Genomic DNA, 56,591 nt, shown 5'->3' on the forward strand with positions numbered 1-56,591 from the left:
TCGTGATCGGCGCGACCCTCCTCCTGTCGATCCCGACCGGCGCCGGACGTGAAGCCGACCGTCGGCCGCGCCGAACCGCGCGCCGACGTGATGCTGCCGTGCCCGCGGACGTCGCGGAGGGCACGGCCGCGGAGGCCGATGCGTCGCCCGAGGACGCGGACGAGCGGGCGGAGGCCGATGCGTCGTCCGAGGACGCGGACGAGCGGGCGGGGGCCGATGCGCCGTCCGATGGCGCGGAATCCACGGACGGCGTGGAAGCGCCCGCCCCGCCGAGAGCGCCGCGCCGAACGGAGGGAGACGACGATGCGCGTGAGTAGTAAGCAGGCCATCCGTATCGGCGCCCGCAGCCTGGGCTTCGTCGCCGCGGCCGCGATCGCAGTGGGTTCCGTCGCCGTGGCCGCGCTGGTGCCGTGGACCGAGTACCGGGCCGAGGCGCCGTCGGTGGTCGTGCAGCCTGCGGAGAGCCGCCAGCAGCGTGTCTGTCCGGGCCCGCTGCTCGCGCTCGGCGAGGACGCTGCCGCGGCGACCACAGCCCCCTCCGTGGGATCCGCCGACATCGTGACCGCCGCCGAACCCCCCGACGCCGCCCTCGAGGAGATCCCCCTCGCCGCGCCGGGCAACCCGCGCGCTGGGGAGGACGGCACGCCCGTCGCCATCGCGGCCGAGCCCGGCGGGGTCGATGCGGGCATGCTCGCCGGCGCACAGTCGCAGGGCGTGTCGACCGAGACGCTGGCCGGATTCGCCGCCGCCGCGTGCGGCGAAGCGGTCGCCGAGGCGTGGCTCGTGGCCGGCGCGACCAGCCTCGGCCGGAGCGGCCTCGTGCTCCTGTCGAACCCGACCGCCGTCGCGGCGACCGTCGACGTGCGGGTCATCGGCGAGGCGGGCGCCGTCGAGGCGCCGTCCGCCCTCGGCATCATCGTGCCACCCGGCAGCCAGCGCGTGCTGTCCCTTGCAGGGCTCGCGCCCAACCTCCTCTCCCCGATCGTGCACGTCACCAGCACGGGCGGTGTCATCGCGGCCAGCCTCGAGCAGTCGGTGGTCGTCGGCCTGGCACCGGCCGGCATCGAGCTCACCGGCGCGACCGCGCCGCCGGCGACGAGCCAGGTCATCCCCGGGCTCGTCGTGCCGGAGGCCGGCGGCGTCGAGGCGACGGAGGACCACGTGGACGGAGACGACTTCCCGGCCGTGCGGTTGTTCGCACCCGGCGACGACCCGGTCGACGTGTCCATCGGGGTCGTACCCGGGGCCGCCGGCGGCGGTGGCACGATCGAGGCCACCCTGGAGCCCGGGCGCGTGCAAGACGTGCCGCTCGGCTTCCTCGAGGCCGGCGTCTACACCATCCGCATCGAAGCCGACGCCCCGGTCGTGGCTGCGGCGCGCGCCACGGTCGGCGGCACCGAGGGGCAGACGGATGCCGCGGCGCCGTCGGACCTCGCCTGGACGGTGGCCACGGCGCCGCTTCTCGACGCCGCGGTGGTGGCGGTGCCTCCCGGGCCGTCGCCGACCCTGCAGCTCGTGAACCCGGGTGGTGCCGCGGCTGCGGTGACCGTGACCGAGGATGGAACGGAGCGCACCGTCAGCGTGCCCGCCGGGGGCGCGGCGTCCCTGCCGCTCGGCGGCGCGTCATCCGTGGTGCTCCGGGGAACCTCCGGGCTGCACGCGACGGTGTCGTTCGCCGGGTCCGACGAGCTTGCGTCGTTCGGCGTGCAGCCACCCGGCCCGCTGGACTCGCCGATCCGCGTCTACCCGCACTGAGCGCCGGGCGCCGCGCCGTCCTGCGACCCTCGCGGGCCCCGGCCGGAGGTGCGGGGTACGTCAGAGGTGCCGGTACCGTCCGGGTGCGAGCTCCCACGGATCCTTGTCGAGGAGCTCGGCGACCGCACGGAACACGCAACTCTCGATGAGGAGCTTCTCATCTCGGTCCTCGCCCTCCTGGAGCCTGAGGAACCGCACGATCGGGAGCCGGTAGAACGTGATGCGCCGCTCGTCGTGCACGACCTTCCAGCGGTCGACATGGTCGCCGTGGATGGCCTCGGCCGGGCCCTGCGCCACCTCGAACACCACGCCCTCGAGCTCGGGCCACAGGCCGCGCAAGTATGCAGCGGTGGTGGCGATGGTGAAGTCGAACTCGTCGATCCGCGTGCGGATGGGCTCGAGGTGCGGCCCCGTCACGGCCGACCGCATGCCGCGGCCGTGCCGGTCCCGGGCGAGCCGCCTGGGTGAGCGAGGCGTGGCGACACGACGAGATCGGGGCATACCCTCCATCGTAATCTCCGCGCCGCTCGCTACTCTGGTGGAGCCATGAGACGTTGCTCCCGAACCGCGTGCGCCGCCGAGGCGGTTGCGACACTCACGTTCGACTACGCCGACTCCATGGCCGTCCTCGGTCCGCTCTCGCTCACCCCCGAGCCGCACGGCTACGACCTCTGCAGCCGGCACGCTGAGCGCACCTCCGCCCCGGTCGGGTGGCAGGTCGTGCGGCACGTCTGGCTCGGTGAGGTAGGTTTCAAGGCATGACTCCCGCTCCACCCTCCGAGGCTCGAGCGCGCCTCGACGCGATCGTGAAGGCCTACGACGTCCGCGGAATCGTGGGCGAGGGCCTCACGGAGCAGGCCGTCGAGGCGCTCGGCGCCGGGTTCGTCGACGAGGTCGGCGCCACCGGGGGTCGCGTCGTCGTCGGCCACGACATGCGCGACTCGTCGCCCGGCTTCGCGGCGGCATTCGCTCGCGGCGCCACGCGGCGCGGTGCCGACGTCGTGGCGATCGGCCTCTGCTCGACCGACGAGAGCTACTTCGCGTCGGGGTGGCTGAACGCGCCGGCCGCCATGTTCACCGCGAGCCACAATCCGGCCGCGTACAACGGCATCAAGTTCTCACGTGCGGGCGCGCAGGGCATCTCCCTCGACACCGGCCTCGCGGCGATCCGCGACCGTGCGGGCGACTACCTCGAGCAGGGCATCGCGGATGCCGCGACGCCGGGTTCGGTCACGACCGCCGACGTGCTCGCCGACTACGCCGGCTACCTCCGCTCGCTCGTCGACCTCGGCGGCATCCGACCCCTCAAGATCGTGGTCGACGCCGGCAACGGCATGGGCGGCCTCACGGTGCCGGCGGTGCTCGGCGAGGCGGCGAGGCTGCCGGCACTCCCGCTCGAGGTCGTGCCCCTCTACTTCGAGCTCGACGGCACGTTCCCGAATCACGAGGCGAACCCGCTCGAGCCCGCCAACCTCGTCGACCTCCAGCGCGCGGTCGTCGAGCACGGCGCAGACCTGGGTCTCGCCTTCGACGGCGACGCCGACCGCTGCTTCGTCGTCGACGAGCAGGGCGGTGCGGTCAACCCTTCGGCCGTCGCCGCGATCGTCGCCCTGCGCGAGATCGCACGCGTGCGTGCCGCCGGAGAAGACGACATCGCGGTCATCCACAACCTCATCACCTCACGGGTCGTGCCCGAGACCATCGAGGCGGCCGGCGCCACGCCGGTGCGTACAAGGGTCGGGCACTCGCTCATCAAGGACCGCATGAAGGAGACGGGTGCGGTGTTCGGCGGCGAGCACTCCGCCCACTACTACTTCCGCGACTTCTGGGGTGCCGACAACGGCATGCTCGCCGCGATGCACCTGCTCGCCGAGTTCGGTGCGCAGGATGCGCCGCTCTCCGAGGTCGCCGCCCGGTTCACCCCCTACGCGCTCTCCGGTGAGATCAACTCGACCGTCGACGACGTGCCGGCCGCGTACACGCGCATCGTCGAGGCGTTCACGGGCCGCGCCGACTTCGACGAGTTCGATGGGCTGACCGTCATGGGCGTCACGGCCGAGAGCGAACCCTTCTGGTGGTTCAACGTGCGCCCGTCGAACACCGAGCCGCTGCTGCGGCTGAACGTCGAGGGCGCCGACGTCTCCACCATGACGGCGGTTCGCGACGAGGTGCTCGCCCTGATCCGGAGCTGACCGGGCCGACGCGACGGCGTGCGAAGCCTGCCACAATGGTGGGCATGGATGCGCCTGTCACCACCCTCCCCTTCAAGGTCGCCGACCTCTCGCTCGCCGAGGCCGGTCGCCACCAACTCCGCCTCGCAGAGAACGAGATGCCGGGGCTCATGGCGGTCCGTGCGGAGTTCGGCGCATCGAAGCCGCTCGCCGGCGCGCGCATCGCGGGCAGCCTGCACATGACCGTGCAGACCGCCGTGCTCATCGAGACGCTCGTCGCGCTCGGCGCGCAGGTGCGCTGGGCGAGCTGCAACATCTTCTCCACCCAGGACGAGGCCGCCGCCGCAGCGGTCGTCGGCCCCGACGGCACCGTCGACGACCCCAAGGGCGTGCCCGTCTTCGCCTGGAAGGGCGAGACGCTGGAGGAGTACTGGTGGTGCACCGACCGCATCTTCGACTGGAGCCCGGAGGCCGCCGAGGCCGGCGCCGACTGGGTCGGCCCGAACATGATCCTCGACGACGGCGGTGACGCGACACTGCTCGTGCACCACGGTCGCGAGTTCGAGGCGGCCGGCGTCGTGCCCGAGGCCACGGATGCCACGAGCCACGAGTTCCGTGTCGTGCTCGACACGCTGCGCCGCTCGCTCGAGCTCACCCCCGACCGCTGGACCCGCATCGCCGCGGAGCTCAAGGGCGTCACCGAGGAGACCACCACGGGCGTGCATCGCCTCTACGAGCTGCACGCCAGGGGCGAGCTGCTGTTCCCGGCGATCAACGTGAACGACTCGGTCACGAAGTCGAAGTTCGACAACAAGTACGGCATCCGGCACTCGCTGCCCGACGGCCTGAACCGGGCTACCGACGTGCTCATGGGCGGCAAGGTCGCGTTCGTCGCCGGGTACGGCGACGTCGGCAAGGGAGCAGCAGAGGCGCTCCGCGGCCAGGGAGCCCGCGTCATCGTCTCCGAGGTCGATCCGATCTGCGCGCTGCAGGCGGCCATGGACGGCTATCAGGTGTCGCGTCTCGAGTCGGTGCTCGGTGAGATCGACATCCTCGTCACGGGCACCGGCAACAAGGACGTCGTGCGCGTCGAGCACCTGCTCGGCTTGAAGCACCTCGCGATCGTCGCGAACGTCGGGCACTTCGACAACGAGATCGACATGGCGGGGCTCGAGTCGCTGCCGGGCGCAGAGCGCGTCGAGATCAAGCCGCAGGTGCACGAGTGGCGCCTGCCGACGGGGCGCAGCGTGCTGGTGCTCAGCGAGGGACGCCTCATGAACCTCGGCAACGCGACGGGGCATCCGTCGTTCGTGATGTCGAACTCGTTCACGAACCAGGTGCTCGCGCAGATCGAGCTGTGGACCCGGCCCGATGCGTACCCGGTCGGCGTGTACGTGCTGCCGAAGCACCTCGACGAGAAGGTCGCGCGCCTGCACCTCGACGCGCTCGGCGTGGAGCTCACCGAGCTCAGTCCCGAGCAGGCGGCGTACATCGGCGTCAGTGTCGACGGGCCCTACAAGGTCGACCACTACCGGTACTGAGCGGTCACGGATGCCGCGAGCCCGCGGCATCCGCTCGGCGTCACCGTTCGGGGAACCCCACCGGCGTCGCCTGGAGCACCGGGGCGAGCGATGCGACGCGCGCGTCCGCGAGCCGGAGCGCCGCGAGGTCGCGTTCGCGGCGGAGCGCCACGACCGCGGCCAGGAACCGCTCGGGCGCGGCGTCGGGCAGCGGCGACACGAAGGGCGCGACCTCGCCGGCGAGGGATGCCGCGACACGGGCCCGGCTCTCGGGCACGAGGTGCTCGACGTTGACGAAGAACGACGCCACCCGGCGCGCGAGCGGGTCGGGCATTCGGGCGACGTCGGCGGTTGCGGCCCAGCCGACGAGTTCGGGCGGCACGCCGAACGCCGTGGACGGCAGTTGCGGCACCCGCTCGACCTGGGCATGGGTGCCGGCGAGGATGTCGCCGAGGCGCTTGGACGACGGGTTCAGGAAGCCGACGAGCACGGCGAGCCCGCCGAACGTGAGGTAGATCTCGACGACGCCGGTGAGCGCCCGGATGAACGCGTGCCGGAAGCCGATGGCGCCGCCGTCGTCGCGCACGACGCGCAGGCCCATGGCGAGCTTGCCGAGGGATCGTCCGCGCGAAGCGGTCTCGACCGCGGTCGGCAGCACCACGATGCCGCAGACGATGGTCGCGACGAGGATCGCGCGGAACGCCGCCTCGTCGGCGTCGAGCCCCGCGAGCGCGAGCAGCACCGCGACGATGAGCAGCACCGACACGAGCACGTCGATCGCGGCGCCGCCCGCCCGGATGAGGGCGCTGGCCGGTCGCACGTCGAGCGCGACCGCCTCGCCGGTGACGAGCCCCTCTTCGTCGAAGCGAGCGGCCCTGCTGCGGGCGTCGTTCGCGGGGGCCATGGCTAGTATTCAAGCAGATGGACCTCGACGCGCTCGCCTCCGCCCGGCACGACGACTGGGAGCGGCTCGACGCGCTCGCAGGGGCCCCGCGACTCGACGGCGCCGAGGCCGACGAGCTCATCGAGCGCTACCAGCACGCGGCATCCGATCTCTCGCTCGTGCAGACCACGGCGGGATCGACCGCGCTCGGCGACCGCCTCTCGGTGAGCCTCGCGCGGGCGAGGCTCAGGTTCACGGGAACGCCCGAGAATCCGCTGCGGCAGTTCACGCGCTTCGCATTGGTGAGCCTGCCCGCCGCCCTGTACCGCCTGCGATGGCTGACGCTCGCGGTCGCCGTCGTCACCGTCGTGGTCGCCGCGCTCTCCGCGTGGTGGATCGGCGGCGACCCGCGCGTGCTCGCCTCGCTCGGCACCGAGGAGGAGTTGCGGCAGCTCGCCGAGGAGGGCTTCGTCGCCTACTACTCCGAGAACCCTGCCGCGTCGTTCGCCGGCGCGGTGTGGACGAACAACGCCTGGATCGCTGCGCAGTGCGTGGCGTTCGGCATCCTCGGCGTATGGGTGCCGTGGGTGATCCTCCAGAACGCGCAGAACCTCGGCGTGACCGCCGCGATCATGTTCGCCTACGACGAGGCCGACACCTTCTTCCTCTACATCGCGCCGCACGGCCTGCTCGAGCTCACGTGCGTGTTCGTCGCCGCGGCTGCGGGCCTCAGGATCTTCTGGGCATGGGTGGCGCCCGGTCCGAGGACGCGTGGCGCAGCCCTCGCCGAGGACGCTCGATCGCTCTTCAGCGTCGCGATCGGGCTCGTCTTCTTCCTGTTCGTCTCGGGGCTCATCGAGGGATTCGTGACGCCCGCGCCATTGCCGTGGCCGGTGAAGATCGGCATCGGCGTCGCCGCCCTGGCGGGGTTCCTCGCCTACATGCTGGTGCTCGGCGGGCGCGCACGGCGTGCGGGCGAGACGGGCGACCTCGTCGAGTTCGACGCGGGCGSGAGCCGTATCACGTCGGGCTGAGGGCCGCGCGGACGCCAGCCGGCTCGCCGAACCGCCGAACCGCCGCACCAGCGTCGTCAGAGGCGGCCGGCCGCCTTGAGCTCGAGGTACGTGTCGGCGAGTGCCGGCGGAAGCTCGTGCGGCGGCGCGGTCACCGTGAGGGCGCCGAGCCGCCGGATCGCGGCGGCCACGCGTTCGGCGTCGAGGAGACCCCGCTCGGCGGCGGCCGCGGCGTAGACCTCGTCGAGGGAGCCCCGTTCGCGGGCAGCCGCGACGAGCGCGGGATCGGCGACGGACGCCACCACCACCGTGTGGCGCGCGGTGAGCTGCGGCAGCACCGACAGCAGGCCGCGCGCGCTGCCGGGGGAGTCCGCCGCCGTGAGGAGCACCACGAGTGCGCGGCGGCTGGTGGCGCGGCGCACGTGCCCGGGCACCGACGCCCAGTCCGCCTCGATGAGCTCCGCCTCGATGCCCGCCATCGCGTCGACCATCCGGGCGAGCAGCTCGGGTCCGCTCGCGCCGTGCACCCGACCTCGCACGCGTCGGTCCCATGCGAGGAAGTCCACGCGGTCGCCCGCGTGCGAGGCGAGCGCAGCGAGCAGGAGCGACGCCTCCCACGCCGTGTCGAGCCGCGGCTCGTCCGCGATGCGCGCGGCGGCCGTGCGCGAGGTGTCGGCGACGATCACGATGCGGCGGTCGCGTTCGGGTCGCCACGTGCGCACCATGAGCCGCATGCCGCCGGGCACCTCGAGGTCCATGTGCCGCGCTGTGGCGCGCCAGTCGATCGAGCGCACGTCGTCGCCGCGCACGTACTCGCGGATCGAGTCGAACTCCGTGCCCTGTCCGCGGATGAGCAGGGGGGTACGGCCGTCCAGCTCGCGCAGGCGCGTGAGCCGCGACGGCAGGTGAGCCCGGGAGTGGAACGGCGGCAGCACCCTGAGCCGGCCCGGGGCGGCGAGGGTGGCCTGGCGGGACCACAGCCCGAGCGGTCCCGAGGAGCGGATCGTCACCTGCTCGGTGCGGCGGTCACCGCGGCGCCACGGCGTGAGCCGCAGGGACATCCGGCGCCGTTCGCCCGGCGGGATGCGCAACGGCGTGCGGTTGGCACCGGCGACCCCGGCTGACGGCTCCCAGCCGTCTCGGACGACCGCCCGGAGCATCCGGCGCCCGACGTGCTGCACGGCGAGTTCGGCCGTCACCGTCTCACCGAGCCGCACCCGGTCGGGCAGGGTGCGCGTGAGGATCACGCGTCGCGGGGACGCCGCGAGCGAGAGGTCGAGCACGCCGGCGCCCACCGCAAGCGCGAGCCAGCCGAGGAGCGCGAGCCAGGCCTCGCTCGCCCCCTGGATCCCCGCCACGACGACTGGGACGACGCCGAGGGCGACGAGCAGGGCGAACCGTCCGGAGACCGCCATGTCAGAGCGGCACCTGCACCTGCTGGACGATCGACCGCAGCACGGCGTCGACCGAGACGCCCTCGAGCTCGGCCTCCGGACGCAGCAGCACGCGGTGCCGCCACACGGGTAGGAGCATCGCCTGCACGTGGTCGGGAGTGAGCGAGTCGTAGCCGGTGAGCCACGCCCACGCCTTGGACGCGGCGAGCAGGCCGGTGCCGGCCCGCGGGCTCACGCCGAGTCGCATCGACGGGCTGCGTCTCGTGGCGCGGGCGAGGTCGACGAGGTAGGCCAGCAGATCATCCGACACCCGCACGGTCGCCGCCGCAGCGCGCGCCGCGGCGAGCTCCTCGGCGCCCAGCACCTCGCTCACCCCCGCCGCGGCGAGATCATGCGGATCGAACCCGTCGGCGTGGCGCCGGAGCAGCGACACCTCGGCGTCCCGCTCGGGCACCTCGAGCACGAGTTTCATCAGGAACCGGTCGAGCTGCGCCTCGGGCAGCGCGTAGGTGCCCTCGTACTCGATCGGGTTCTGCGTCGCCGCGACCATGAAGGGATCGGGCAGCGGCCGGGTGACGCCGTCGGCCGACACCTGACGCTCCTGCATCGCCTCGAGCAACGCCGACTGGGTCTTCGGCGGCGTGCGGTTGATCTCATCGGCGAGGAGGATGTTCGTGAACACCGGGCCCTCGCGGAAGGCGAAGTCGCCCGTGCGCGGGTCGTACGCGAGCGAGCCCGTGACGTCGCCGGGCATGAGGTCGGGCGTGAACTGCAGGCGGCGGGTATCGAGCCGCAGGGTGCGGCTCAGGGTGCGAACGAGCAGGGTCTTCGCCACGCCCGGCACGCCCTCGAGCAGCACGTGCCCGCGCGTCAGCAGGGCGATGATGAGGCCGGTCACGGCACCGTCCTGGCCCACGACGGCCTTGCCCACCTCGGTGCGCACGCGGTTCAGCGCGGCGCGCAGCTCCTCGTGGGTGGTCGCGATCGTGTCGGTCATGGTCGCCTTCCTGTCGGGTCGGTGCGGTCGGTGTGCGGCCGCACGGAGGCGGCGACGTCGTGCTCGAGCCGTTCGAGCTCGGCGGCGAGGTCGACGAGGTCGCGGTCGCCGGCGGGCTCCGCGCCGACGAGCAGCCGGGCGACGGATGCCGCGTCGCGGCCGGTCGCGGCGGCGGCGGCATCCGCGACCGCGTCGACGGAGGCGGATCGGGGGAGCTTCAGCACCGCGGAGATGCGGCCGATCGCGCCGATGCGCAGCTGGTCGAGCGCATGTCGGCGCGCCGCGCTGCGGGCGTACAGGCGCGCCCTGCCCTGGCTCGTCTCGCCGGCGGGCACCTGCACCGGCAGCCGCTCGACCACGAGCGGGCCGAATCGGCGCCCCCGCCACACGCCGGCCGCGATCACGGCGGCGATCGCCAGCACCAGCACGGGGCTCACCCAGCCGGGGGTGAGCTCGGCGAGGCCGGGGGCCCCTGCGCCGTCGGCGTCGCCCGGGCCGGGGAGGTACCAGACGAGCTCGTCGGATGCCCCGAGCAGCCCGATCGCGAGCGCGGCGTTGCCCGCCTCGTCGACGTGCTCGTTCTCGAACACGGTCGTCGCCGCCACGAGCGCGACCTCGCCGCCGGATGCACCGGGCCCCGTGACGAGGGCGTAGCCGAACCGGCCGTCGCGGAAGCAGCCCTCCCATCCCGCTGCGGCCGCCTCGTCGTCGACCGTGAGGAGTCGCTGCCCGTCGGACAGCTCACCCGCGCGCTCGGCGGCCCTGGTGCCGCAGGCCACGTCATCGAGCGGGCCGCTCGCCGCACCGGCGAGGCGCACGCCGGACGCGATCCCCTCGAGCGTCGTGAAGGCGGGCTCCGCGACCACGAGCCGGTCGGCGGCCGCGCTGAGCTCGTCGAGCCGGTCGGCATCGAGCACCGCGAACTCGTCGTAGAGGAGGATGGTGGCGCCCCGACGAGCGCCGGCGACCGCGTCGTCGGCCGTCCCCGCCGCGGTCACCGCCACCCCGTGGTCGCGCAGCACCTCGACGAGTGCCTTCGATCCCGCAGGTCCGGCGTTGTCGGCGCCGAGTACGGGGCCCGGCGGGCGGAGGCCGCCGCCTTGGATCGCCAGCAGGAGGAGTGCCCCGAGCACGAGCACCGCCGCGATCACGATCCACGCCCGCCGTCGCCGCAACTGCTCCCGGACGGTGGGCGTGATCGATCGCGCCGTCGCCGGGGCGGCCTCGGCGACGTCGGGCGGGGCGGTCGTGGTCATGCACGCACCTCGTCGACGTCGGCCGGCTCACGTGCTGGCGTCGTGGCAGCGAGCGCGTGCTCGAGCCGGGTCAGCTCGTCGTAGCGCTCGCGGGAACCCGGACGGCCGAGGTACCGCACCGCGTCGAAGTCGGCGGCGGCCGAGTGCAGCGCCGCCGCGTGCCCGGGGAACGGGACCCCCGCGGCATCCGCGACCCCACGAGCGGTCGTGCCGGGATGCACCCGCACCAGGTCGCGGTCGACGATGCCGCGGACGATGGCCCTGAAGCGTTCCTCGATCGCGAGCGGCCAGTCCTCGGCCAGGGCGGCTGCGGCCGCGGCAGCGCGGAGCGTCGCCACGTCGCGCCGGTCGTGGTCGTCGAACAACGGCGCGACGGCGCGTCGACGGCGGCGGAGCCTCGGCAGCCCGAACACGAGGAGGCCGACGACGACGGCGGCCGCGACGGCGAGGACGACGAGCAGCGCGAGCAGCGGACCGGGGATTCCCGGCGCGTCCTGGAACAGGCCCAGGAACCAGTCGCGGATCGACTGCATCGCGAGGTCGAAGGCGTTCGGCTCCGCGTTGCGGTACTCGGGCTTCGCGAGTTCGTCCTGCACCCACCGGCGTGCGTCCGGCGCGTCGGGGTCGAGCGGCGGCGTCTCGAGGAGCGGGTTCAGGACCACGTCGCGAGGCGCGCTGTTCCGGCGCCGGTCGGCGCGGCCGACGCCTCCGCCGCGCCGGATGGAGCGCCGTACGGGTCGCCGACGGGCTGCCCGCCCTCGCGCAGCTCGACGTACCGTTGGAGTTCGAGGTCGAGGCCCTCCCTGCGCATGCGCAGGTCGATGTAGATCACCGCGACGAGCGCCGCCTGCACCACCGCCGTGATGGCTCCGATGAGGATCGACAGGATGAGGGTGATCACCGTGGTGATCACGGTGATCGTCAGCGCGGCCTCGGTGCCGGCTCCCGTGGGATCCACGATGAGCGCCAGGATCGTCCCGATGAGCGAGACCGGCTGCACGACGACCTGCGCGGCCACGTTCAGGATCACGGCCACGAGGAGCAGCACGCCGAACGTGCGCCAGTAGAAGCCGTCGGTCAGTCGCCAGGAGCGTGCGACGGCCGTGCGGATGCCGGTGTGCTCGAGCACGATGACGCTCGGCACGAGCGCGAGCTTCACGCCGACCCAGAAGCCCAGCACGACGAGGCCGAGTCCCAGGAGCACGGCGACCACGATCCCGACCGCGAGCCCCACCGGGGAGATCGACGCGGCCAGCAGCACGATGAGGACGAGGAGCGCGAAGGCCGCGAGCAGGGCCGCCGCCACGAGCACCGTCCAGCCGATGAGCGGCCAGATGCGCTTCGCGGCGCGCTTCCACAGCGCCCCGAAGCCGAGCCGGCCGCCGACCGTGCCGCTCGCGACGTCGACCACCATGACACCCTGCAGGAACGCGCTCGCGATGATCGAGAGTGCGATCGGCACGAGCATGAGCAGGAGGAACCCGCCCACGGTGCCGGAGAGGATCGCGTCGGCGTCGGCCTCCGTCGCGGTCCCGAGCCGCGAGAAGGTCATCACGAGGAACGGCACGACGACCGCAGCGCTCGCGACCGCGGACACGAGCTGCACGACGAGCCCGCTGCCGAAGGTCGCGGCCGGATTGCGCCGCAGCGTGCGGAACGGGGCCCACAGCAGCGTGCCGAAGCCGAGTGGACGCAGGGGGAGGAGGCCGGGCTTCGGCGGGGGCGTCCAGCCGCCCGCCGCGGGCGGCGGGTACGCGCCGGGGTCGGCGAACGACGGCGCGCCGTACGGTGTCCGGCCGTACGTCGGCGGTGGTCCGTATCCGGGCTGGCTGTAGGCCGGCTGCCCGGCTCCCGGCCGGCCGTCGGCCGGCTGCCCGTAGACCGGCGCCTCGTACTCCGGCTGCGCGGGCGCCCCCGACGGGTCGGGCGGGGGCACCGGCGGCGTCCCGGCGCCGTTCGGTGCCGCCGCGGCATCCGCGCCGCTCGGGCCCGGCGCCGCTCCGCCGGGTGCCTGCCAGTCGTGATCGGACACCTGCATGCGCTCCTTCCGGCGGGGTGTCCCCATGCTCGCACATTCGCGTCGGACGCGGCATCCGTCGTGCGACGGACCGCCATGCTCGCGTGGTGGCGCGGCCGTCGGCCGACGCAGGCGCCGATGGGCGTGCAGTCGGCATCCAGCGCGCTTCCGGGCGTCTCACGGGCTCGAACGACTACAGTGGAGCCACTGCCATCGGCCCGCCCGTGCGGGCCCCGACGGAAACCGAACGGATGACCCCACGCGTACTCGTCGTCGACGACGACACGGCCCTCGCGGAGATGATCGGCATCGTGCTGCGCACGGAGGGGTTCGATCCGGCGTTCTGCGCCGACGGCGCCTCGGCGCTCGCCGCGTTCCGCGAGTCGAAGCCCGACCTCGTGCTGCTCGACCTGATGCTGCCCGGCATGGACGGGATCGAGGTGTGCGGGCGCATCCGCGCGGAGTCGGGCACGCCCATCATCATGCTGACGGCGAAGACCGACACCGCCGACGTCGTGAAGGGCCTCGAGTCGGGCGCAGACGACTACATGGTGAAGCCGTTCAACCCCAAGGAGCTCGTCGCGCGCATCCGCACGCGGCTGCGACCCGCGCCCGATCCCGTGGTCGAGACGCTCGCCGTCGGCGACCTGACCATCGACGCAGCGGGCCATGAGGTCCGTCGCGGCGACGAGCGCATCAACCTCACCCCGCTCGAGTTCGACCTCCTGCTCACCCTCGCCTCGAAGCCGCAGCAGGTGTTCACCCGCGAGATGCTCCTCGAGCAGGTGTGGGGTTACCACTACAAGGCCGACACCCGGCTCGTGAACGTGCACGTGCAGCGGCTCCGCGCGAAGGTCGAGCACGACCCCGACAACCCGCGCATCGTCATGACCGTGCGCGGCGTCGGCTACCGGGCCGGCGCGACCACGTAGGCCGCGGATGTCTGCGGCCGACGCCTCCCCTCTCCTCGCCGCGAACTCGTGGCGGGAGGTGCCGCGTCGCCTGGCGGCGCTCTGGCGGCGGTCGCTGCAGTTCCGCACCGTCATCATCACGCTCGGCCTCTCGGGCCTCGCGATCCTCGTGATCGGGCTCTACATCTCGTTCAGCGTGGCGTCGAACCTGTTCCAGGCGCAGCGCGAGGCCGTGCTCGACGCATCGAACAACGCGACCGCCGCGGCGCAGAGCCTCCTCAGCTCGTCGGATGCCTCGGACCGCGCGTCGATGCAGCTTCTGATGGCCTCGGCGATCCGCACGATCTCGAGCGTGTCCGGCAGCAACGACCTCGGCATCTTCCGCGAGCCGGGCCAGGACCCGGCCTCGATCGCCCCGTCCGACCGGCTGAGTCCGGGACTGAGCGGCGTGATCACGCCCGAGCTGCGTGAGCAGGTGCAGGACAACGCCGACAAGCAGTACTGGCAGTCCGTTGCCCTGCCGGACACCGACGGCGGCACCGACCCCGGCATCGTGGTCGGCAGCGACCTCGAGCTGCCGGCCGACGCTGGGCGCTACGAGCTGTACATCGGTTACAGCCTCGCCGAGGCCGAGCAGACGCTCGCGTTCATGCAGGTCACCGGCATCGTCGGCGCGGCCGCCCTCCTCGCCCTCCTCAGCGCGATCACGCTCGTCGTCGTGCGCGGCGTCATCGAGCCGATCCGGGCGACCGCCGCCACCAGCCGCCGCCTCGCGGCCGGCGACCTCGGGGTACGGATGCCCGAGAGCGGTGAGGACGAGCTCGCAACGCTCGCGGCATCCTTCAACGGCATGGCCGACAGCCTGCAGGCGCGCATCCGCGAGCTTGCGGAGCTCTCGGTCATGCAGCAGCGCTTCGTCTCCGACGTGTCGCACGAGCTTCGCACGCCGCTCACCACCATCCGCCTCGCCGGCGACGTGCTCTACAGTCAGCGCGAGGACTTCCCGGGACCGACGTCGCGCACGGTCGAGCTCCTGCACACGCAGACCGACCGATTCGAGCGGCTCCTCGGCGACCTGCTGGAGATCAGCCGGTACGACGCCGGATCGGTGACGCTCGTGACGGAGCCGACGAACCTCGTGCACCTCGCGGGCGACGCGATCGAGTCGATGCATCAGCTCGCCCTCGAGCACGGCGGTGAGGTGCGCCTCGAGGCGCCCGGCGGGCATCTGGACGCCGAGGTGGATCCCCGCCGTATCGGCCGGATCGTGCGCAACCTGCTCGGCAACGCCATCGAGCACGGCGAGGGGCGTCCGATCGTGGTCGCCGTCGACAGCAACGAGACCGCCATCGCGCTCTCGGTGCGCGACTACGGGCTCGGCATGACCGAAGAGGAGGCGGCGCGCGTCTTCGACCGGTTCTGGCGCGCCGATCCCAGCCGCACCCGCACGATCGGGGGCACCGGCCTCGGACTGGCGATCTCGCTCGAGGACGCGGTCGCACACGGCGGGATACTCGACGTCTGGTCCAGGCCGGGCATGGGGACCGTCTTCCGGCTCACCCTGCCGCGCACCGCCGATCACGCGGACGTCGTGTCGCCGCTGCCGCTCGAGCCGCTCGACGCGGGCGCCCCGGGGCCAGCGCCGACCGGTGCGGTGGGCGCGGTCCCGGGCGTCGACACGGGTGCGCAGGAGGTGCACGATGCGTGATCGGCTGCTCGTGGCCTCCACCACCCTCCTGGCCCTGCTCCTGGCCGGATGCGCGACTATTCCGAGTTCCGGGCCCGTGCAGCAGGGCGGCCTGGTGCCCGCCGACTCGTCAGCCGACCCGCCGCTCGACATCCTGGTCGAGGGGCCGATCGATGGGGCGAGCCAGGAGCAGATCCTCGAGGGCTTCCTCGAGGCCGCGCAGAGTCCGCGCAGCAACTACCAGGTCGCCCGCGAGTTCCTGACGCCGGCGTTCGCGGACGAGTGGCAGGCCGACGCGGGCGCCACGATCGACGTGCTGGCCGATCGGGAGATCGCGCCCGTCGGCGAGACGACCATGCGGGTCGAGGCGACGCCAGCGGCATCCCTTCTCGACAACGGGCAGTACGAGGAGCCCGACTCCGACGCGCCGATCCCGCTCGTCTACGAGTTCGAGCAGATCGAAGGGGAGTGGCGCATCTCGAACGCGCCGACCGGGATCCTCATCGACCAGGTGGGCTTCACGCAGGTGTTCGGCGAGTACACCCTGTACTTCCTCGACCCCACGCACCAGTACCTCGTGCCCGACGTGCGCTGGTACGCGGGGCGGGAGTCGGCCCAGACGAGCATCGTGCAGGCGCTCCTCGCGGGACCTGCGGAGTGGCTCGCCCCCGGCGTCGTGTCGGCGTTCCCCGAGGGGGTGGAACTCGACCCGACGGCCGTGCCCGTCTCGGGCGGCGTCGCGAGCGTCTCGCTGGTGGGTGCCGCGTTCGACAACGTCTCGACGGTGCAGCGAATGGAGGCGCAGCTCGACGCGAGCCTCGTCGGCGTGCGCAACATCGACTCGGTCGCGCTGACCCTCAACGGCGTGGACCCCGACGTCCCCGACCTCGCCGACCCACCCGACGAGAATCCGCGGGTGGATCCGCGCAGCGTCGTCTACGACGGCGAGACGTTCGGGTACCTCGCCACATCGGGGGAGGGGATCGACCCGATCCCAGGCATCTCCGAAACGGTCGCCGCGCTCGCGCCGACCGGCGCCGCAGTGGGGCCCGACGCCGAGTCGGCCGCGGTGCGGAACGCGGACGGCGTCTGGATCGCGCGCACCGGCGAGGAAGCGGTGCGGCTCGACCCGCGGGAGAACCTCGTGACCCCCTCCATCGACGGGGAGGGGATCGTCTGGTCCGTGCCCGCGAACCTGCCCGACCAGCTCGTCTGGTTCGCACCCGACGGCACCACGGGGCAGGTGGCGGTCCCTTGGAGCGGGTCGTCGATCGCGGCCATCGAGGTGTCGCGCGATTCGACGCGCGTGCTGGCGCTCCTGGCCGACGGTGGCAGCACGCATTTCGTGGTCGCGTCCATCGAGCGCACGAACGACGGCCTGCCGGTCGCCCTCGGTCCTACGGCACTGCGCCTCGCCGACGTCTCGGGCACCCCCCTCGACGTCGCGTGGCTCGACTCGCGCAGCGTGGCGTCGATCACCGGGCTCGCCGGCGGGGCGACCCGCATCGTCACGCAGGAGCTCGGCGGCTTCGCCCGCGGGCGCGAGGGGCCGCCGGGCGGCGTCCTCATCGACGGCGGCAACAACGACCTCCGCGCGCTCACGGCGGCCGGCGACCTCGAAGTGCAGAGCGGGGTCGGGTGGCAGAAGCGGGCCGGCGGCATCCGCTTCGTGGCCTCGCAGCAGCCCTGATCGGCTCGTCCTCCCGAAGCACCCCCGCGACCGGGCTTGGCCTGGTGCTGCACCTCGCGCGTGCCCGCGCGCGCGGCACGGGCAGACTCGGGTCGTGCCGCACCAATCGCGTCCTCCGCCCGACGCGGCGAGCGGAGCGTGGATCGCGCCAGTGCGCGGAGCCCTGCTCGACGCCGTCGCGCTCGTGCTCCCCGTCTCGTGCGCCGGGTGCGGTGCGCCCGATCGATCCGTGTGCCTGCGCTGCATCCACGCGCTGCGCCCGACGCCGCGGCTCGTCCGACGCCTCGGCCTCGCAGCGTGGGCGGGCCTCGAGTACTCCGGTGTCGTTGCGAGCGTGATCGGCGCCTACAAGGACGGCGCGCGCACGGATGCCGCGGGGCCGCTTGCGGCGGCACTCGGCGCGGCAGTCGCGTCAGCGGTCGCCGGCCTCCCCGCGGGCTCGGTGGCGGTGTGCACCGTGCCGTCGACACGGGCAGCGATGCGCAGCAGGGGGTACGCGCCCGTCGACGCGCTGCTGTCCCGCTGCGGCATCCGCCCGACGCACGCGCTGCGGCTCGTGCGGGCCCATGCGGACCAGGCGGGGCTCGGCGCTGAGGCTCGCCGGGCCAATGCGGAGGGCGCCCTCGAGGCGCGCGGGAACCTCGCCGGACGCCGGTTCGTGCTCGTCGACGACGTGCTCACGACGGGCTCGACGCTCGCCGAGGCGTGCCGCGCGGTGACCGCGGCCGGCGGTTCCGTGGAGGCCGTCGCGGTGCTCGCGGAGACCCCGCTGCGGCGGTCGGGACGCTTGGCCGGAACTCGGGAAACATACAGTGACATCAGAGGTCAAGGCGACTACGGTGGCAGGACAGGCGTGGTCGATCCACCCTTCAGACCCGGGTGACACGCCGGTAGATGGAGGTCGTCATGGAACTGAACATCGTCGGACGAAACCTGGGAGTCACCGACCGATTCCGCGCCTACGTGGCCGAGAAGTCGGAGAAGGTCACCCATCTCGCCGAACGAGCCATCTCCCTCGACGTGAAGCTCAGCCGTCACAATGAGAAGAACGGCAACGCCGGGCTCGACCGCGTCGAGCTCACCCTGGTCGGCAAGGGGCCCGTGGTGCGGGCGGAAGCCGACGGTTCAGACAAGTACGCCGCGTTCGACGTCGCCCTCTCACGGCTCCTCGAGCGCATCCGCCGCGCGAAGGACCGCCGCAAGGTCCACCGCGGCCAGCGCCGGCCCACCTCCCTCCGCGAGGCGACCGATCTCGGATTCGCCGAGGTCGGCGTGCAGGCCGCAGCGCCCGAGGTGCTCGAACAGGTGCGCACGGGCAGCATTCCGGTCGTCGAGGAATCCCAGGCGACCGAGGAGGACGACGTCTACTGCCCCGTGGTGATCCGCCGCAAGGTCTTCGCGTCGACTCCGATGACCGTCGACGATGCCCTCTACTTCATGGAGCTCGTCGGCCACGACTTCTACCTCTTCGTCGACTCCGAGAGTGGCCGCCCGAGCGTCGTCTACCGACGGAAGGGTTGGGACTACGGCCTCATCGGCCTCGACGACCGAACGGATGCCTCGTCCGACGCATCCGCACCCGAACTGCAGCGCGCCTCCGCCTGACGGGCCGCCCATCTGCCACTCGGGCCGGGTGCGGGCAATGTGCCCGTACCCGGCCCGCTCTCCGCTCGCGCCCAGCCGGCTGCCCGCTAGCATGGCTATGATGACCGTCTGCACGGCGGCATGGGGCGTGCCCGGGCGTTCCAATCGAGGAACCCGACGCCCGACGATTACAGGAGAACATTCGTGGCTTCGATTCTGGAAAGGGTCCTCCGCGTCGGCGAGGGCCGCACCCTCAAGCGACTGGAGAACTACGCGGCGGCGATCAACGCCCTCGAAGACGACTTCCAGGCCCTCAGCGACGAGGAACTGAAGCACGAGACCGTCGAGCTGCGTGAGCGCTACGGGAACGGCGAGTCGCTCGACGACCTGCTGCCCGAGGCGTTCGCCGCGGTGCGCGAAGCGAGTCGCCGCACGCTGGGCCTCCGCCACTTCGACGTGCAGCTCATGGGCGGCGCGGCCCTGCACCTCGGCAACATCGCTGAGATGAAGACCGGCGAGGGCAAGACCCTCGTCGCGACGACTGCGGCCTACCTCAACGCCCTCACCAGCCGGGGCGTGCACATCGTCACGGTGAACGACTTCCTCGCGAGCTACCAGTCCGAGCTGATGGGCCGCGTGTTCCGCGCGCTCGGCATGACCACCGGATGCATCGTGGCGGGCCAGACGCCCGCGGTGCGACGCGAGCAGTATGCCGCCGACATCACCTACGGCACCAACAACGAGTTCGGGTTCGACTACCTCCGCGACAACATGGCGTGGCAGGCCGGCGACATGGTGCAGCGGGGTCACGCCTTCGCCATCGTCGACGAGGTGGACTCGATCCTCATCGACGAGGCACGCACCCCGCTCATCATCTCGGGTCCGGCGTCCGGCGAGGCGAACCGCTGGTTCACCGAGTTCGCGAGCCTCGCGAAGCGCCTCGCGTCCGGCGAGGACTACGAGGTCGACGAGAAGAAGCGCACCGTCGGCGTGCTCGAGCCCGGCATCGAGAAGGTCGAGGACTACCTCGGCATCGAGAACCTCTACGAGTCCGCGAACACGCCGCTCATCTCGTTCCTCAACAACTCGATCAAGGCCAAGGCGCTCTTCAAGCGCGACAAGGATTACGTCGTCATGAACGGCGAGGTGCTCATCGTCGACGAGCACACCGGCCGGATCCTGGTCGGCCGCCGCTACAACGAGGGCATCCACCAGGCCATCGAGGCCAAGGAGGGCGTGCAGGTCAAGGCCGAGAACCAGACGCTCGCCACGGTCACGCTGCAGAACTACTTCCGCCTCTACTCGAAGCTCGCCGGCATGACCGGTACGGCCGAGACGGAGGCGGCCGAGTTCATGTCGACGTACAAGCTCGGCGTGGTGCCGATCCCCACGAACAAGCCGATGGTGCGCCTCGACCAGCCCGACCTCGTGTACAAGAACGAGGAATCCAAGTTCGCCCAGGTGGTCGAGGACATCGTCGAGCGACACCGCAAGGGGCAGCCCGTGCTCGTCGGCACGACGAGCGTCGAGAAGAGCGAGTACCTCTCGCGCCTCCTTGCGAAGAAGGGCGTCCGCCACGAGGTCCTGAACGCGAAGAACCACGCGCGCGAGGCGGCCATCGTGGCGCAGGCCGGACGGCACGGCGCCGTCACCGTCGCAACGAACATGGCCGGCCGCGGCACCGACATCATGCTGGGCGGCAATGCCGAGTTCATCGCCGTGCAGCATATGCACGAGCGCGGACTCAGCCCGATCGACACCCCCGAGGAGTACGAGTCCGCCTGGGACGGCGTGTTCGTAGCGGTCAAGGCCGCGGTCGCGAAGGAGGCCGAGAAGGTGCTCGCCGCGGGCGGGCTCTACGTGCTCGGCACCGAGCGCCACGAGTCGCGGCGCATCGACAACCAGCTCCGCGGCCGCTCCGGACGCCAGGGCGACCCCGGCGAGAGCCGCTTCTACCTGTCGCTCACCGACGACCTGATGCGGCTCTTCAACGCCGGCGCCGCCGAGAGCCTCATGTCGCGCGGCGTGCCCGACGACGTGGCCATCGAGTCGAAGGTCGTGACGCGCGCCATCCGTTCGGCCCAGTCGCAGGTCGAGGCTCGAAACGCCGAGATCCGCAAGAACGTGCTGAAGTACGACGACGTGCTGAACCGCCAGCGCGAGGCCATCTACGGCGATCGCCGGCACATCCTCCAGGGCGACGACCTGCACGAGCGTACGCAGCACTTCCTCGAGGACGTGATCGACGAGGTCCTCGACGCCCACACCGCTGAGGGCAACCCCGACGAGTGGGACTTCGACGCCCTCTGGACCGAGCTGAAGACCCTCTACCCGATCGGCATCACGATCGACGAGGTCGTCGCCGAGGCGGGGGAGAAGGGCCGCGTCAACCGCGACTTCATCCGCAGTGAGATCCTCTCCGATGCGAAGCTGGCCTACCAGCGCCGCGAGCAGCAGCTCGGCAGTCCGGCGATGCGCGAGCTCGAGCGCCGCGTCGTGCTCTCGGTGATCGACCGCCGTTGGCGCGACCACCTCTACGAGATGGACTACCTGAAGGACGGCATCGGCCTGCGTGCGATGGCGCAGCGCGACCCGCTCGTCGAGTACCAGCGCGAGGGCTACGCGATGTTCCAGCAGATGATGGGCTCGATCCGCGAGGAGACGGTGGGCTTCCTGTTCAACCTCGAGGTCGAGGTCGCGCCGCAGGCCGGTGTCGGCGGTGCCACGATCGAGGCGAAGGGCCTCGGCCGCCAGGGCGCCGCCGAGGACAAGCTCAGCTATTCCGCGCCGAGCGATTCGGGCGGCGTCGAGGTACGCAACCAGCGCGGCCAGGTGCAGCAGGCGGCGACCCAGCGCGCGCGCCGCGCAGTCGCGCAGGCACAGGCGCCCGAGGTCGAGCCGGCCCGCGGGGCCTTCGGCCAGCGCACCGAGGGCGGCGGCCAGGTGCAGCCCCAGAACCGCGCCGAGCGTCGGGCCCAGGAGCGCAGGGGACGCTGACCACACACGGTCAGGCTGGATCGCGCTGTCCGCGATGATCCGGCCAGCCGCTCTGCGAGGCGGCGGCGTGTACGCGGCCGGGCCTGGGGTCTTTCGAGCCGACCGCGGTGCGCCGGGTGGGGACCGGCGCACCAACAGACTCAGAGCACGCTGATCGCGCTCGCGCGCCACCGCTGGTCGAGGCCCTCGAGCCGGATGGCGACGGCGCGCGACCGTGCGCGCTGGTGCACCAGCACGACGGCCTCGACCACGCCGTCGGCGGGCTCGCAGACCATGACCGTGCCGAGCGTGAACGCGGGCCGCTGGGGAGCCTGCCCCTTCACGCGGCGCGCCCGCGCGGCGAGGACGACGCGCTTGGACAGGTTGCGGTACACGTCGTCGGTGACCCAACGGGCGAGCTGCTCGAGGTCGCGCGCACCCGCGAGCACCTCGATGACGCAGTGGGTCAGGTTCCGGAGCAGCGGCTCGGGATCGGGGAGTTCGCTGCGTCGTGCGGGCTGACGAGCGAAGTACTCGTCGTCGTCATCGAGGAACTGCAGGGCAGAACCTCTCGCCGGGGCGCGGCCGGCGGCGGGGCGTGCGGTCATCTCGGCTCCATGAAGGGTCGGCCACGGCCTCGCGGCCGGCGACGGGATTACCCCCGATCGGGGGACGTTCGGGTGATCCCTAGTGAACGGTATTGACGGATCCGGTGCGGTGTCAAGCGATTTCCCCGCCTGTGGAGAACCCACGGGCCAGGTGAACTGCCGGGGTAACGTTCGTGCATGCGGTGGGACCTGCTGTTCGACGATCTCGAGTCGCAGCTCGACCAGGAGCAGCGCGACGAGGAGCGTGCACTCGCGCTCGAGGAGGAGCGGCTCCGCCTCGGTCGTCTCACCCTCAGGGACCGCCTGCACGCCATGGCGCGAGACGCCGCGGGCGATCCGGCGGCCTCGATCAGGGTCGAGCTCCGCGGGGGCGAGGAGTTCGTCCTGCGGCCGCTGGCATTCGGACGCGACTGGATGAGCGCGGCCGTGCACGGCGCCGGCCGCGGCCCCGGCCAGTGCGTCGTCCCACTCGGCGCGATCGCCGCCGTCATGCCGACACGTGCGCAGGTGGAGCCGAGCCTGCAGCCGGCGCCGGAGTCGTCGGCCCGGCTCGCCGAGCGGATCGGCCTGCCGTTCGTGCTCCGTGACCTCTGCCGCAGGCGCACACCCGTGTACCTCACCACCGACGACGGTCGCGTGCACGGCACGTTCGACCGCGTCGCACGCGACCACCTCGACCTCGCCATGCACGAACCGGGCACGGTTCGACGCGATGGGGAGGTGCGCGGCATCCGGATCGTGCCGGTGGGTCGGATCGTGCTGGTCGCGTTCGCCTAGTCGCCCGCCCGCGCTCAGTCGACGGGGCGGAGCCGCCCCGAGCGGGCACCCGAGAGCTCGGCGATGTTGGCGAACTCGCCCTGGTTCCAGAGGGAGTGCCGGCGGGTGGCCTCGTACTGCTCCTCGATCCAGACGTCGAGTTGCGTGCGCTCGACGCGCCACGGGCCCGAGCGGCCCACCCGGATGGCGGGGAGCTCACCCGAACGGATGAGCTCGTCGACCGTGGCGACGTCGACCGCGAGGAGCTCCGCCGCGTCGGCGACGGTGAGGAACCGGCCGATCTCGTCGCCCGAACCGGGAGTGGTCATGACTCCAGTATCGACCCGCCGCCGCGAAGCGGCTGCCGGTGTGGATAACTTCGGGGCGTCACCTCGGATTCGGGCGACGATGGTGGCCGGCGCGTGCGCGCCCGACCGGAAAGGATCCCCGATGCCCCGTCGACCGGAACGCTCGGAGCGCGGCGCGCTGCGGCTCGACCCGCGCCTGGTCATCGGCGTCGTGCTCGTCGCGGCGTCCACGACGGGCGTGTGGGCGCTCGTCTCGAGCCTCGACGACTCCGCCGAGGTGTACGCCGTGCGCGACACCGTGACACCCGGCACGCGCATCGATGCCGGCGACCTCGTGGTCGAGTCCGTGCGGCTCGGGGCGGTCGCCGACCGGTACCTGGCGCCCGGCGGCGTTCCCGACGGCGGTGTCGTGGTCGCGCGCACCATCGAGGCCGGGGAACTGGTGCCCGCCTCCGCGGTCGACGATGCCGATCGCACCGGGCTCGCGACGGTGGTGGTGCCGAGCCGCGGCGCACTGCCGAGCGGACTCGGCGCGGGATCGACGGTCGACGTGTGGTCGGCTCGCGAGCTCGAGCGCGGCACGTACGAGCCGCCTGCCGTGCTCGTCGCCGCCGCCGAGATCGCGGGCATCCAGGAGCCCGAGGGCGTGGTCGACTCGGGCGGGCCGTCGGTCGAGTTGCTCGTTCCCCGCGAGAAGGTGGCTGCCCTGCTCGAGGCGCTCGCGACCGGCGACGCGATCGACCTCGTGCCGGCGCGCACGAGCAGCCGCTGATGGCCCGCCTCGCCCTCGCACTGGACCCGGCCACGGAGGACCGGTTGCTCGCCGACATCGTCGAGCACGGCCACACCGTCGTCGCCCGTCTCGTCGGGTGGCGGGACGTGGTCGACAGCCTCGACGTGCTGGCCCCCGACGTCGTGCTCGTCGGCGCCGCCCGTGCCACGCTCGCCGCCGAGCTCCTCGCGGCGTGCGACGAACGTGGCATCCGCCTGATCGCCCTCGCCGCGGGCGACGCCGATCGCGCGCACGCCGCGCAGATCGGACTCCACGAGGTGCTCGATCGCTCGGCGGGCTGGCCCGAGATCGAGGCGCTCGTGAGCGGGGGCGTGCAGGTGCCGTCGCGGCTCGGCGACGTGAAGCCCGGCACGCGACGCACGAGCGAGGTGATCGCCGTGTGGGGTCCGGCGGGCGCACCGGGCCGCACGACGATCGCCGTCAACCTCGCCGCGGAGATCGCGGCGGCGGGTCATTCCGTGGCGCTCGTCGACGCAGATCCGTACGGCGGGGCGATCGCCCCGGCGCTCGGCCTCCTCGACGAGGCACCGGGATTCGCGTCCGCGTGCCGCCTGGCCGGGGGCGACGCACTCGATCGGGCGGAATTGCAGCGCATCGCGCAGCGCTACTCCGCGCCGCGGGCCTCATTCGACGTGTTCACCGGCCTCGTGTGACCGAGTCGTTGGCCCGAGCTGGCGCACGACCGCGTGACCTCCGCGCTCCAGGCCATCGGCGATCGCTCCGAGTACGTGGTCATCGACACGGGCTTCAGCCTCGAACGCGACGAGGAGCTCACGAGCGACCAATTCGCGCCCCGGCGCAACGCTGCGACATTCGCCTCGCTCTCGACAGCCGACCGGGTGGTCGCTGTCGGCCTCGCGGACCCGGTCGGCCTGTCGCGGCTCCTTCGCGGCCACGGCGACCTCGTCGACCTCGTCGAGCCCGATCGCATCGACGTGATCGTCAACCGCGTCCGCTCCGGCGCCCTGGGCATCGACGCGCACGCGCAGGTGCGCCAGACGCTCCGCCGGTTCGCGGGCATCGCCGACGCGGCCCTGCTGCCGCACGACGGCAGGGCGACGGATGCCGCGATCCTCACGGCGCGCACGCTCCGGGATGCCGCACCGCGCAGTCCGCTCCGCGCGGCGCTCCGCGAGTACGCACTGGAGCGGATCCTGCCCGTCCCGGCCCAGGTGCTGCGGCGAGGATTCGCGTTCTCGCCTGCCCGGCGCGCAGCCGCGGGCTGAGCACGCGCCGTCCACCCGGCGGGAGGCCGCGCACTACGCTGGACCTGTGTCGACCCTCAGTGAACTCGTCCTCGCCCAGGGCCGCAGCAGTCAGGCCGACGTCGACTGGCTGCACATGCTCGTCGGCGACCTGCAACTGCTCGCCGACCTCGCCTTCGCCGACATCGTGCTGTGGGTGCCGTCAAGCGATGACGACTTCGTCGCGGTGGCGCACGCGCGCCCGTCGAGTGCCGCAACGCTGTTCTACCGCGACTTCGTGGGCCAGCAGATCAAGTCGCAATGGCGCGAACTCGTGACGCAGGCGTTCGCGAGCGCTCGCATCGCGGACTCATCGGCGCCCGACTGGTACGAGGAGATGCCCACGCGCGTGCGCGCCGTGCCCGTCATGCGACGGCTGTCGGCGACGGGCACGCAGCTCGCGCAGGAGCCGGTCGCCGTGATCACGCGCCACACCAACCTCGGCGCCACGCGCACGCCGAGCCGCCAGGAGCTGACGTTCAACGAGTGCGCCGAGGAGCTGTTCCAGATGATCGCGTCGGGGGACTTCCCCGATCTCGGCGCGCCGACCGGCCCCCGCCGGGGCGCTCCCCGTGCGTCCGATGGGTTGATTCGGCTCGACGTCGACGGCGTGACCACGTTCGCGAGCCCCAACGCCCTGTCGGCGTTCAACCGCATGGGTTTCGACGACGAGCTCGAGGGGGAGTCCCTCGCCGAGGTCACCACGAGGCTGCTCAGCGGCAAGCTCGTCGTCGACGAGTCGCTGCCGCTCGTCGTCACGGGTCGTGCGCCGTGGCGCACCGACGTGGAGTCCCGTGGCGTGACGGTCTCGCTGCGCGCGATCCCCATCCGTCATCGGGGCGAGCGCATCGGCGCGATCGTGCTGAGCCGAGATGTCACCGAGCTCCGACACCAGGAGCAGGAACTCATCACGAAGGACGCGACGATCCGCGAGATCCACCACCGCGTGAAGAACAACCTGCAGACCGTGGCGTCGCTGCTGCGCATCCAGGCGCGACGCACGTACTCCGATGACGCGAGGGACGCGCTCACCCAGGCGATGCGGCGGGTCGGCGCGATCGCAGTCGTGCACGACACCCTCTCGGAGGGGCTCACCCAGAACGTGGACTTCGACGAGGTCTTCGATCGCGCCCTCCTGCTCGTCGCCGAGGTGGCCTCGGCGCACAACACCACGGCGCACCCGAAGCGCTCCGGCTCGTTCGGCGTGCTGCCGAGCGAGTACGCGACGCCGCTCGCCCTCGCCCTGACCGAGCTCGTGACGAACGCCGTCGAGCACGGGCTCGCGGGTCAGGAGGGCGACGTGGAGATCACCGCCGACCGGTCGCCCTCGGCGCTCACCGTGCAGGTGCGCGACACCGGATCGGGCCTGCCCGAGGGCAAGGTCGGCGAGGGGCTCGGCACGCAGATCGTGCGTACCCTCATCCAGGGCGAGCTGGGCGGCACGATCGACTGGCACACGGTCGTCGGCCGTGGCACCGAGGTGACGATCGACGTGCCGCTGCGCTGGATCACGCCGGCGTAGGCGAGGAGCTCAGCTTGCGCGACGCGCGCGGGCCGCGCGGCGCTTCAGGGCGCGACGCTCGTCTTCGCTGAGGCCTCCCCACACGCCCGAGTCCTGGCCGGTCTCGAGGGCGTACTGCAGGCAGATCTCCGTGACGGTGCAGCGGGCGCAGACAGCCTTCGCCTTCTCGATCTGGTCGACGGCGGGACCAGTGTTGCCGACGGGGAAGAACAGTTCCGGGTCAGCGGTGAGGCAGGCGGCTTTGTCGCGCCAATCCATGGAGATGCTCCTTGCGGTGTATCGATCGCAGACGCGCACGATTGCGCGAGCCGTTATCCGGCTGTGCTGCAGGGGGAAAGCCGAATCTCGGGAAGTAGGATCATGACTGATCGGCTCACGTCCCTGTGAGCATCAACTCGGCCTCATAAATGGTCGCATAGCGGAGAGATCGAATCAATAGCCGTGTATGGGATAACGCTGTGAATCAGGACCGCGCCGACGGGGACATGCCGCCCGCGGCATCCGTCTCGGGTGGAGTGAGGGCGGCGCTCATCGTCGTGACCGCCGTGCTGTTCCTCGAGGCGGCGGCGCTCGTCGCGATCGTCGTGTGGCTGGTCGTCGACCTGCTCGCGCTGCAGCCGTCGTCGTACGCGACCGCCGTCGCGCTGATCGTGCTCGTCGTGATCGGCGCCGTATGGGTCGGCGCGGTGGCGATCGGCTCGCTGCGACGGGCGCCGTGGACGCGCGCAGCGGCGATCGTCTGGCAGATCCTGCAGGTCTCGATCGCCGTCGGCGCGTTCCAGGGGCTCTTCGCACGGCCGGATGTCGGGTGGCTGCTGCTCGTGCCCGCCGTCACGGTGATCGGATTGCTCCTGTGGCCGCCCGTGCGGCTCGCCTACGCGCGGCCTGGGGACGTGGATCGGGCGCCCGACGGCGCCTGAGGCTCAGCCGTCGAGCCCGAGCTCCCGGCGCACGCGTGCTACGTGGCCGGTCGCCTTCACGTTGTACCACGCGCGCTCGATGCGGCCGTCCTCGCCGATCACGAAGGTCGACCGGATGGAACCGATGACGATCTTGCCGTACAGCGACTTCTCACCCCACACGCCGTAGGTCTGCTGCACCGCGAGGTCCTCGTCGGACAGGAGCGTGTAGTTCAGGCGGTCGCGCTCGGCGAAGCGCTTGAGCTTCGCCACGTCGTCCTTCGAGATGCCGACCACGCGCACGCCGGCGCCCGCGAACGAGTTCAGGTTGTCGCGGAAGTCGCACGCCTCGGTCGTGCAGCCCGGCGTCATCGCCTCGGGGTAGAAGTACAGCACGACGCGGGATCCTCGGAGGGACGAGAGCGAAACGGGGTTGCCGTCCTGGTCGTCGAGCGTGAAGTCGGGGGCGAGGTCGCCGGGGGCGAGTCGTGCGTCGGTCATCCGTCCATCGTAGGCAACGGTGCCTGAGTGCCCGGTGCGACGGCCGCGCCCGCGCCCGCGTGCCGCGAGGTGAGGCGAAGGAGGTCAGGCGAAGGTGGCGAGCAGCCGCTGCAGGGAGTCGAGCCGGGCGCGCCCCGTCTCGCCGAGCTTGCCGGCCTCGACGGCCTCGACGATCGCGCAATCGGGCGCGTCGGGCAGGTGCGTGCAGCCGCGGGGGCAGTCCTCGGCGACGCGCGCGAGGTCGGTGAACGCGCCGAGGATGTTCGCCGGGTCGACATGTCCGAGGCCGAACGACCGGACGCCCGGGGTGTCGATGACCCAGCCGATGCCTCCCCCGCCCTCGACGCGCAGCGAGACCGTCGACGACGAGGTGTGCCGGCCGCGGCCCGTGACCACGTTGACCCGCCCGATCGCCCGATCGGCGCCGGGCACGAGCGCGTTCACGAGCGTGGACTTGCCCACGCCCGAGTGGCCGACGAACACCGTGCGATGCCCGATGAGCGCCCGGGTGATCTCGTCGAGCGGCATCCGCTCGGTGCTCGACCGGAACACCGGAAGGTCCAGGCCGGCGAAGTTCTCGAGGAACTCGGACGGGTCGGCCAGGTCGGTCTTGGTGACGCACAGCAGCGGCTGGATGCGCGCGTCGTACGCGGCGACGAGGTAGCGGTCGACGAGCCGGATGCGCGGCTCGGGGTTGGCCGCGGCGACGACGATGAGCATCTGGTCGGCGTTCGCGACGATGACCCGCTCGACCTCGTCGGTGTCGTCGGCGCTGCGTCGGAGCAGCGTCGACCGCTCGCGGACGCGCACGATGCGGGCGAGCGTGCCGGGCTCGCCGCTCGTGTCGCCCACGAGATCGACGCGGTCGCCTGTCACGACGGACTTGCGTCGGAGTTCGCTCGCCCGCGCCGCGATGATGTCGCGTTCGTCGGGACCGCCGTCGTCGACGAGCACGGCGTAGCGGCCGCGGTCGACGCCGAGCACGATCCCCTCCACGGCGTCGGCGTGCTCGGGGCGCACCTTCGTGCGGGGACGGCTGCCGCGTCGGTTGGGACGCACGCGCACGTCGGACTCGTCGAGCTCGGGCTCGTCCTCGTCGTCGTCGGCGTCCCACCACGTCATGCGAGCATCTGCTCCCAGAGCTTCGTGAACTGCGGCAGGGTCTTGGACGTCGATCCGATGTCGTCGACGACCACGCCCGGCACCGCGAGGCCCACGATCGCGCCGGTGGTCGCCATGCGGTGGTCGGCGTACGCGCGCCACGGACCGCCGGTGAGCGGGGCAGGCTCGATGCGGAGGCCGTCGTCGAGCTCGGTCACAGCCCCGCCCAGGCCGTTCAGCTCCGCCACGAGGCCGGCGAGGCGGTCGGTCTCGTGGTGGCGGATGTGGCCGATCCCCGTGAACGTGCTCGGACCGTCGGCGAACGCCGCGAGCGCGACGAGATTCGGCACGAGCTCGCCCGCCTCCGAGAGGTCGAGGTCCACGCCCCGGATGCCGCGACCGCCTTCCGTGGTCCGCTCGGGCGCCCGCACGGTGAGCCGGTCGCCGTCGAGCGACACGCGCGCGCCGAACCGCGGGAGGAGGTCGGCGAGCTGCGCGCCCACCTGCGTCGTCTGCGCCGGCCAGCCGGTGACGGTGACATGGCCGCCGGCGACGAGCGCGGCGACGAGGAACGGCGCGGCGTTGGAGAGGTCGGGCTCGATGGCGACATCGACGGCCGCGATCGGGCCGGGGGCGACCAGCCACCGGCCGGGCTCGGGGCTCGTCACGTCGACGCCGCGGGTACGGAGCGTGGCGATCGTCATCTCGATGTGCGGCAGGCTCGGCAGGCGCTCGCCCGAGTGCCGGAGGTCGAGTCCGTCGTCGAACCGCGCAGCGGAGAGGAGCAGTCCCGAGACGAACTGGCTGGATGCCGAGGCGTCGACCTCGATCGCGCCGCCCACGACCCGGCCGGTGCCGTGCACCGTGAAGGGCAGTGCGCCGCGCCCGTCGTCGTCGAGGTCGACACCGAGGGCGCGCAGCCCGAGGATCGAACCGCCCATGGGCCGGCGTCGCGCACCCTCGTCGCCGTCGAACGTCGTGGGTCCGAGGGCGAGTGCCGCCACGGGCGGAAGGAAGCGCATGACGGTGCCCGCGAGGCCGCAGTCGATCGTGGTGGAGCCGAGGAGCTCGCCGGCGGGGATCACGCGGACGTCGTCGCCGAAGCCGCCGGTACCCGGCATCCGCTCGAATCGCGTTCCCAGCGCCCGGAGCCCCTCGAGCATGAGCTCGCTGTCGCGCGACCAGAGTGGGGCGTGCAGCGTCGACGGACCGTCGGCCAGAGCAGCCAGCACGAGCTCGCGATTGGTGAGCGACTTCGAGCCGGGGAGCGCCACGACGGACTCGAGCGGCCCGGTGGCGACGGGCGCCCGCCACCCGTCATCCGACTCGGTCTGCCGGGCCTCGCCGTACGGGTCGAACTCGGGGGCGGAATACCTCGAAATCTGCATCGGTTATCAACAGTAGCGTCAGCGAAGGCAGAAGGAGATGGTGCGCGTGTCGGTTGCGGTACTCGAGCGCCCGGCGATCGTCCCGGCGGACGATCTAGGATGGCCGGTGATGACTGCCGACGAGACCGAGACCACGCCGCACGACACGGCCGGCACCGACGACGACCGGTCGCTCGGCGAGCTCTTCGAGGAACAGGCCCTGCCATACCTCGACCAGCTGTACGCCGCCGCCCTGCGCATGACGAAGAACCCGGCCGACGCGCAGGATCTCGTGCAGGAGACCTTCGTGAAGGCGTTCGCGGCGTTCGGGCAGTTCACGCAGGGCACCAACCTCAAGGCGTGGCTGTACCGGATCCTCACCAACACCTTCATCAACAGCTACCGCAAGAAGCAGCGGGAGCCGTACCAGGGCACGATCGACGACCTCGAGGACTGGCAGCTCGGCGGGGCCGAGTCGACGACCGCGCGGTCGAGCCGCTCCGCCGAGGCCGAGGCGATCGACCACCTGCCCGACAGCGCCGTGAAGGACGCCCTGCAGGCCCTGCCTGAGGACTTCCGCCTCGCCGTGTACTTCGCCGACGTCGAGGGATTCTCCTACCAGGAGATCGCCGACATGATGAACACCCCCATCGGGACCGTGATGAGCCGCCTGCACCGTGGCCGGCGCATGCTTCGCGAGTCCCTCGCCGACTACGCCCGCGAACAGGGGTTCGCGGCGGGCGGATCGGGGCACCAATCCACCAGGAGGCAGAGCATGCCGAGGAGCTCAAGATGACGGACTGCGGCTGCGAGAAGGCCAGGGCCGAACTCGAGGAGTATCTGCACCACGAGCTGGGCCGCGACGATGCGGCCGACATCCGCGAGCACGTCGAGAACTGTCTCGACTGCCGGGCGGAGCTCCGCGTGGGCGTGGCGATCACCGAGGTCGTGCAGCGCGCCTGCAGGGAGAATGCTCCCGAGGAACTGCGGACGGTCGTGCTCGCGCGCATCCGCGACATCCAGTCGGGCCACGGCATCCTCATCGACTGACCCAACGGGCTCCGATCTCCGATCGGCTCGCCGTCAATCGTTGGTTCGATGCGCGGGGCGGGCACGCTTCGTAGCGTCGATGGTGTGATCGAATCTCCCGCACGCCGCTCGTCGCGGCGCGTGCCCACGTGGCTGCGCATCCTCATCCCGTCCGTCCTCATCCTCGTCTGGCTCGCGCTCCTCGGCGTGGGCGGGTCGGCGTTCAGCCAGGTCTCCAAGGTCGCGACGAATGACCAATCGCAGTTCCTGCCCGCCGACTCCGAAGCCACGCGTGTGCAGGAGTCGTCCGCCGCGTTCCGCGGCGACGACGCCATCCCCGCGGTCGTCGTCGTGCAGCGGGACGGCGGGCTCACCGATGACGACCTCGTCCTGATCGACGAGGCCACGGCGACGCTAGCCGGTGTCGATGGCGTGGTCCACGACGGGGTATCTCCGCCGGTCCGCTCCGACGACGGGGAGGCCGTCGAGGTGTTCGTCATGATCGACGTCGAGGTGAAGGCGAGCGCAACGGTGGCCGAGCTGCGCGCCGAGCTCGCCGACGGGCTCTCGGCGGCCGAGGCATCCGGGCTCACCGTCGCCGTGACCGGGCCCGCCGGCCTCGCCGCGGACATCGCCGGCGCGTTCTCGGGCATCGACGGGCTCCTGCTCCTCGTCGCGCTCGCCGCGGTCTTCGTGATCCTCGTCATCGTCTACCGGTCGCCGCTCCTGCCCGTGATCGTGCTCGGCACGAGCATGGCCGCCCTCAGTGTCGCGGTGCTCGTCGCGGTCGCCCTCGCCCGGGCCGGCATCGTGCTCCTCACCGGCCAGACGCAGGGAATCCTCTTCATCCTCGTGATCGGCGCGACGACCGATTATTCGTTGCTGTACATCGCGCGGTATCGCGAGGCGCTCGCCGTGCACGAGCGCAACTGGGACGCCACTTCGGCGGCGCTCCGCGGGGCGTGGGAGCCGGTCGTCGCCTCGGGCGGCACGGTCGTCGCCGGCCTCCTCATGCTGCTGTTCAGCGCACTCAACTCGAACAAGGCGCTCGGTCCGGTCGCGGCGATCGGGATCGTCTGCGCGGTGCTCGCGGCCCTCACCCTGTTGCCGGCCCTCATGCTGTGGGCAGGCCGCGCCGCGTTCTGGCCGCGGAGGGTTCCGGCACGGCCGTCGGAGGCCGCGGCATCCGTGCCCGGCACCGCCGCCACGATGCCCGCCCGCGGTCTCTGGCCGGCCGTGGCGAGGCTCGTCGGCCGACGTCCCCGCATCGTCTGGATCGTGTCGACCCTCCTGCTCGGCGTCATGGCGCTCGGGCTGACCGAGCTCGACGCCGACGGTGTCCCGCAGAGTGAATTCGTGCTCGGGGCATCCGAGGCCCGCGATGGGCAGGCGGTGCTCGGCGACCATTTCCCGGCCGGATCCGGCACTCCGGCGCTGATCGTCGCACCCGATGACGCGATCGAGGAGACGGCGGAAGTGGTTCTCGGCACCGACGGAGTCGCGGGGCTCGCCGTGCTGTCGGAGACTTCGCCGACCGGCACCCTCCCCGTGACCGAGGACGGCGTGCAGGTCCCGCACATCTCCGGCGCCGAGGGCGCCGCCCCGACGGTTCGCGACGGCCAGGTGCTGCTGCAGGCGACCCTCGACCACCCGGGCGATTCGCTCGAAGCCGAGGCCGTCGTCACCGAGCTGCGCGCCGCGCTCGCGAGCACCGACGGCGACGTGCTCGTCGGCGGCACCTCCGCGATCGCACTCGACACCGCCGCGGCCGCGGTGCACGACCGGAACCTCGTGATGCCGCTCGTGCTCGGGGTGATCCTCCTCATCCTCATCGTGCTGCTCCGCTCGCTGGTTGCGCCGCTCCTCCTGGTCGGCAGCGTCGTGCTCTCGTTCGCCGCGGCGCTCGGCGTGTCCGCGCTCGTCTTCAACGGCGTGTTCGCGTTCCCCGGCGCCGATCCGACGGTGCCGCTGTACGGGTTCGTGTTCCTCGTCGCACTCGGCGTCGACTACAACATCTTCCTGATGAGCCGGGTGCGCGAGGAGTCGCTCGGGCACGGCACGCGCGCCGGGATCCCGCGCGGCCTGATCGCGACGGGCGGCGTGATCACCTCGGCGGGGCTCGTGCTCGCTGCGACGTTCGCGGCGCTCGGCGTGCTGCCGATCCTGTTCCTCGCGCAGATCTCGTTCATCGTCGCGTTCGGCGTGCTGCTCGACACGTTCCTCGTGCGGTCGCTGCTCGTGCCCGCCCTCTCATACGACCTCGGCGGCGCGATCTGGTGGCCGTCGAGGCTGTGGCGGGCCGATGCCGAGGAGTCGGCGCGGCGCGAGGCGACCGTGGCCGCACCGGCGGAGCCCACCGCGACGGCCGAGCACCTCGAGCCGGTGCATCGCGCCTGACGTCCAAACGATGCGACGAAGGGCGGATGCCGTGGCGTCCGCCCTCCCTCGCATCACGTCGTCGCTACACCGTGAGCGCGCGCCGGATCAGGTCGGCCTGCTCGGCCGCGTGACGCTTCGCCGAGCCGGTCGCCGGCGACGCTGCGGGCGGGCGGGCCGCCACTGAGACAGGACGCGGTCCGAGCTTGTTCGTCTCGATGATGAAGTACGGCCAGGCGCCCTGGTTCTCGGGCTCGTCCTGCGCCCACATGAGCTGGGCGTTCGGGTAGCTGTCGGCCACGGCCTTCAGCTCCGCCTTCGGCAGTGGGTACAACTGCTCGAGGCGGACGACGGCGACCTCGGGGTTCGGGTTCTTCTCGAGCTGGGCCATCAGGTCGTAGTAGATCTTGCCCGAGACGAACACGGCCTTCTTGACCGCCGCCTTGTCGGTGATGCGGGTGTCGTCGATCACCGGCTCGAAGCGGCCGCTCGTGAATTCGGAGACCTCGCTCGTGGCGCCGCGCAGGCGCAGCATGGCCTTCGGGGTGAACACGATAAGCGGGCGACGCGGGCGGGCGTACGCCTGTCGGCGGAGAAGGTGGAAGTACGACGCGGGGGTGGAGGGTCGGGCCACGGTCATGTTGTTCTCGGCGCAGAGCTGGAGGTAGCGCTCGATGCGGGCGCTGGAGTGGTCGGGCCCCTGGCCCTCGTAGCCGTGGGGGAGGAGGAGCACGACGCTCGATCGCTGGCCCCACTTCTGCTCGGCCGAGGAGATGAACTCGTCGATGATGGTCTGCGCGCCGTTCGCGAAGTCACCGAACTGCGCCTCCCACAACACGAGCGCGTCGGCACGCTCGACGGAGTAGCCGTACTCGAAGCCCATCGCGGCGTACTCGCTGAGCAGCGAGTCGTAGATCCAGAACTTGGCCTGGTTGTCGGAGATGTTCTGCAGGGGCAGCCACTCCTGGCCGTTGGTGCGGTCGTGGAGCACGGCGTGGCGCTGAACGAACGTGCCACGACGGGAGTCCTGTCCGGCGAATCGCACGGGCGTGCCCTCGAGCAGGAGCGAGCCGAGCGCGAGCAGCTCACCGAAGCCCCAGTCGATGGTGCCGTTGCGGCTCATGTCGTAGCGCTTGGTGAGCAGTTGCTGGATCTTCGGGTGCACCGTGAAGCCGGCTGGCTTGTTGTTGAATGCGTCGCCGATCGCGTGCACGACCTCGGTCGCGACGCCGGTCGTCTCGAGCTCGCCTGTGGGGACCTCCGGCTCCCGCTGCGACTCGGTCGCGCCGACGATGGGGATCGCGCCGGTCTGCGCGGCGTGCGTCTCGGCGAAGGCCCGCTCGAGGCGGTCCTGGAAGTCGCGGTGCGCCTCCTCGTACTCCTCCTCGGTGATGTCGCCACGACCGACGAGGGCCCCGGTGTAGAGCTTTCGCACCGAGCGCTTCGCCTCGATGAGGTTGTACATGAGCGGCTGCGTCATCGAGGGGTCGTCGCCCTCGTTGTGTCCACGGCGGCGGTAGCAGACGAGGTCGACGACGACGTCGCGCTTGAACTCCTGGCGGTACCGGAACGCGAGCTCCGCAACGCGCACGACCGCCTCGGGGTCGTCGCCGTTCACGTGGAAGATCGGGGCCTGGATGGTCTTCGCGACATCCGTCGAGTAGATCGACGAGCGCGCGTCACCCGGCACCGTGGTGAAGCCGACCTGGTTGTTGATGTTGACGTGGATCGTGCCGCCGGTACGGTACCCGCGCAACTGGGACATCTGCATCGTCTCGACGACGATGCCCTGGCCGGCGATCGCCGCGTCACCGTGCACGAGGATCGGCAGGGTGCCGAAGGTGCCGATGGGCTTGCGGTCCTGCTTGGCGCGGACGATGCCCTCGAGCACGCCGTCGACCGCCTCGAGGTGCGATGGGTTCGCGGCGAGTGACACGGGAACCTGGTGGCCGTCGTCGGCGGTGAAGACTCCCTCGTTGCCGAGGTGGTACTTCACGTCGCCGGAGCCGGAGAAGCTCCTCGTGTCCTGCGTGCCCTCGAACTCGCGGAACACCTGCCCGTAGGTCTTGCCCGCGATGTTCGTGAGCACGTTGAGGCGGCCGCGGTGCGCCATGCCGATGGCGACCTCGTCGAGGCCCTCCTTCGCCGCGCCCTGCAGGATCACGTCGAGGAGCGCGATGACGGACTCGCCGCCCTCGAGGCTGAACCGCTTCTGGCCCACGTACTTGGTCTGGAGGAACGTCTCGAACGCCTCGGCCTCGTTGAGCTTGGCGAGGATGCGCATCTGCTCGTCGTGGGTCGGCTTCTCGTACTTGCGCTCGACCTCGCCCTGGATCCACTTGCGCTGCACCGGGTCCTGGATGTGCATGTACTCGATGCCGATCGTGCGGCAGTACGAGTCGCGGAGCACGCCCAGGATGTCGCGCAGCAGCGCCGTGCGCTTGTCGCCGAAGCCGCCGGTGACGAACTCGCGGTCGAGGTCCCAGAAGGTGAGGCCGTGGCTCCCGATCTCGAGGTCGGGATGCGAGCGCTGCACGTACTCGAGCGGGTCGGTGTCGGCCATCATGTGGCCGCGCACGCGGAACGAGTTGATGAGCTCCTGCACGCGAGCGGTCTTGTCGATCGCGCTGGCGATGTCGACCGAGATGTCGGGCGCCCAGCGGATCGGCTCGTACGGCAGGCGGAGCGCGGCGAAGAGGTCCTCGTAGAAGTCACGCTGGCCGATCAGCAGCTCGTGCACCTTCTTCAGGAACTCGCCGGAACCGGCGCCCTGGATGACGCGATGGTCGTACGTCGAGGTGAGCGTGATCGTCTTGCCGATGGCGAGGTTCGCGAGCGTCTTCTCGGAGGAGCCCTGGAACTCGGCGGGATATTCGAGGGCGCCCGCGCCGATGATGCAGCCCTGGCCCTTCATGAGGCGAGGCACGGAGTGCACGGTGCCGATGCCGCCGGGATTGGTCAGCGAGATCGTGGCGCCGGAGAAGTCGTCGGCCGTCAGCTTGTTCGTGCGTGCCCGCTGCACGAGGTCTTCGTAGGCGGTGAGGAACTCGTTGAACGTCATCGTCTCGGCGCGCTTGATGGCGGGCACGAGCAGCGCCCGGGTGCCGTCGGGCTTCGGGATGTCGATCGCGATGCCGAGGCCGATGTGCGCCGGCTTCACCATGCTCGGCTTGCCGTCGGGCTCGGCGTAGTAGACGTTCTGGCTCGGGAAGTCCTTGAGCGCCTGGATGAGCGCCCACCCGATGAGGTGCGTGAACGACACCTTGCCGCCGCGTGAGCGGCGGAGGTGGTTGTTGATCACGATGCGGTTGTCGATCATGAGCTTCGCCGGGATCGTGCGCACGCTCGTCGCCGTCGGCACGGTGAGGCTCTGGTCCATGTTGGCCGCGAGCGTCTTCGGCAGCCCCTTGAGGGCGACGACCACGTCCTCCAGCGGCGCCTCGGCGATCACGGGTTGCGGGCTCGTGATCGGCACGTCGGCGGGCACCGGCGCGGTGCGCGGCGCCACCGAGGTGGTGCGCGCCGCTGGTGCCTGCCCGATGACGGGCGAGGGTGCAGTGACCGGCGCCGGCTCGATGACGGCTGCCGCTGCGGCTGGAGCGGCGGGAGCGGGCGCGGCGGCAGCGGGTGGRGCGAAAGCGGGCGCGGCTGGAGCGGCGGGAGCGGGYGSGGCGGCAGCGGGCGCGGCATCCGTCGGCTGGGTGGTCGTCTCGGCCGCGCCGGTCCGCACCTGGCGGTAGTGCTCGAGGACCGGCCACCAGGTCCGGTCGACGGAATCAGGGTCGGCGAGGTACTTCTCGTACATCTCGTCTACGAGCCATTCGTTGGCCCCGTATTCGCCCGCCGTCGTCTCCTCGGATCCCGACCCGGTCAATTGGCTCGACACAGCCTCTCGCCCACTCTCTCCATTGATGCTGGATTCTCTGCCGGCGATCGGCACGTGCGCGCACGCGTTCCGTGCCCGATCACCCACACAAGCCTAAACCCCTCGCGCAGGCTCGGGTGCCCGGTTGCGGCGGTAGCGTGGGGCCCATGGAGTTCTACCGGACGACCCCCCGCCACGATCTCACGTACTCCGACGTGTTCCTCGTTCCGAGCCGGTCGGGCGTGACGAGCCGACTGGACGTCTCGCTCGCCCCCGACGACGGCTCCGGAGCATCCCTGCCGATCGTCTCGGCGAACATGAACTCCATCACGGGCCCCCGATTGGCGGCCACGCTGGCCAGGCGGGGCGGCCTCGGCGTGCTGCCCCAGGATCTCCACCTGCAAGACCTGGACGAGGCGATCCGGTGGGTGAAGGCACAGTCGCCCCGGTTCGACACCCCGCACGACTTCTCGCCCGACGACACCGTCGCCGATGCACTCGCGGTGCTGCCGCCGGTCCCCGGCCACGGCATCGTGCTGCACGATGCACGCAATGCGTACGTCGGATGCATCGCCGCGGAGCGACTGGCGACCGCCCTGTCCGACGCGCGCCTCGGCGACCTCGTGCACGGCGGGCTCGCGTCGCTCGACGCCGACGACGTCGACTCGCCCCGACGGGCGTTCGACCTGATGGTCGACGCCGGGCTCGACTTCGCTCCCGTGCTGGAGCACGGCCGGGTCATCGGCACGCTGAGCCTGCGGAGTGCCCTGCGCGGCACCATCTACGAACCCAACGTCGACGACCACGGCCGACTGCGGGTCGCCGCCGCCGTCGGCATCAACGGCGACGTCGCCGCGAAGGCACGGGCGCTCGTCGGTGCGGGCGTGGACATGCTGGTCATCGACACGGCGCACGGCCACCAGGAGGGCATGATCCGGGCGATCGGCATCGTGCGCGACCTCGACCTCGGCGTGCCGATCGTGGCCGGGAACGTCGTGACCGCCGACGCGGTGGCGCAGCTCGTCGAAGCGGGCGCCGACGTGCTGAAGGTCGGCGTCGGCCCGGGCGCCATGTGCACCACCCGCATGATGACGGCGGTCGGGCGGCCGCAGTTCTCCGCGGTGCTGGAGACGGCGGAGGCCGCACGGGAGGTCGGGGCGAAGGTGTGGGCGGACGGCGGCGTGCGGTACCCGCGCGACGTGGCGCTCGCCCTCGCGGCAGGCGCGGCATCCGTGATGATCGGGTCGTGGTTCGCCGGCACGATCGAGGCGCCGGGCACGCTCAGGCGTGATGCGCACGGCCGCCTCTTCAAGGAGAGCTGGGGCATGGCGTCCACGAAGGCGGTGCGCGAGCGATTCGATCGACTGTCGCCCTACGAGCTCGCGCGCAAGGAGCTCTTCGCCGAGGGCATCTCCTCGTCCGCGATCTACCTCGACCCGCTGCGCCCGTCGCTCGAGGACCTGCTCGACATGATCACGTCGGGAGTGCGCAGCTCGTTCACCTACGCCGGTGCGCGCTCGATCGAGGAGTTCCGCGAGCGGGCGCTCGTGGGCATCCAGTCCGCGGCCGGGTACGAGGAGGGCAAGGCGCTGCCGGTCAGCTGGTAGGCGCTGGGCGGACGCCGAGAAGGTGCTCGAGCGACCCGCCCCTGTGGAGGGACGCAGCCGCGCGCGCCACGACGGATGCAACCGTCGTCGCGGCGCTGTTCGAACTGTGGGACCACCGGTACGCCACCGCCCACGGCCGCATACCGATCGGGCCGGTGCCGACCTCGCGCGAGACACGGCTGCATCGTGCAGGCCGGGCGGGCCGTCGTGGGCGGTGGCGAGCAGATCACTGGGGCGAACTGCGCGGATCACTCCGTCGACGGGAAGGTCGCAGGGCCACACCGGCGGAGAGACGCGAGGGGAGTGATCCATCGAGTCAACCATGGCTGAGAAGGGCGGCAACTGCCCGTGTGACGAGCCCGTTACGGCTCGTGAGGCGGCCGGATGCCGCAGATATACTGGCGAGACAATGGACGATCCTCCCTCTGCGAATACGCCCGGCCATAGACCCTCGCCCGTGACCGAATGGGGAGGTGCGGATGTCTGAGTGGATCCTCCTCGGCATCGGACTCCTCCTCACGATCGGCACGGGCCTGTTCGTTGCGAGCGAGTTCGCGCTCGTCAACCTCGATCGCGCAGAGCTCGAGGCGCGCCGCGCCAAGGGCGAGACCCGCCTCGGACTCACGATCTCCGCGCTGAAGATCACGTCCACGCATCTCTCGAGCGCACAGCTCGGCATCACGCTCACGACGCTGCTCACCGGGTACACGATGGAGCCGGCGATCAGCTCGCTGCTCGCCGGCCCCCTCACCGCGCTCGGCCTGCCCGAGGGGATGGTGCGCGCGGTGGGCGCGACCACCGGGATCATCATCGCCACGCTGCTTTCGATGGTGCTCGGCGAGCTCGTGCCGAAGAACTTCGCCCTCGCCCTGCCGCGCCAGACGGCCATCCTGGTGATTCCGTTCCAGACGGCGTTCACGTGGGTGTTCCGTCCGGCGGTCGCGGTGCTGAACGGCAGCGCGAACGCCCTGCTCCGCGGCGTCGGGATCGAGCCGAAGGAGGAGCTGTCGGGGGCCCGATCCGCCGAGGAGCTCTCGTCGCTCGTGCGCCGGTCCGCGAGCGCCGGCCTGCTCGAACAGGACACCGCCACGCTGCTCGGGCGAACGCTCCGGTTCGCCGACCACGATGCATCCGATGTCATGACCCCCCGCCCCCGCGTGGCGGCGGTGCAGCGCCAGGAGCCGGCCGAGGCCGTGCTCGAGCTCACCCGCCAGACCGGCTACTCCAGGTTCCCCGTCTACGACGAGAACCTCGACGACATCGTGGGCGTCGTGCACGTCAAGCAGGCCTTGGTCGTGCCGCGCGAGCGGCGAGGGGAGGTGCCCGCGTCCGCCCTGCAGTCGGAGGCCCTGCGCGTGCCCGAGACGATCAAGCTCGACATGCTGCTCGGCGAACTCAGGGTGCGTGGGTTCCAGATGGCGGTGGTCGTCGACGAGTACGGCGGCACCGCAGGCGTCGCGACGCTCGAGGACCTCGTCGAGGAGCTCGTCGGCGAGGTCGCCGACGAGCACGACCGCACTCACGCCGGAATCGTGCGTCGCGGCGACGAGGTGAGCTTCCCCGGCATCCTCCGCCCCGACGAGCTCGTCGAACGCACCGGCATCCGAGTGCCGGAGAACGGCGACTACGAGACCGTCGCGGGGTTCGTCATGGCCGAGCTCGGGCGCCTGCCGGCGGTCGGCGACGAGGTCACCATCGACGAGGGCACCCTCGTCGTGCAGCGCCTCGACGGGCGCCGCATCGACCGGCTCAGGTTCGTGCCGAAGCCGGCGCCCGCCCGAGGCGATGAAGAGGGGGAGGAGCGATGAGCGACTGGGCCGGCCTCGTCTGGCTGTTCGTGCTGCTCATCGCGAACGCATTCTTCGTCGGCGCCGAGTTCGCCGTGATCTCGGCACGCCGATCCCAGGTCGAGCCGCTCGCCGAAGCGGGCCGGCGCAGCGCGAAGACCGCCCTGTGGGCGATGGAGCACGCGACGCTCATGCTCGCGATGAGCCAACTCGGCATCACGATCTGCTCGCTGCTGATCCTGAACGTCTCGGAGCCCGCGATCCACCACCTGCTCGAGGTGCCGTTGCACCTCACGGGCTGGTCCGACGGCGTCGTGTCGACGGTCGCGTTCATCATCGCCCTCGTGCTCGTCTCGTACCTGCACGTGGTCTTCGGCGAGATGGTGCCGAAGAACCTCTCGTTCTCGGTGCCCGATCGCGCCGTGCTGCTGCTCGCGCCGCCGCTCGTCTTCCTCGCGCGCCTCTTCCGGCCCATCATCGTGGCACTGAACGCCATGGCGAACGGGGTGCTGCGACTGTTCGGCGTGGAGCCCAAGAGCGAGGCGACCTCGACGTTCACGCTCGAGGAGGTGCAGACCATCGTCGACCAGTCGCGTCGCGAGGGAGTGCTCGACGACGCGAGCGGCACCCTCACCGCCGCGTTCGAGTTCACGACCAAGCGGGTGAAGGATGTCGCCGTGCCGATGTCGGCGCTCGTGAGCCTGCCGCCGACCGCGACGCCGGCTGACGTCGAGCGGGCGGTCGCACGTCACGGCTTCTCGCGGTACGTCATCCTCGGCGAGGACGGCGAGCCCGACGGCTATGTGCACCTGAAGGACGTCATCGACCTCGACGACGACGAGCTCGACGACCCCCTGCCTGCCAAGCGCGTGCGCCGGCTGGTCTCGATCTTCAACGGCACCGATCTCGAGGACGCGCTCGCGACCATGCGCCGGCTCGGCACGCACGTCGCTCGCGCGTTCGACGAGGACGGCACCACGACCGGCGTGATCTTCCTCGAGGACATCATCGAGGAGCTCGTCGGCGAGGTGCAGGACGCGACTCGGAGGACGTAGCGCGTAACCCGAATCGGGTGAGGTGCCTCCGCTCGGCCCGGCGTAGACTGGCGCCAACCCGAGGAATTGAGGAATTATCATGCTTGAGAAGCTTATGGCGACGGCTGTGCTCCCGGCTTCGGACCTGGCACGCGCGAAGCAGTGGTGGCATGACGTGCTTGGCCGCGATCCCGTGTACTCGGACGCCGAGGGCGAGGCCGAGTTCTACGACCTCGGCGGCACCAGCCTGATGGTCTATCGCACCGACTTCGCCGGCACCGCAAAGAACACGGCGCTCAACCTCATCACCGACGACCTCGACCGCGACATGACCCACCTCCGCACCCACGGCGTCATGTTCCACGACTACGACATGCCCGGCCTGAAGACGGTCGACGGGGTCGCAGAGATCGGCGAGGAGCGCGGGGCGTGGTTCAGCGACAGCGAGGGCAACATCATCGCGATCAGCCAGGTGTCCCCGGCGATGAGGGAGATGGCGGAGAAGATGCGCGCGGCCGCGGCGGGAATGGCCTGACTCCCGCCCATCGGTCCCAGCTCTCGGCGAGGCTCCGCAACCACGCCTCGAGCGACGCGGCATCCGTGAAGACGTGGCCGTCGCCGCCGAGTTTCCTGGCGCCCTCAACGCGGCTCTGGAAGTCAAGGAAACACCATGTTCGAGAAGCTCATCGCGATGCCCGTACTCGCCGCCTCAGACCTCGCCCGCGCACGACGGTTCTGGCACGAGGTGCTGGAGCACGACCCCGTCTACTCCGACGACGGCGGCGACATCTTCGACGTCGGCGGTATGCCGGTTCACGTCTACGAGTCGAGCTACGCGGGCACAGCGCAGAACACTGAACTCTCGTTCATCACCGACGACCTCGATCGTGACATGACCGCGATGCGGACGCGCGGCGTCGTGTTCCACGACTACGACCTGCCGGGGCTCACGACCGTCGACGGCGTTGCGGAGATCGCCGATGAGCGCGCGGCATGGTTCAGCGACAGCGAGGGGAACATCATGGCGATCGAGGAGCCCTCACCGGGGCGACTCGAGCAGGTGATGAAGATGAGGGCGGCCATCACGGGTTGAACGACGGGGCGTATGCCGCTCGTCACGCGGCGAGGCTCCGCAACCACGACTCGAGTGACGCGGCATCCGTGAAGACGTGGCCGTCGCCGCCGATCGCCTTCGCGCCGTCGACGTTCTCTGTCCTGTTGTCGACGAAGAGGAGCTCGGCCGGCGTGATGCCGAGCTCGCCGATGACATGCTCGTAGATCGCCGCGTGCGGCTTCACGAGCCCGAGCTCGCCGCTCACGAACACCCGCTCGAACAGGGGGGAGAACGACCCTGAGCGCAACCAGCCCGAGAAGTCCGCCCCGGCGTTCGAGAGCAGGGCGAGCCGGGTGCCGCCGTCGGCGAGGGCGTGCAGCACCCGGAGGGTGCCGGGGTCGACGCTGAGCCACCCGCGGTGGTCGATCGCCCACAGCTCGTGCACGTCGACCGGGTCCCAGTCGACCCCGAGGTCGCCGGCGACGGCGGTCCAGTACTCGGCGATGGACGCGGTGCCCTGGTCGAGCGGTTCCCGGTGCGCCCAGTACGCCGTCCAGAACGCGTGGGCGGCCACGCCCGCTCGAGCGACGAGCCGGGCGCGATCCGCGTCCGACGGCTCGCGCGAGATGACCTCCCCGTAGTCGAACACGACGACGCGGGGGGCGAGGCTGATCGGTGCGGCGGCTGTCGGAGGCATCCAGTCCAACCTATCGTTGGAGCATGACGACCGGGTGGCAGGAGTGGACCGCGGATGACGCGGCCGAGTGGATCGCCGCGCCGGCAGCCGGCGACGACAAGTACTCGCGCGGTGTGCTCGGCGTCGTCACTGGGTCGCAGGAGTACCCGGGCGCGGCGGTGCTCGGGGTGGAGGCCGCGCACCGCGCCGGTGTCGGGATGGTGCGCTACATCGGGCCGAAGGCGCCGCGCCAGATGGTGCTCGCCAGGCGCCCCGAGACCGTCACGGTGGCCGGGCGGGTCCAGGCGTGGCTGATCGGCTCGGGCATCGACCAGGGGCGGCGGTCGTTCGTGCTGCTCGGCGACCTCGGGCAGGCGCTCGCCGCGCTCGTCCCGGTCGTGCTCGACGCCGGGGCGCTCGACCTCGTGGGCACCCACACCGCGCCGACGGTCATCACCCCCCACGCGGGCGAGCTCGCACGGCTGCTGACCGCCCGCGAGGTCCCGGCCACCGTCGAGGAGGTGCGTGCCTCACCGGGGGAATGGGCCGAGCGCGCGGCCTCCGAGCTCGGGGTCGCGGTGCTCCTGAAGGGCGCGGTCACGTACGTGTGCGACCCTGACGGCGACCGCTACACCGTGACCGCCCCGACCCACTGGCTGGCGACGGCAGGGAGCGGCGACGTGCTCGGCGGCATTCTCGGCGCCCTCGTCGCCACCCACCACGAGCTGCTCGCGAAGGACGCTGAGGCCCTGACCGCCCTCGCGGCCACCGCGGCGTGGGTGCAGGGCGAGGCGGCGTGGCGCGCGAGCGCAGACGTCGGCGGGGGACCCGTCACCGCGCTCGACATCGCCGCTGCCGTGCCGGGCGTGGTCGGCTCGCTGCTCGAGCGCTGAGTCGGGCGCCCGGCAGGAATCGCGCCGGCCTGTCGGAGATCGGCGACACGTGCCGCGCACCGGCGGAGTGCGACGCTCGGCTAGGCTCGACGCCATGACGGCGGGGGACGTGCAGGAGACATCCGTGCGCAGCAGCCGACTCCGCCGGTTCCTCGGGGGGCGCGCCGCCCTCTGGCTCGCCTTCGCGGCCGTGCACGCCCTGCTCGTCGTGCTCAACCTGACGGCACAGGGCGGCCCGCTCTACGACGTCACCGAGGTGTACCGCGGCTGGACCGAGCTCGCCGCCGACGGCATCGTGCGGATGGGCATCGACGCGCCGTGGGTCTACCCGATCCTGGCGTTCGCGCCCATGACGGTGTCGCTCGCCTTCGGCCCCGACTGGTACGGAGAGACCTGGCTCGCCCTCGTCACGCTGCTCGATGCGGTGGCGTTCTCGATCCTCATCGGCACCCGCCGCATGTCGCACACGAGGCGGATCGCCGCGTGGTGGTGGCTGGGCTTCCTCGCGATGCTCGGACCCATCGCGCTCGGACGGATCGACGCGATCACGGTGCCGCTCGCGATCACCGGCCTGCTCTGGGCGGCGGGCCGCCCGCGGGTGGCGGCCGCCCTCCTCACGATCGGCGCGTGGGTCAAGGTGTGGCCGGCCGCGCTCCTCGGCGCGCTCCTGGTCGCGTCGCGCAGGCGCTGGGACGTCGCGACCGTCGCCGTGTCGCTCAGCGTCGGGATCCTGGGCGTCAGCCTCCTCGCGGGATCAGGGCTGAACGCCGTCGGCTTCATCGCCGAGCAGGCCGGCCGCGGCCTCCAGGTGGAGGCGCCGCTCGCCGTCGCCTGGCTCTGGCAGATCGTCGGCGGCGCGGCGGACGTCGAGGTCGTCTACGACCGCGACATCAACACCTTCCAGATCTCAGGGCCGGGTGCGGATGCCGCGGCCGGCACCACGATGCCGCTCATGGCCGTGGGCGTGCTGGTCGTGCTCCTCCTCGGCATCAGGGCGACGCGCCGCGGCGCCGCGCTCGGGCAGCTGCTCGCCCCGCTCGCCCTCTCGTTCGTCGTGGTGCTGATGCTCGCGAACAAGGTCGGCTCGCCGCAGTTCGCGACCTGGCTCGCGGCCCCCGTCGTGCTCGGCCTCGCGCTGCGGCCGCGCCGATTCCTCGTTCCCGCCGCGCTCGCGGCCGCCATCGCGCTGCTCACGCAGGTGATCTACCCCCACTGGTACGGCTGGCTGCTCGCCGCGCACCCTGGGTTCGTACTGGTGCTCACTGCGAAGGTCGCCCTGCTCGTCGCGCTCCTCGTGTGGGCGATCCGCGAGGTGTGGCGGGCGGGCTGCATCCGGGCTCGGCGGATGGCGTGAGAATAGGGGAAGGCAGTTCGGAGCACGAGTTAGGAGCAGGGCACATGCTGGTTGCGTTCTCACTGGCGCCGAGCGGGTCGGAAGGCCCGGAGGGATCCATCCATGATGCGGTCGCCGCCGCCGTCCGCATCGTTCGGGAGTCGGGGCTCCCGAACCGCACCGACTCGATGTTCACGACGATCGAAGGCGAGTGGGACGAAGTCTTCGACGTGATCCGCCGCGCGACCGAGGCGGTCGCCCAGTACGGGCCGCGGGTGTCCCTCGTCCTGAAGGCGGACATTCGCCCTGGTCGCGTGGGCGAGATCGATGCGAAGGTGGAGCGCCTGGAGGCGGCTCTCGAGGAGCGGGACGGCAGCGACTAGACCCCTGCAGCCTCCGCGCGGGCGATTGCGAGATCCGCTGCGACCGAGTGTCGCACGCGGCATCCGACCGTGATGACCTCACGCTATCGAATCGATTCGATCCGTGCGAGAATCGACGGGTGACCCCCTCAACCGACGGGCCGACGACGTTGTCGCCGGCCCGTATCCGTTTCGCGCTGCTGGCACTCGCCCTTGGCGGCTTCGGCATCGGCTCGACCGAGTTCGTGGCCATGGGCCTGCTGCCGAACATCGCGCAGGACCTGCTGCCGGGCGTCTATTCCCAGGACCCCGCGGAAGCGAACGCGGCGGCCGGATGGATCATCGCGGCGTACGCGCTCGGCGTCGTGGTCGGCGCCCCGACCATCGCGGCCGCCGCAGCGCGCTGGCCGCGCAAGCGCCTGCTGCTCGCGCTGCTGACGGCATTCACGCTCGGCACCATCGCTTCCGCGCTGCTCCCGTCGTTCGGCCTCGTGCTCATCGCGCGCTTCATCGCCGCGCTGCCGCACGGCGCGTACTTCGGCATCGCCTCGCTCGTCGCCGCGAGCCTCATGGGTCCTGGCAAGCGCGCCCGCGGCGTGGCGCTCGTGCTGTCGGGGCTCACGATCGCGAACGTGGTCGGCGTCCCAGCGATCACCTGGCTGGGGCAGTCGGCCGGCTGGCGCATCGCCTACCTCGCCGTCGCCGGGATCTTCGCGCTCACGTTCCTCGCCGTGCTCGTCGCCGTGCCGTGGCAGGCGGGCGATCCGCACGCGACCATGAAGCGCGAGCTGCGCGCGTTCATCCGCGTGCAGGTGTGGTTCGCGCTCGCGATCGGCGCGATCGGCTTCGGCGGGCTCTTCGCGGTGTACAGCTACGTCGCGCCCCTGGCGACCGAGGTCACCGGTCTCGCGCCCGCGCTCGTTCCCGTGGTGCTCATCGTGTTCGGCGTCGGCATGACGATCGGCAACCTCGTCGGCGGGCGGCTCGCCGACTGGAGCGTGCGGCGAAGCATGTACGTGTTCTTCGGGATTCTCGCCATCGGGCTCGTGCTGCTCGGCCTCACCGCCGCGGACCCCGTGGGCCTCTTCACCGGCGTCTTCCTCGTGGGCGCCTCGTCGGCGGCGCTGTCGCCCACGATCCAGGCCCGACTCATGGACATCGCCCGCGACAGCCAGTCGATCGCGGCCGCCCTCAACCACTCGGCCCTGAACATCGGCAACAGCCTCGGCGCGCTCCTCGGCGGCCTCGCGATCGCCGCGGGCCTCGGCTACGTCGCCCCGATCTGGATCGGGCTCGTGCTCACGATCGCGGGCGTGCTCCTCGCGGTCGGCACGTTCGCGCTCGACCGCGTACGCGGGCAGCGCGGGGTCGTCGTGCCGTACGCGACGGGCGCCGTCGAGGTCGTCGAGTCCTAGGCGCCACACGCATCCGCGCCACGCCAGGGATCGCGCGGGGCGGGCAGCCTCCGCGCGATCCCACCGCGGCATCTGCTCAGTCGGACTGGAGCAGGATGCCGTCGAGGATGGCGCGCTTGCGCAGCGCGACCTTGGTGCCGACGTCGTAACCGGCGACGCGGTACTTCTCGCGGATGCGCTTGAGGTAGCTCTTGGCCGTCTCCTCGGAGATGCCGAGCTGGAACGCCACCGCCTTCACGGGCTGGCCCGCGCCGTAGAGCGCCATCACCCGCCGCTCCTGCGCGGAGAGCTTGGGCACTGCGCCTTCGTCGGCGAGGGCGTCCTCGAGCTCGGGCGTCAGGTACGACTCGCCCATGCGGGCGGCGCGGATCGCCTCGATGATGTTCTCGACGGGCTCGGACTTCACGAGGTAGCCGAGCGCGCCCGAGCTGAGCGCCTCGCGCACGACGGCCGGCTCGGAATAGGTGCTCATCAGCATGGTCTGCACGCCCGCGGACTTCAGCATCGACAGCTTGAGCGAGACCGGGATGTTGTCACGCAGGTCGAGGTCCAGAAGTACGACGTCGACCGGGAACTCAGGGTGGGCGAGCAGCTCGGACCATGCCGGCACGGCCGCGACGAGCTCGATGTCGGATGCCGCGCCCCGAAGCCACTCGGACAGCGCGCCGAGCAGCATCCGGTGGTCGTCGACGATCGCGAGCCGGATCTGTTGATCGGTCTCAGCCATTCAGCGTTCCCCTCGATCGTGCGGCCCCCCTCGGGCCGGCGGACTGCCGACGTGCGTGTTCGGGTGCACCCGGCAGGTGATGTCGATTCGGAAGCCGTCTGCCCCCGTCTCGACCTCGTGGTCTCCGACACTACCGATAGCGTCCCACGTCCCGGGGTCCGCACGGCGTCGCGAGACGCCCGACACGTCGATCGACATGTCGAATGCGGCTTCCGCTGCCGACTCGTCGCTCGTCTCCCGGCAGGTGACATGCACGCGGAGGGGAGGTCCGGAGGCCTTCGGAGGGTCGGCCACGAGCAGCCAGAGCCCGAGCAGCAGCCCGTCGCGCTGTGCCTGGGAGAGCAGCCCGGCGGAGCCCGCCGGGTCGTCGACGGTGACCCGGTCGCTGAGGTACGCCGACTCCGTGACGGCGTGCCGGAGCCACGTGTCGGTGCGGCCCTCGATCAGGCGCACGCGCAGCCGTGCGGCGAGCGAGCCCGCTCGTTCGGCGGCATCCGGCGGCAGGGGGATGGCGATACGACCCGACCCGACGTCGTCGAGCAGCGTCTCGGCGTCGAAGTCCAGCTGTGCGAGCTCCTCGGAGGCGCGCATGCCGACGGCGGTCCGTGCGGTGGCGACCGTGCTCTGCACGAGGGACAGGTCGAGCTCGCGTCCGACGAGGCGGCGGAAGCCAGAGAGCGCGAGCGCCACGAGCAGGATCGGGAAGATCGCCGAGGCCGCGACGGCGATCCCGGCCACGGTGTACAGCTTCGCCGAGCCGACCTGGACGAGCGCCTCGACGGCGAGCACCGCCGCGATGGCGGCAGCCGCGGGCGCCGGCACGGTGATGCCGCGGATCGCGGCGACCGGCATGAGCACCGCGCCCGCAGCCGCGGCTGCGGTGGGGGTGACGCCGTTGGCGAGAAGTCCCGCGGTGGCAGTGACGTCCAGCCACACCGGTGCCGCGAGGCCCGCGAGGAGCACGATGTACAGCCAGTCGGGCAGCTGGCGGGACATCGACCGGGCGATGACGCCCACGCCGACGACCGCGCCGAGTGCGATCCACGCCGGCCACGGGCTTCTCCCGGCCAGGAAGTACGGTGTCAGCGCGACGGCGTGCAGGAGCTGCGCAGCGATGACGATGGCGGCCGCGATCGTGATGCCGGTGGCGAGCCGCCGGCCCCCGTGGCTCTCGCGTACGTCGCCCGCGCTGCGCACGGCGCGGGCGGAACGCGACGGGCGGCGGAACCCGTGATCCCGGCCGGCGCCGAGCTGGGATGCTCGCCCGGTCATGGCTTCGGCACCTCGAGCATGACCGTCGTCCCGGATCCCGGCGACGAGAAGATGCGCGCTCGGCCGCCCACCGTGTGCAGCCGGCCTACCACCGACTCGGCGTAGCCGAGCCGGGCTCCGTCCATCGTGTCGGGTTCGAATCCGGCGCCGGCGTCGGTGACCATGGCGCGCACGGTGTGGTCGTCGTCCGTCACGGTGACGTCGGCCTCGGTCACCCCTGCGTGCCGACGCACGTTCTCGAGGCACTCGCCGAGGGCGCCGAGGAGCGCATCGAGGGTCTCGCGTGGAAGCGCGAGCTGGCCGGCGCCGTGCCAGTTGACGTCGAGGCCCATGCGCGCGAACCGCTTCCGAACCGACTCGAAGGTGGTGCTCAGCACGTCGTCGTCGTCGGAATCGGGCGAGAAGATCGCGGTCGACCCGGCGTCGAGCGGCGCGCCGAGCCGCAGCTGGCGGAGCAGCCGGGCATCGTCGCCCGCCTGCTGCCTGAGTGGGCTCGCTCCCACGCCGACGCCCGAGTGGGCGAGCAGCGACAGCGTCGCGAGCACGGTGTCGTGCAGCACGCGCGCGTCCTGCCGCTGCTGCGCCTCGAGTTCGCTCGCCAGGCGCTCGGCCTCGTGCGCGCGTCCGACCTCGTCGATGCGATCGGACGCGTGGTCGATCGCTCGGTCGATCCACGCCCCGAGCACCGCGCAGGCGGCCCATCCCGCCGCAGTCGCCACGGCCACCGCCCGCAGGTCGTGTCCCAAGGACGCGACGATCCACGTGCTCGCGAGCACGGCGGCGGCGAGTGCCGTCACGAGGAGGCGCCCGCGGTGGCGTACCACGAGCGGGAGGGCGACCGAAGCCGAGGCCGCCCCGCCCGCGGCGGCCATCGCCGTGGTCGTGGCAGGGTCGAGCACGGATGCCGCGCCGAGCAGCATGAGCAGCATGATCGTCGCTGCGACGACCCCGAGGGCGGGCAGGAGGGCACCGCGGGACGAGTGCAGGACGATGAGCACGCCGATGAGCACGCAGATCACCGTTCCGACTGCGAGCTCCGGGGGTGATGCCGCACCGGGCACCAGCAGGCAGGCGAGTGCGCTCACGGAGCCGACGATCCCGGCGACTCGGGCGAGGCGTCGCAGGAGCCGGTCGCGTTCCTTGTGGATGCGCTTCACGCCACCCCCTCGCACGGTCGGGCACCCCCGACACACGAGTGCCGTCTTTCGAAACTGTACCGGAGTCGGCGCGGATGCCGCGTGCCCCGCGCGCGATCAGGCGGCGAGCAGGTGCCGCAGCGCGTCTCCGACGACCGTGTGCTCGATGAGGAATGCGTCGTGCCCGTACTCCGAGTGCACGAGCACGGGGTGCTCGCCGTGCACGCTGTTGCGCAGGGCTGCGGCGACCTCGACCTGGCCGTCGAGGGAGAAGTAGCGGTCGCTGTCGATGCCGAGCACGAGGCTCTTCGCGCGGACGCCGGCCAGCGCGGCGGCGGCCCCGCCGCGCCCCCGGCCCACATCGTGCGAGTTCATCGCCTCGGTGAGCACGAGGTAGCTGTTCGCGTCGAACCGGCGGGTGAACTTGTTGCCGTGGAAATCGAGGTAGGACTCCACTGCGAACCGCCCGCCCCCGCCGAGCGGGTCGAGGTCGGACTGCCAGCTGCGCTCGAAGCGCCCGTTGAGCTCGGCCGCGGTGCGGTAGTTCAGCATGGCCATGCGCCGGGCGAGCGCGAGGCCACGGGTGGGGCCGTCGCCCTCGGGGGCGTCGTAGTACTCGCCGCCGCGGAAGGCGGGATCGGTGCGGATGGCCTCGATCTGCACCGAGTTCAGCGCGACCTGGTCGGCGGTCGCCGCGGCCGGCGCGGCGAGCACCGCGATGCGCTCGACCGCCTCGGGTGCCATGATCGCCCATTCGAGCACGTGCATCGCACCCATCGATCCGCCGACCACCGCAGCGAACCGGTCGATGCCGATCGCCCTGGCGAACGCGAGCTGGCCGCGCACCTGATCGCGGATGGTGAGGAACGGGAAGCGGGTGGCCCACTCCACGCCGTCTGGCGCGAGCGAGGCGGGACCGGTGGTGCCCTGGCATCCGCCGAGCACGTTCGGGGCGACCACGAAGTACCGGTCGGTGTCGATCGCGAGCCCCGGACCCACGACCCCCGGCCACCAGCCCGCGCTCGGATGGGCGGGACCGGCCGGCCCGATGACGTGGCTGTCGCCGGTGAGCGCGTGCAGCACGAGCACCGCGTTGTCCCGCTCCGGCGAGAGCGTGCCCCACGTCTCGTACGCGATGCGGGCGCGCGGCAGGGTGGCGCCCGAGTCGAGCGCCACGTCGCCGATCGACACGAACCGCCGGTCGCCGACCGGGTCGCCGTCGCGCCAGGCGCCCGTCGCGGGCGCGCGGCCCTGCAGCGACTGCGCGCGCGCCTCCGACACGATGCCCGCGGGCACCGCGTCGGCGGTGGTCTGCCAGTCCATGTTCCGATTCTCCCGGTCCGCGGGGGGCGGCACGCGTTTGTTACGCGTTATGCCCGGACACGACGGATGCCGCGAGCCCATGCGGCTCGCGGCATCCGTGATCGACGTCCGGTCGTCAGACCCGCGCGGCCTCCGTGGCGGCGCGGGCGGCGGCGAGGCCCGCCTCGAGGTCGGCCTTCAGGTCGTCGACGTTCTCGATGCCCACCGAGAGCCGCACGAGACCGGGCGTGACGCCCGTCGTGAGCTGCTGCTCGGGGGTGAGCTGCGAGTGCGTCGTCGACGCGGGATGGATGACGAGCGAGCGCACGTCGCCGATGTTCGCGAGGTGGCTGAACAGCTGCAGGTTGTCGACGAGCGCGCGGCCGGCGTCGACGCCGCCCTTCAGCTCGAACGACAGCACCGCGCCGACGCCCTTCGGGGCGTACTTGTTGGCGGCCGCGTACCAGGGGCTCGAGGGCAGGCCCGAGTAGTTGACGCTCGCGACATCCGGGTGGTTGTCGAGCCACTCGGCGATCTCCTGCGCGTTCTGCACGTGCCGCTCGACGCGGAGCGAGAGCGTCTCGATCCCCTGGATGAGCAGCCATGCGCTGTTCGGGGCGATCGCCGCCCCGAGGTCGCGCAGCAGCTGCACGCGCGCCTTGATGATATAGGCGAGGCCGTCGCCGACGGCGCCCGTGTAGCTCGCCCCGTGGTAGCTCGGGTCGGGCTCGGTGAGCCCGGGGAACCTCTCGACGTTCTTCGACCACTCGAACTTGCCGCCGTCGACGATCACGCCGCCGATCGTCGTGCCGTGACCGCCGAGGAACTTCGTCGCCGAGTGCAGCACGATGTCGGCGCCGTGCTCGAAGGGGCGGATGAGGTACGGCGTCGCGATCGTGTTGTCGACGATGAGCGGCACGCCGGCGGCGTGGGCGACGTCGGCCACGAGGGAGATGTCGAGCACGTTGATCTTGGGGTTGCCGATGGTCTCCGCGAAGAAGAGCTTCGTGTTCGGGCGCACCGCGCGGCGCCACTCGTCGGCGTCGTCCTGGTGCTCGACGAAGGTCGTCTCGATGCCGAGCTTCGCGAGCGTGTACTTGAAGAGGTTGTAGGTGCCGCCGTAGATCGACGACGAGGAGACGATGTGGTCGCCGGCCTGGGCGATGTTCAGCACCGCGAACGTCTCGGCGGCCTGGCCCGAGGCGACGAGAAGGGCGCCGGTGCCCCCCTCGAGCGCGGCGATGCGCTCCTCGACGACGGCCTGCGTGGGGTTCATGATGCGCGTGTAGATGTTGCCGAACTCGGCGAGCGCGAACAGGTTCTGCGCGTGCTGGGAGCTGTTGAAGACGTAGGACGTGGTCTGGTAGATCGGGGTGGCTCGGGCGTTGGTCACCGGGTCGGGTGCGGCGCCCGAATGCACCTGCTTCGTCTCGAAGCGCCAGTCGGCGGCGTTCTCGCTCATGGAGGTCTCCTTCTCGGGGCGGGGTCGCCCCGCCCGGTCGCGAGCCACGTTACGTCCGGCCCACCTGGGCGGCAACGGACCCCGACACACGACGTAATCGCGTGGGGGTCGTGGTCGCGGCATCCGCTCGGCTACGCCCCCGGCCTCGGCTCATCGGGCGGGAGCGGCGGATCGGCCGACGGATGCGGCGACCCCGGCGCCGGGTCGGCGGGCGGCTCGGGCCGCGGCGGCATCGCGCCGGGCGGCAGCACGAGGGTGCCGGTCGCCGTGGACGGCTCGGGGCGGAACAGCCACCGCACCCGCGGTTCCACGAGCGGCCGGAACACGCGGCGCACGGGCTTCAGCGACAGCACCACCGAGATGCCGATGCAGAACAGGATCATCGCGGGCAGCACCCAGAACGGCTGGTCGCCCGCGAGGATGCCGGTCTCGCGGAACGGGAACAGCACGAACGTGTGCAGCAGGTAGATGTACATCGTCGCGGTGCCGAACGGGGTGAACCAGGTGGCCCGCCGCGGCATGAGCACCAGGAACGCCACCGTGAGCACCATCGCGAACAGCAGCAGTGCGAGCCGGATGGCACCCGACCACGGCTCGTCGTAGCCGATCGCCTGGTACGACTCGTCGTAGAGCATGAATCGGCGCAGCCTCAGGTCGCGCCACGTCTCGATGGCCATCGGCATCACGGCCAGCACCGCTGCGAAGAGGGCGATCGCGCCCGCCCGCCACCGCCACGCGACGCGGGACGGCAGGTCGAGCCAGCGCCCGGTGAGCTGCCACTGCCGCAGCTTCCAGCCGAACACGAAGAAGGGCAGCATCCCGAACGTGCGCGAGAGCGCGAGCGTCGCGTCGATCGACTCGGTGTATCCCGCCCCGATGGAGATGGCGATCGCGATGAGCAGCGGGTACCGCAGCATCACGAGGTAGGGCAGCACGATGCGCCACACGGCGAGCGCGATGAGGAACCACAGCGTCCAGGACGCGGTCGTGTAGTCGGGCTCGAACGCGCCGCCGAGCGCCCAGCGGAGGACGGTCCAGATCGTCTCGAAGATGAAGAACGGGAAGACGATGTCGGTGAGGATCTGCCTGAGCGCCCGCGCGTTCGGCGGGCCCGACTTCGAGAAGTAGCCGCTCACCATGACGAAGACGGCGACGTGGAACGAGTAGATGAACAGGTACACGCTGTACGCGACGTCGTCCTCGGCGATGAGCGGCAGGATGCCGTGCCCGATCACGACGAGCGTGATCGCGATCCACCGCGCGTTGTCCCAGAGCGGCACGCGCCGCTTCCTCGCCGGGGTCGTCGCGTGCGGCCTCGTGTGCATCATCCCATTCAACCGCACCGGGCCGACGGATGCCGCGGCCCGGCGCTTCGCGCGCTTTCGTCCGGTGGTGCGCCACAATGGGCGGATGGATGTGCTGCGAGCCGTCGTGACCGGTGCGAGCTCCGGGATCGGAGCAGCGACCGTGCGCGCGCTCCGCGCCGCGGGGTGGGAGGTCGTGGGCGTCGCCCGCCGCGAGGAGCGCCTGCGGGCGCTCGCGGAGGAGACGGGGGCATCCGTGTTCGTCGCCGACCTCACCGACCAGCGTGACGTGGACGCCCTCCGCGAGCACCTGGCCGCGACCGGCCCGGTGCACGCGCTCGTGAACAACGCGGGCGGTGCGAAGGGCCTCGACTCGGTGGAGGCCTCGTCGATCGAGGACTGGGCCTGGATGTTCGAGGTGAACGTGCTCGCCCTCAAGCGGGTCACGACCGCGCTGCTGCCGCTCCTTCGCCAGGGCGCCGTCGAGCGCGGGGTCGCCGACATCGTGAACGTCACGTCGATCGCCGGCCACACGGCGTACGTGGGCGGCGGCGGGTACAACGCGGCGAAGTTCGCGGCCCACGCGCTCACTGAGGTGCTCCGGCTCGAACTGAACGGCGAACCGCTCCGCGTGGTCGAGGTGGCGCCCGGCCTGGTGAAGACCGACGAGTTCGCGCTCGTGCGCTTCGGCGGCGACCGCGCCCGGGCCGACGCCGTCTACGACGACGTGCCCGAGCCGCTCGTGGCCGAGGACATCGCGGGCGTCATCGTCGATGCCGTGCTGAAGCCGCGCCACGTCGACCTCGACCTCATCGTCGTGAAGCCCGTGGCGCAGGCCGCACCCTACCGCCTCGCGAAGGGCGAGCTCGTGGTGCGAACGGAGACCGCGCCATGACCCTCCGCGGCGTGCCCGAGGGCGACCCGGCGACGCATCGTCGTCGGCGCTACGTCGACGCGACGGGGCGCACCCTCGCTTTGCTCGGCGTGTTCTTCGTCCTCGCCTA

53 protein-coding genes (2 of these 53 running past the window's edge) are annotated in these 56,591 nt (G+C 71.7%); 32 read left to right on the plus strand and 21 right to left on the minus strand.

From position 1 onward, the window contains the following. Window positions 1-317: the end of a glycosyltransferase gene (locus ASG80_RS10425; protein WP_056730281.1), read on the plus strand. The gene continues 2,719 nt to the left of window position 1, outside the view; 317 of the gene's 3,036 nt are visible here — the last part of the coding sequence; the start codon falls outside the window, past its left edge; it ends in the stop codon at window positions 315-317. Continuing rightward, window positions 310-1,755, plus strand: a complete 1,446-nt coding sequence (locus ASG80_RS10430) for a DUF5719 family protein (RefSeq protein ID WP_156401779.1) — start codon at window positions 310-312, stop codon at window positions 1,753-1,755. The genes ASG80_RS10425 and ASG80_RS10430 overlap by 8 nt, the downstream gene beginning before the upstream one ends. A gap of 60 nt (window positions 1,756-1,815) precedes the next feature. On the opposite strand, the gene ASG80_RS10435 is transcribed toward ASG80_RS10430, so the two are convergent. Further along, complete coding sequence (locus tag ASG80_RS10435; protein WP_056730286.1) at window positions 1,816-2,256, minus strand: hypothetical protein; 441 nt, start codon at window positions 2,254-2,256, stop codon at window positions 1,816-1,818. Window positions 2,257-2,301: 45 nt separating this feature from the next. On the opposite strand from ASG80_RS10435, the gene ASG80_RS10440 reads away from it, so the two are divergent. The 3 genes from ASG80_RS10440 to ahcY are packed head-to-tail and all read left to right on the plus strand — an operon-like array spanning window position 2,302 to window position 5,467. Then, window positions 2,302-2,517 (plus strand): DUF3499 family protein, encoded by a 216-nt coding sequence (locus ASG80_RS10440; protein WP_056730289.1) that lies wholly within the window; start codon window positions 2,302-2,304, stop codon window positions 2,515-2,517. Further along, on the plus strand, window positions 2,514-3,947 hold the full coding sequence (locus ASG80_RS10445) for a phosphomannomutase/phosphoglucomutase (protein ID WP_056730292.1): 1,434 nt from the start codon (window positions 2,514-2,516) through the stop codon (window positions 3,945-3,947). The genes ASG80_RS10440 and ASG80_RS10445 overlap by 4 nt, the downstream gene beginning before the upstream one ends. A 44-nt stretch (window positions 3,948-3,991) precedes the next feature. After that, window positions 3,992-5,467: an adenosylhomocysteinase gene (ahcY, locus tag ASG80_RS10450; RefSeq protein WP_056730923.1), complete on the plus strand. Its 1,476-nt coding sequence runs from the start codon at window positions 3,992-3,994 to the stop codon at window positions 5,465-5,467. A 40-nt stretch (window positions 5,468-5,507) separates the two neighbouring features. Here ahcY and ASG80_RS10455 read toward each other — a convergent pair whose 3' ends face one another. Further along, a complete protein-coding gene (locus ASG80_RS10455; protein ID WP_056730295.1) occupies window positions 5,508-6,350 on the minus strand; it encodes an RDD family protein in 843 nt (280 codons plus the stop codon). 17 nt (window positions 6,351-6,367) lie between these two features. Between ASG80_RS10455 and ASG80_RS10460 the strand changes: the two genes are divergently transcribed. After that, window positions 6,368-7,363, plus strand: coding sequence for a stage II sporulation protein M (locus ASG80_RS10460; protein ID WP_056730297.1), 996 nt, complete (start codon window positions 6,368-6,370; stop codon window positions 7,361-7,363). 56 nt (window positions 7,364-7,419) lie between these two features. Here the strand turns inward: ASG80_RS10460 and ASG80_RS10465 are convergent, their stop codons facing one another. From ASG80_RS10465 to ASG80_RS10485, 5 genes are read right to left on the minus strand one after another with little or no spacing between them, the layout of a single operon-like run. Further along, window positions 7,420-8,757 carry a DUF58 domain-containing protein gene (locus ASG80_RS10465; RefSeq protein WP_056730299.1) on the minus strand — a complete coding sequence of 446 codons (1,338 nt, stop codon included), beginning with the start codon at window positions 8,755-8,757 and terminating at the stop codon, window positions 7,420-7,422. Window position 8,758: 1 nt separating this feature from the next. Further along, window positions 8,759-9,733, minus strand: a complete 975-nt coding sequence (locus ASG80_RS10470; RefSeq protein WP_056730301.1) for a MoxR family ATPase — start codon at window positions 9,731-9,733, stop codon at window positions 8,759-8,761. Beyond that, window positions 9,730-10,989 carry a DUF4350 domain-containing protein gene (locus tag ASG80_RS10475; protein WP_056730303.1) on the minus strand — a complete coding sequence of 420 codons (1,260 nt, stop codon included), beginning with the start codon at window positions 10,987-10,989 and terminating at the stop codon, window positions 9,730-9,732. Before ASG80_RS10475 ends, ASG80_RS10470 begins: the two co-directional genes overlap by 4 nt. Next, window positions 10,986-11,651: a DUF4129 domain-containing protein gene (locus tag ASG80_RS10480; protein WP_082590123.1), complete on the minus strand. Its 666-nt coding sequence runs from the start codon at window positions 11,649-11,651 to the stop codon at window positions 10,986-10,988. Before ASG80_RS10480 ends, ASG80_RS10475 begins: the two co-directional genes overlap by 4 nt. Beyond that, window positions 11,642-13,021 (minus strand): hypothetical protein, encoded by a 1,380-nt coding sequence (locus ASG80_RS10485; RefSeq protein WP_235508270.1) that lies wholly within the window; start codon window positions 13,019-13,021, stop codon window positions 11,642-11,644. Before ASG80_RS10485 ends, ASG80_RS10480 begins: the two co-directional genes overlap by 10 nt. A gap of 236 nt (window positions 13,022-13,257) precedes the next feature. On the opposite strand from ASG80_RS10485, the gene mtrA reads away from it, so the two are divergent. The 6 genes from mtrA (at window position 13,258) to secA (ending at window position 21,875) form a co-directional block, all read left to right on the plus strand. Continuing rightward, a complete protein-coding gene (gene mtrA, locus ASG80_RS10490; protein ID WP_056730308.1) occupies window positions 13,258-13,938 on the plus strand; it encodes an MtrAB system response regulator MtrA in 681 nt (226 codons plus the stop codon). Between the two features lie 7 nt (window positions 13,939-13,945). After that, window positions 13,946-15,625 (plus strand): MtrAB system histidine kinase MtrB, encoded by a 1,680-nt coding sequence (mtrB, locus tag ASG80_RS10495; protein WP_082590126.1) that lies wholly within the window; start codon window positions 13,946-13,948, stop codon window positions 15,623-15,625. Then, window positions 15,618-17,294 (plus strand): LpqB family beta-propeller domain-containing protein, encoded by a 1,677-nt coding sequence (locus tag ASG80_RS10500; RefSeq protein WP_056730311.1) that lies wholly within the window; start codon window positions 15,618-15,620, stop codon window positions 17,292-17,294. Before mtrB ends, ASG80_RS10500 begins: the two co-directional genes overlap by 8 nt. Window positions 17,295-17,388: 94 nt before the next feature. Continuing rightward, a complete protein-coding gene (locus ASG80_RS10505) occupies window positions 17,389-18,177 on the plus strand; it encodes a ComF family protein (protein WP_082590128.1) in 789 nt (262 codons plus the stop codon). A gap of 23 nt (window positions 18,178-18,200) precedes the next feature. Beyond that, window positions 18,201-18,899 (plus strand): ribosome hibernation-promoting factor, HPF/YfiA family, encoded by a 699-nt coding sequence (gene hpf / locus ASG80_RS10510; protein ID WP_056730925.1) that lies wholly within the window; start codon window positions 18,201-18,203, stop codon window positions 18,897-18,899. Between the two features lie 183 nt (window positions 18,900-19,082). After that, a complete protein-coding gene (gene secA / locus ASG80_RS10515) occupies window positions 19,083-21,875 on the plus strand; it encodes a preprotein translocase subunit SecA (protein ID WP_056730316.1) in 2,793 nt (930 codons plus the stop codon). Between the two features lie 140 nt (window positions 21,876-22,015). Here the strand turns inward: secA and ASG80_RS10520 are convergent, their stop codons facing one another. Next, window positions 22,016-22,462: an Rv3235 family protein gene (locus tag ASG80_RS10520; protein WP_056730319.1), complete on the minus strand. Its 447-nt coding sequence runs from the start codon at window positions 22,460-22,462 to the stop codon at window positions 22,016-22,018. A gap of 177 nt (window positions 22,463-22,639) precedes the next feature. Between ASG80_RS10520 and ASG80_RS10525 the strand changes: the two genes are divergently transcribed. After that, window positions 22,640-23,239: a hypothetical protein gene (locus ASG80_RS10525; RefSeq protein ID WP_056730321.1), complete on the plus strand. Its 600-nt coding sequence runs from the start codon at window positions 22,640-22,642 to the stop codon at window positions 23,237-23,239. Window positions 23,240-23,253: 14 nt separating this feature from the next. On the opposite strand, the gene ASG80_RS10530 is transcribed toward ASG80_RS10525, so the two are convergent. Next, window positions 23,254-23,547, minus strand: coding sequence for a helix-turn-helix domain-containing protein (locus ASG80_RS10530; protein ID WP_056730323.1), 294 nt, complete (start codon window positions 23,545-23,547; stop codon window positions 23,254-23,256). 121 nt (window positions 23,548-23,668) lie between these two features. Between ASG80_RS10530 and ASG80_RS10535 the strand changes: the two genes are divergently transcribed. Genes ASG80_RS10535 through ASG80_RS10550 form a run of 4 tightly spaced genes read left to right on the plus strand, consistent with a single transcriptional unit; the run spans window position 23,669 to window position 27,085 of the window. Next, window positions 23,669-24,298 (plus strand): hypothetical protein, encoded by a 630-nt coding sequence (locus ASG80_RS10535; protein WP_056730325.1) that lies wholly within the window; start codon window positions 23,669-23,671, stop codon window positions 24,296-24,298. Further along, on the plus strand, window positions 24,298-24,972 hold the full coding sequence (locus ASG80_RS10540) for a P-loop NTPase (protein WP_056730327.1): 675 nt from the start codon (window positions 24,298-24,300) through the stop codon (window positions 24,970-24,972). Before ASG80_RS10535 ends, ASG80_RS10540 begins: the two co-directional genes overlap by 1 nt. A gap of 33 nt (window positions 24,973-25,005) precedes the next feature. Next, complete coding sequence (locus ASG80_RS10545) at window positions 25,006-25,545, plus strand: hypothetical protein (RefSeq protein WP_056730329.1); 540 nt, start codon at window positions 25,006-25,008, stop codon at window positions 25,543-25,545. Between the two features lie 46 nt (window positions 25,546-25,591). Beyond that, complete coding sequence (locus ASG80_RS10550; protein ID WP_056730331.1) at window positions 25,592-27,085, plus strand: sensor histidine kinase; 1,494 nt, start codon at window positions 25,592-25,594, stop codon at window positions 27,083-27,085. 9 nt (window positions 27,086-27,094) lie between these two features. On the opposite strand, the gene ASG80_RS10555 is transcribed toward ASG80_RS10550, so the two are convergent. Further along, window positions 27,095-27,343 (minus strand): WhiB family transcriptional regulator, encoded by a 249-nt coding sequence (locus tag ASG80_RS10555; RefSeq protein WP_056730333.1) that lies wholly within the window; start codon window positions 27,341-27,343, stop codon window positions 27,095-27,097. Window positions 27,344-27,543: 200 nt separating this feature from the next. Between ASG80_RS10555 and ASG80_RS10560 the strand changes: the two genes are divergently transcribed. Beyond that, window positions 27,544-28,005, plus strand: coding sequence for a hypothetical protein (locus tag ASG80_RS10560; protein WP_056730335.1), 462 nt, complete (start codon window positions 27,544-27,546; stop codon window positions 28,003-28,005). Between the two features lie 3 nt (window positions 28,006-28,008). Here ASG80_RS10560 and bcp read toward each other — a convergent pair whose 3' ends face one another. The 3 genes from bcp to aroA all read right to left on the minus strand — a co-directional run bounded on the left by bcp (window position 28,009) and on the right by aroA (window position 30,974). Continuing rightward, window positions 28,009-28,485, minus strand: a complete 477-nt coding sequence (gene bcp / locus ASG80_RS10565) for a thioredoxin-dependent thiol peroxidase (protein WP_056730337.1) — start codon at window positions 28,483-28,485, stop codon at window positions 28,009-28,011. 84 nt (window positions 28,486-28,569) lie between these two features. Beyond that, complete coding sequence (gene rsgA, locus ASG80_RS10570; RefSeq protein ID WP_056730339.1) at window positions 28,570-29,607, minus strand: ribosome small subunit-dependent GTPase A; 1,038 nt, start codon at window positions 29,605-29,607, stop codon at window positions 28,570-28,572. Continuing rightward, window positions 29,604-30,974, minus strand: a complete 1,371-nt coding sequence (aroA, locus tag ASG80_RS10575) for a 3-phosphoshikimate 1-carboxyvinyltransferase (RefSeq protein ID WP_056730341.1) — start codon at window positions 30,972-30,974, stop codon at window positions 29,604-29,606. Before aroA ends, rsgA begins: the two co-directional genes overlap by 4 nt. A gap of 37 nt (window positions 30,975-31,011) precedes the next feature. Here aroA and ASG80_RS10580 point away from each other — a divergent pair, with 37 nt between their 5' ends. The 3 genes from ASG80_RS10580 (at window position 31,012) to ASG80_RS10590 (ending at window position 34,379) form a co-directional block, all read left to right on the plus strand. Next, a complete protein-coding gene (locus ASG80_RS10580) occupies window positions 31,012-31,749 on the plus strand; it encodes a sigma-70 family RNA polymerase sigma factor (protein WP_369816247.1) in 738 nt (245 codons plus the stop codon). Next, on the plus strand, window positions 31,746-32,003 hold the full coding sequence (locus tag ASG80_RS10585) for a zf-HC2 domain-containing protein (protein WP_056730344.1): 258 nt from the start codon (window positions 31,746-31,748) through the stop codon (window positions 32,001-32,003). The genes ASG80_RS10580 and ASG80_RS10585 overlap by 4 nt, the downstream gene beginning before the upstream one ends. A gap of 84 nt (window positions 32,004-32,087) precedes the next feature. After that, entirely contained in the window at window positions 32,088-34,379 is a 2,292-nt protein-coding gene (locus ASG80_RS10590) for an MMPL family transporter (protein ID WP_235508271.1), read from the plus strand. Between the two features lie 64 nt (window positions 34,380-34,443). Here ASG80_RS10590 and ASG80_RS10595 read toward each other — a convergent pair whose 3' ends face one another. Continuing rightward, window positions 34,444-38,244, minus strand: coding sequence for a multifunctional oxoglutarate decarboxylase/oxoglutarate dehydrogenase thiamine pyrophosphate-binding subunit/dihydrolipoyllysine-residue succinyltransferase subunit (locus ASG80_RS10595; RefSeq protein ID WP_056730346.1), 3,801 nt, complete (start codon window positions 38,242-38,244; stop codon window positions 34,444-34,446). 146 nt (window positions 38,245-38,390) lie between these two features. Here ASG80_RS10595 and ASG80_RS10600 point away from each other — a divergent pair, with 146 nt between their 5' ends. The 5 genes from ASG80_RS10600 to ASG80_RS10620 all read left to right on the plus strand — a co-directional run bounded on the left by ASG80_RS10600 (window position 38,391) and on the right by ASG80_RS10620 (window position 43,744). Next, a complete protein-coding gene (locus tag ASG80_RS10600; protein WP_056730349.1) occupies window positions 38,391-39,830 on the plus strand; it encodes a GuaB1 family IMP dehydrogenase-related protein in 1,440 nt (479 codons plus the stop codon). Window positions 39,831-40,309: 479 nt separating this feature from the next. Further along, window positions 40,310-41,638, plus strand: a complete 1,329-nt coding sequence (locus tag ASG80_RS10605; protein ID WP_056730351.1) for a hemolysin family protein — start codon at window positions 40,310-40,312, stop codon at window positions 41,636-41,638. Next, on the plus strand, window positions 41,635-42,672 hold the full coding sequence (locus ASG80_RS10610) for a hemolysin family protein (RefSeq protein WP_056730353.1): 1,038 nt from the start codon (window positions 41,635-41,637) through the stop codon (window positions 42,670-42,672). Before ASG80_RS10605 ends, ASG80_RS10610 begins: the two co-directional genes overlap by 4 nt. 79 nt (window positions 42,673-42,751) lie before the next feature. Then, on the plus strand, window positions 42,752-43,186 hold the full coding sequence (locus ASG80_RS10615; protein ID WP_056730355.1) for a VOC family protein: 435 nt from the start codon (window positions 42,752-42,754) through the stop codon (window positions 43,184-43,186). A 135-nt stretch (window positions 43,187-43,321) separates the two neighbouring features. Beyond that, window positions 43,322-43,744: a VOC family protein gene (locus tag ASG80_RS10620; protein ID WP_056730358.1), complete on the plus strand. Its 423-nt coding sequence runs from the start codon at window positions 43,322-43,324 to the stop codon at window positions 43,742-43,744. A 22-nt stretch (window positions 43,745-43,766) separates the two neighbouring features. Here the strand turns inward: ASG80_RS10620 and ASG80_RS10625 are convergent, their stop codons facing one another. Then, window positions 43,767-44,402 (minus strand): HAD family phosphatase, encoded by a 636-nt coding sequence (locus ASG80_RS10625; RefSeq protein WP_056730360.1) that lies wholly within the window; start codon window positions 44,400-44,402, stop codon window positions 43,767-43,769. A gap of 23 nt (window positions 44,403-44,425) precedes the next feature. On the opposite strand from ASG80_RS10625, the gene ASG80_RS10630 reads away from it, so the two are divergent. The 4 genes from ASG80_RS10630 to ASG80_RS10645 all read left to right on the plus strand — a co-directional run bounded on the left by ASG80_RS10630 (window position 44,426) and on the right by ASG80_RS10645 (window position 48,384). After that, on the plus strand, window positions 44,426-45,274 hold the full coding sequence (locus ASG80_RS10630; RefSeq protein WP_056730362.1) for an ADP/ATP-dependent (S)-NAD(P)H-hydrate dehydratase: 849 nt from the start codon (window positions 44,426-44,428) through the stop codon (window positions 45,272-45,274). Window positions 45,275-45,368: 94 nt separating this feature from the next. Continuing rightward, complete coding sequence (locus ASG80_RS10635; protein WP_082590133.1) at window positions 45,369-46,628, plus strand: glycosyltransferase 87 family protein; 1,260 nt, start codon at window positions 45,369-45,371, stop codon at window positions 46,626-46,628. A gap of 44 nt (window positions 46,629-46,672) precedes the next feature. After that, window positions 46,673-46,990 carry a thiamine-binding protein gene (locus tag ASG80_RS10640; protein WP_056730364.1) on the plus strand — a complete coding sequence of 106 codons (318 nt, stop codon included), beginning with the start codon at window positions 46,673-46,675 and terminating at the stop codon, window positions 46,988-46,990. A 119-nt stretch (window positions 46,991-47,109) separates the two neighbouring features. Next, window positions 47,110-48,384: an MFS transporter gene (locus ASG80_RS10645; protein WP_056730367.1), complete on the plus strand. Its 1,275-nt coding sequence runs from the start codon at window positions 47,110-47,112 to the stop codon at window positions 48,382-48,384. Between the two features lie 76 nt (window positions 48,385-48,460). Here the strand turns inward: ASG80_RS10645 and ASG80_RS10650 are convergent, their stop codons facing one another. The 6 genes from ASG80_RS10650 to ASG80_RS10675 all read right to left on the minus strand — a co-directional run bounded on the left by ASG80_RS10650 (window position 48,461) and on the right by ASG80_RS10675 (window position 55,608). Beyond that, window positions 48,461-49,111: a response regulator transcription factor gene (locus tag ASG80_RS10650; RefSeq protein WP_056730369.1), complete on the minus strand. Its 651-nt coding sequence runs from the start codon at window positions 49,109-49,111 to the stop codon at window positions 48,461-48,463. After that, window positions 49,112-50,383: a hypothetical protein gene (locus tag ASG80_RS10655; protein WP_056730371.1), complete on the minus strand. Its 1,272-nt coding sequence runs from the start codon at window positions 50,381-50,383 to the stop codon at window positions 49,112-49,114. It lies immediately after the preceding gene. Next, window positions 50,380-51,540 (minus strand): sensor histidine kinase, encoded by a 1,161-nt coding sequence (locus tag ASG80_RS10660; RefSeq protein WP_056730931.1) that lies wholly within the window; start codon window positions 51,538-51,540, stop codon window positions 50,380-50,382. Before ASG80_RS10660 ends, ASG80_RS10655 begins: the two co-directional genes overlap by 4 nt. Before the next feature lie 96 nt (window positions 51,541-51,636). Further along, complete coding sequence (locus ASG80_RS10665; RefSeq protein ID WP_056730373.1) at window positions 51,637-52,842, minus strand: homoserine O-acetyltransferase; 1,206 nt, start codon at window positions 52,840-52,842, stop codon at window positions 51,637-51,639. 115 nt (window positions 52,843-52,957) lie between these two features. Continuing rightward, window positions 52,958-54,283: a bifunctional o-acetylhomoserine/o-acetylserine sulfhydrylase gene (locus tag ASG80_RS10670; RefSeq protein WP_056730376.1), complete on the minus strand. Its 1,326-nt coding sequence runs from the start codon at window positions 54,281-54,283 to the stop codon at window positions 52,958-52,960. Between the two features lie 131 nt (window positions 54,284-54,414). Continuing rightward, window positions 54,415-55,608: an acyltransferase family protein gene (locus tag ASG80_RS10675; protein ID WP_304439127.1), complete on the minus strand. Its 1,194-nt coding sequence runs from the start codon at window positions 55,606-55,608 to the stop codon at window positions 54,415-54,417. An 85-nt stretch (window positions 55,609-55,693) separates the two neighbouring features. On the opposite strand from ASG80_RS10675, the gene ASG80_RS10680 reads away from it, so the two are divergent. Together ASG80_RS10680 and ASG80_RS10685 are read left to right on the plus strand one after the other, a co-directional pair. Further along, a complete protein-coding gene (locus ASG80_RS10680; protein WP_056730933.1) occupies window positions 55,694-56,482 on the plus strand; it encodes an SDR family NAD(P)-dependent oxidoreductase in 789 nt (262 codons plus the stop codon). Next, window positions 56,479-56,591 carry the 5' end (the start) of a potassium channel family protein gene (locus tag ASG80_RS10685; RefSeq protein WP_056730380.1) on the plus strand. 697 nt of this gene lie beyond the right edge of the window, so the window shows 113 of its 810 coding nt (coding positions 1-113); its start codon is at window positions 56,479-56,481; its stop codon lies off the right edge, out of view. Before ASG80_RS10680 ends, ASG80_RS10685 begins: the two co-directional genes overlap by 4 nt.

This window comes from Agromyces sp. Soil535, assembly GCF_001428255.1.
GTDB lineage: Bacteria > Actinomycetota > Actinomycetes > Actinomycetales > Microbacteriaceae > Agromyces.

Coding starts and splice junctions, on each gene's coding strand:
- ASG80_RS10435 (WP_056730286.1), bottom strand. CDS start 2,256: ATGCCCCGATCTCGTCGTGTCGCCACGCCTCGCTCACCCAGGCGGCTC.
- ASG80_RS10440 (WP_056730289.1), top strand. CDS start 2,302: ATGAGACGTTGCTCCCGAACCGCGTGCGCCGCCGAGGCGGTTGCGACA.
- ASG80_RS10445 (WP_056730292.1), top strand. CDS start 2,514: ATGACTCCCGCTCCACCCTCCGAGGCTCGAGCGCGCCTCGACGCGATC.
- ahcY (WP_056730923.1), top strand. CDS start 3,992: ATGGATGCGCCTGTCACCACCCTCCCCTTCAAGGTCGCCGACCTCTCG.
- ASG80_RS10455 (WP_056730295.1), bottom strand. CDS start 6,350: ATGGCCCCCGCGAACGACGCCCGCAGCAGGGCCGCTCGCTTCGACGAA.
- ASG80_RS10465 (WP_056730299.1), bottom strand. CDS start 8,757: ATGGCGGTCTCCGGACGGTTCGCCCTGCTCGTCGCCCTCGGCGTCGTC.
- ASG80_RS10470 (WP_056730301.1), bottom strand. CDS start 9,733: ATGACCGACACGATCGCGACCACCCACGAGGAGCTGCGCGCCGCGCTG.
- ASG80_RS10475 (WP_056730303.1), bottom strand. CDS start 10,989: ATGACCACGACCGCCCCGCCCGACGTCGCCGAGGCCGCCCCGGCGACG.
- mtrA (WP_056730308.1), top strand. CDS start 13,258: ATGACCCCACGCGTACTCGTCGTCGACGACGACACGGCCCTCGCGGAG.
- mtrB (WP_082590126.1), top strand. CDS start 13,946: ATGTCTGCGGCCGACGCCTCCCCTCTCCTCGCCGCGAACTCGTGGCGG.
- ASG80_RS10500 (WP_056730311.1), top strand. CDS start 15,618: ATGCGTGATCGGCTGCTCGTGGCCTCCACCACCCTCCTGGCCCTGCTC.
- hpf (WP_056730925.1), top strand. CDS start 18,201: ATGGAACTGAACATCGTCGGACGAAACCTGGGAGTCACCGACCGATTC.
- ASG80_RS10520 (WP_056730319.1), bottom strand. CDS start 22,462: ATGACCGCACGCCCCGCCGCCGGCCGCGCCCCGGCGAGAGGTTCTGCC.
- ASG80_RS10525 (WP_056730321.1), top strand. CDS start 22,640: ATGCGGTGGGACCTGCTGTTCGACGATCTCGAGTCGCAGCTCGACCAG.
- ASG80_RS10530 (WP_056730323.1), bottom strand. CDS start 23,547: ATGACCACTCCCGGTTCGGGCGACGAGATCGGCCGGTTCCTCACCGTC.
- ASG80_RS10535 (WP_056730325.1), top strand. CDS start 23,669: ATGCCCCGTCGACCGGAACGCTCGGAGCGCGGCGCGCTGCGGCTCGAC.
- ASG80_RS10540 (WP_056730327.1), top strand. CDS start 24,298: ATGGCCCGCCTCGCCCTCGCACTGGACCCGGCCACGGAGGACCGGTTG.
- ASG80_RS10555 (WP_056730333.1), bottom strand. CDS start 27,343: ATGGATTGGCGCGACAAAGCCGCCTGCCTCACCGCTGACCCGGAACTG.
- bcp (WP_056730337.1), bottom strand. CDS start 28,485: ATGACCGACGCACGACTCGCCCCCGGCGACCTCGCCCCCGACTTCACG.
- rsgA (WP_056730339.1), bottom strand. CDS start 29,607: ATGACGTGGTGGGACGCCGACGACGACGAGGACGAGCCCGAGCTCGAC.
- aroA (WP_056730341.1), bottom strand. CDS start 30,974: ATGCAGATTTCGAGGTATTCCGCCCCCGAGTTCGACCCGTACGGCGAG.
- ASG80_RS10580 (WP_369816247.1), top strand. CDS start 31,012: ATGGTGCGCGTGTCGGTTGCGGTACTCGAGCGCCCGGCGATCGTCCCG.
- ASG80_RS10585 (WP_056730344.1), top strand. CDS start 31,746: ATGACGGACTGCGGCTGCGAGAAGGCCAGGGCCGAACTCGAGGAGTAT.
- ASG80_RS10600 (WP_056730349.1), top strand. CDS start 38,391: ATGGAGTTCTACCGGACGACCCCCCGCCACGATCTCACGTACTCCGAC.
- ASG80_RS10605 (WP_056730351.1), top strand. CDS start 40,310: ATGTCTGAGTGGATCCTCCTCGGCATCGGACTCCTCCTCACGATCGGC.
- ASG80_RS10610 (WP_056730353.1), top strand. CDS start 41,635: ATGAGCGACTGGGCCGGCCTCGTCTGGCTGTTCGTGCTGCTCATCGCG.
- ASG80_RS10615 (WP_056730355.1), top strand. CDS start 42,752: ATGCTTGAGAAGCTTATGGCGACGGCTGTGCTCCCGGCTTCGGACCTG.
- ASG80_RS10620 (WP_056730358.1), top strand. CDS start 43,322: ATGTTCGAGAAGCTCATCGCGATGCCCGTACTCGCCGCCTCAGACCTC.
- ASG80_RS10625 (WP_056730360.1), bottom strand. CDS start 44,402: ATGCCTCCGACAGCCGCCGCACCGATCAGCCTCGCCCCCCGCGTCGTC.
- ASG80_RS10630 (WP_056730362.1), top strand. CDS start 44,426: ATGACGACCGGGTGGCAGGAGTGGACCGCGGATGACGCGGCCGAGTGG.
- ASG80_RS10635 (WP_082590133.1), top strand. CDS start 45,369: ATGACGGCGGGGGACGTGCAGGAGACATCCGTGCGCAGCAGCCGACTC.
- ASG80_RS10640 (WP_056730364.1), top strand. CDS start 46,673: ATGCTGGTTGCGTTCTCACTGGCGCCGAGCGGGTCGGAAGGCCCGGAG.
- ASG80_RS10650 (WP_056730369.1), bottom strand. CDS start 49,111: ATGGCTGAGACCGATCAACAGATCCGGCTCGCGATCGTCGACGACCAC.
- ASG80_RS10655 (WP_056730371.1), bottom strand. CDS start 50,383: ATGACCGGGCGAGCATCCCAGCTCGGCGCCGGCCGGGATCACGGGTTC.
- ASG80_RS10665 (WP_056730373.1), bottom strand. CDS start 52,842: ATGGACTGGCAGACCACCGCCGACGCGGTGCCCGCGGGCATCGTGTCG.
- ASG80_RS10670 (WP_056730376.1), bottom strand. CDS start 54,283: ATGAGCGAGAACGCCGCCGACTGGCGCTTCGAGACGAAGCAGGTGCAT.
- ASG80_RS10675 (WP_304439127.1), bottom strand. CDS start 55,608: ATGCACACGAGGCCGCACGCGACGACCCCGGCGAGGAAGCGGCGCGTG.
- ASG80_RS10680 (WP_056730933.1), top strand. CDS start 55,694: ATGGATGTGCTGCGAGCCGTCGTGACCGGTGCGAGCTCCGGGATCGGA.